This is a genomic window from Streptomyces sp. NPDC007875 (assembly GCF_042868035.1).
Taxonomy (GTDB): Bacteria; Actinomycetota; Actinomycetes; order Streptomycetales; family Streptomycetaceae; genus Streptomyces; species Streptomyces antimycoticus.
Map to the genome: position 1 here is coordinate 1 of NZ_JBIADZ010000041.1, position 57,671 is coordinate 57,671.

41 protein-coding genes and 6 pseudogenes (1 of these 47 running past the window's edge) are annotated in these 57,671 nt (G+C 67.3%); 28 read left to right on the forward strand and 19 right to left on the reverse strand.

The genetic code is table 11. The annotated features are described in order from the left end of the window. Positions 1-97: 97 nt before the first annotated feature. The 4 genes and pseudogenes from ACFYOY_RS44130 to ACFYOY_RS44145 all read left to right on the forward strand — a co-directional run bounded on the left by ACFYOY_RS44130 (position 98) and on the right by ACFYOY_RS44145 (position 3,701). Positions 98-1,024 (forward strand): tyrosine-type recombinase/integrase, encoded by a 927-nt coding sequence (locus ACFYOY_RS44130; RefSeq protein WP_388593509.1) that lies wholly within the window; start codon positions 98-100, stop codon positions 1,022-1,024. Beyond that, on the forward strand, positions 1,021-2,781 hold the full coding sequence (locus ACFYOY_RS44135) for a site-specific integrase (protein ID WP_388593511.1): 1,761 nt from the start codon (positions 1,021-1,023) through the stop codon (positions 2,779-2,781). Before ACFYOY_RS44130 ends, ACFYOY_RS44135 begins: the two co-directional genes overlap by 4 nt. 69 nt (positions 2,782-2,850) lie before the next feature. Then, a pseudogene (locus tag ACFYOY_RS44140) lies at positions 2,851-3,148 on the forward strand (diaminopimelate epimerase); the annotation flags it as partial. Between the two features lie 100 nt (positions 3,149-3,248). Further along, positions 3,249-3,701 (forward strand): hypothetical protein, encoded by a 453-nt coding sequence (locus ACFYOY_RS44145; protein WP_388593514.1) that lies wholly within the window; start codon positions 3,249-3,251, stop codon positions 3,699-3,701. Between the two features lie 459 nt (positions 3,702-4,160). Here the strand turns inward: ACFYOY_RS44145 and ACFYOY_RS44150 are convergent, their stop codons facing one another. Continuing rightward, positions 4,161-4,484 (reverse strand): hypothetical protein, encoded by a 324-nt coding sequence (locus ACFYOY_RS44150; protein ID WP_351904271.1) that lies wholly within the window; start codon positions 4,482-4,484, stop codon positions 4,161-4,163. Positions 4,485-4,770: 286 nt separating this feature from the next. Between ACFYOY_RS44150 and ACFYOY_RS44155 the strand changes: the two genes are divergently transcribed. After that, entirely contained in the window at positions 4,771-6,108 is a 1,338-nt protein-coding gene (locus ACFYOY_RS44155; protein WP_388593517.1) for an NADH-quinone oxidoreductase subunit D, read from the forward strand. A gap of 391 nt (positions 6,109-6,499) precedes the next feature. Here ACFYOY_RS44155 and ACFYOY_RS44160 read toward each other — a convergent pair whose 3' ends face one another. The 3 genes from ACFYOY_RS44160 to ACFYOY_RS44170 are packed head-to-tail and all read right to left on the reverse strand — an operon-like array spanning position 6,500 to position 8,877. Further along, on the reverse strand, positions 6,500-7,294 hold the full coding sequence (locus ACFYOY_RS44160) for a MerR family transcriptional regulator (protein ID WP_388593520.1): 795 nt from the start codon (positions 7,292-7,294) through the stop codon (positions 6,500-6,502). Between the two features lie 15 nt (positions 7,295-7,309). Then, entirely contained in the window at positions 7,310-8,071 is a 762-nt protein-coding gene (locus tag ACFYOY_RS44165; RefSeq protein ID WP_351904280.1) for an ABC transporter permease, read from the reverse strand. Then, entirely contained in the window at positions 8,068-8,877 is an 810-nt protein-coding gene (locus ACFYOY_RS44170) for an ATP-binding cassette domain-containing protein (RefSeq protein ID WP_351904339.1), read from the reverse strand. Before ACFYOY_RS44170 ends, ACFYOY_RS44165 begins: the two co-directional genes overlap by 4 nt. A gap of 226 nt (positions 8,878-9,103) precedes the next feature. Between ACFYOY_RS44170 and ACFYOY_RS44175 the strand changes: the two genes are divergently transcribed. Beyond that, on the forward strand, positions 9,104-9,469 hold the full coding sequence (locus tag ACFYOY_RS44175) for an NUDIX domain-containing protein (protein ID WP_279595758.1): 366 nt from the start codon (positions 9,104-9,106) through the stop codon (positions 9,467-9,469). A 20-nt stretch (positions 9,470-9,489) separates the two neighbouring features. On the opposite strand, the gene ACFYOY_RS44180 is transcribed toward ACFYOY_RS44175, so the two are convergent. The 3 genes from ACFYOY_RS44180 to ACFYOY_RS44190 are packed head-to-tail and all read right to left on the reverse strand — an operon-like array spanning position 9,490 to position 11,327. Continuing rightward, positions 9,490-10,035: an NUDIX domain-containing protein gene (locus tag ACFYOY_RS44180; RefSeq protein WP_388593524.1), complete on the reverse strand. Its 546-nt coding sequence runs from the start codon at positions 10,033-10,035 to the stop codon at positions 9,490-9,492. Beyond that, complete coding sequence (locus tag ACFYOY_RS44185) at positions 10,032-10,877, reverse strand: class I SAM-dependent methyltransferase (protein WP_388593527.1); 846 nt, start codon at positions 10,875-10,877, stop codon at positions 10,032-10,034. Before ACFYOY_RS44185 ends, ACFYOY_RS44180 begins: the two co-directional genes overlap by 4 nt. A 60-nt stretch (positions 10,878-10,937) precedes the next feature. Then, entirely contained in the window at positions 10,938-11,327 is a 390-nt protein-coding gene (locus ACFYOY_RS44190) for a hypothetical protein (RefSeq protein WP_208522209.1), read from the reverse strand. A gap of 110 nt (positions 11,328-11,437) precedes the next feature. Between ACFYOY_RS44190 and ACFYOY_RS44195 the strand changes: the two are divergent. The 3 genes and pseudogenes from ACFYOY_RS44195 to ACFYOY_RS44205 all read left to right on the forward strand — a co-directional run bounded on the left by ACFYOY_RS44195 (position 11,438) and on the right by ACFYOY_RS44205 (position 14,135). After that, a pseudogene (locus tag ACFYOY_RS44195) lies at positions 11,438-12,555 on the forward strand (integrase core domain-containing protein). 172 nt (positions 12,556-12,727) lie between these two features. Continuing rightward, complete coding sequence (locus ACFYOY_RS44200; protein ID WP_243983017.1) at positions 12,728-13,249, forward strand: hypothetical protein; 522 nt, start codon at positions 12,728-12,730, stop codon at positions 13,247-13,249. A 238-nt stretch (positions 13,250-13,487) separates the two neighbouring features. Next, a complete protein-coding gene (locus tag ACFYOY_RS44205; RefSeq protein ID WP_208522208.1) occupies positions 13,488-14,135 on the forward strand; it encodes a hypothetical protein in 648 nt (215 codons plus the stop codon). Between the two features lie 50 nt (positions 14,136-14,185). Here ACFYOY_RS44205 and ACFYOY_RS44210 read toward each other — a convergent pair whose 3' ends face one another. The 3 genes from ACFYOY_RS44210 to ACFYOY_RS44220 form a co-directional block, all read right to left on the reverse strand. Continuing rightward, positions 14,186-14,503 carry a hypothetical protein gene (locus ACFYOY_RS44210; protein ID WP_351904288.1) on the reverse strand — a complete coding sequence of 106 codons (318 nt, stop codon included), beginning with the start codon at positions 14,501-14,503 and terminating at the stop codon, positions 14,186-14,188. 163 nt (positions 14,504-14,666) lie between these two features. Beyond that, a complete protein-coding gene (locus ACFYOY_RS44215) occupies positions 14,667-15,299 on the reverse strand; it encodes an AAA family ATPase (protein ID WP_208522206.1) in 633 nt (210 codons plus the stop codon). Beyond that, positions 15,286-15,927: a bifunctional 4-hydroxy-2-oxoglutarate aldolase/2-dehydro-3-deoxy-phosphogluconate aldolase gene (locus ACFYOY_RS44220; RefSeq protein WP_208522205.1), complete on the reverse strand. Its 642-nt coding sequence runs from the start codon at positions 15,925-15,927 to the stop codon at positions 15,286-15,288. Before ACFYOY_RS44220 ends, ACFYOY_RS44215 begins: the two co-directional genes overlap by 14 nt. Before the next feature lie 158 nt (positions 15,928-16,085). Here ACFYOY_RS44220 and ACFYOY_RS44225 point away from each other — a divergent pair, with 158 nt between their 5' ends. From ACFYOY_RS44225 to ACFYOY_RS44265, 9 genes are all read left to right on the forward strand, one after another. Then, positions 16,086-17,081 (forward strand): Gfo/Idh/MocA family oxidoreductase, encoded by a 996-nt coding sequence (locus ACFYOY_RS44225; protein ID WP_351904292.1) that lies wholly within the window; start codon positions 16,086-16,088, stop codon positions 17,079-17,081. Next, on the forward strand, positions 17,074-18,072 hold the full coding sequence (locus ACFYOY_RS44230) for a LacI family DNA-binding transcriptional regulator (protein ID WP_208522203.1): 999 nt from the start codon (positions 17,074-17,076) through the stop codon (positions 18,070-18,072). Before ACFYOY_RS44225 ends, ACFYOY_RS44230 begins: the two co-directional genes overlap by 8 nt. Then, positions 18,069-18,608 (forward strand): VOC family protein, encoded by a 540-nt coding sequence (locus tag ACFYOY_RS44235; RefSeq protein WP_208522202.1) that lies wholly within the window; start codon positions 18,069-18,071, stop codon positions 18,606-18,608. Before ACFYOY_RS44230 ends, ACFYOY_RS44235 begins: the two co-directional genes overlap by 4 nt. After that, entirely contained in the window at positions 18,608-19,519 is a 912-nt protein-coding gene (locus ACFYOY_RS44240; protein ID WP_208522201.1) for a sugar phosphate isomerase/epimerase, read from the forward strand. The genes ACFYOY_RS44235 and ACFYOY_RS44240 overlap by 1 nt, the downstream gene beginning before the upstream one ends. Beyond that, positions 19,516-20,499 carry a Gfo/Idh/MocA family protein gene (locus tag ACFYOY_RS44245; protein WP_388593532.1) on the forward strand — a complete coding sequence of 328 codons (984 nt, stop codon included), beginning with the start codon at positions 19,516-19,518 and terminating at the stop codon, positions 20,497-20,499. The genes ACFYOY_RS44240 and ACFYOY_RS44245 overlap by 4 nt, the downstream gene beginning before the upstream one ends. Positions 20,500-20,670: 171 nt before the next feature. Further along, positions 20,671-22,047 (forward strand): MFS transporter, encoded by a 1,377-nt coding sequence (locus ACFYOY_RS44250; protein ID WP_351904300.1) that lies wholly within the window; start codon positions 20,671-20,673, stop codon positions 22,045-22,047. Positions 22,048-22,091: 44 nt separating this feature from the next. Further along, complete coding sequence (locus tag ACFYOY_RS44255) at positions 22,092-22,856, forward strand: SDR family NAD(P)-dependent oxidoreductase (RefSeq protein ID WP_167500753.1); 765 nt, start codon at positions 22,092-22,094, stop codon at positions 22,854-22,856. A 109-nt stretch (positions 22,857-22,965) separates the two neighbouring features. Next, the gene (locus ACFYOY_RS44260; protein ID WP_388593536.1) at positions 22,966-23,778 is read left to right on the forward strand and encodes a sugar phosphate isomerase/epimerase family protein; all 813 of its coding nucleotides are present in this window, start codon (positions 22,966-22,968) and stop codon (positions 23,776-23,778) included. A gap of 126 nt (positions 23,779-23,904) precedes the next feature. Beyond that, positions 23,905-24,696 carry an SDR family oxidoreductase gene (locus ACFYOY_RS44265; RefSeq protein WP_351904306.1) on the forward strand — a complete coding sequence of 264 codons (792 nt, stop codon included), beginning with the start codon at positions 23,905-23,907 and terminating at the stop codon, positions 24,694-24,696. Between the two features lie 377 nt (positions 24,697-25,073). Here ACFYOY_RS44265 and ACFYOY_RS44270 read toward each other — a convergent pair whose 3' ends face one another. Continuing rightward, positions 25,074-26,144 carry a helix-turn-helix domain-containing protein gene (locus ACFYOY_RS44270; protein WP_351904309.1) on the reverse strand — a complete coding sequence of 357 codons (1,071 nt, stop codon included), beginning with the start codon at positions 26,142-26,144 and terminating at the stop codon, positions 25,074-25,076. 1,658 nt (positions 26,145-27,802) lie between these two features. Here ACFYOY_RS44270 and ACFYOY_RS44275 point away from each other — a divergent pair. Both ACFYOY_RS44275 and ACFYOY_RS44280 read left to right on the forward strand, forming a co-directional pair. Further along, positions 27,803-30,958, forward strand: coding sequence for a LamG domain-containing protein (locus tag ACFYOY_RS44275; protein ID WP_388593539.1), 3,156 nt, complete (start codon positions 27,803-27,805; stop codon positions 30,956-30,958). A gap of 515 nt (positions 30,959-31,473) precedes the next feature. Next, positions 31,474-37,905: a polymorphic toxin-type HINT domain-containing protein gene (locus ACFYOY_RS44280; protein ID WP_388593579.1), complete on the forward strand. Its 6,432-nt coding sequence runs from the start codon at positions 31,474-31,476 to the stop codon at positions 37,903-37,905. Between the two features lie 573 nt (positions 37,906-38,478). On the opposite strand, the pseudogene ACFYOY_RS44285 reads toward ACFYOY_RS44280, so the two are convergent. Together ACFYOY_RS44285 and ACFYOY_RS44290 are read right to left on the reverse strand one after the other, a co-directional pair. Beyond that, positions 38,479-39,573, reverse strand: a pseudogene (locus ACFYOY_RS44285) (integrase core domain-containing protein). Between the two features lie 646 nt (positions 39,574-40,219). Continuing rightward, positions 40,220-42,631, reverse strand: coding sequence for a helix-turn-helix domain-containing protein (locus ACFYOY_RS44290; protein WP_388593542.1), 2,412 nt, complete (start codon positions 42,629-42,631; stop codon positions 40,220-40,222). A 966-nt stretch (positions 42,632-43,597) separates the two neighbouring features. Here ACFYOY_RS44290 and ACFYOY_RS44295 point away from each other — a divergent pair. The 5 genes from ACFYOY_RS44295 (at position 43,598) to ACFYOY_RS44315 (ending at position 48,749) form a co-directional block, all read left to right on the forward strand. Beyond that, the gene (locus ACFYOY_RS44295; RefSeq protein WP_388593544.1) at positions 43,598-44,761 is read left to right on the forward strand and encodes a serine hydrolase domain-containing protein; all 1,164 of its coding nucleotides are present in this window, start codon (positions 43,598-43,600) and stop codon (positions 44,759-44,761) included. Between the two features lie 354 nt (positions 44,762-45,115). Further along, entirely contained in the window at positions 45,116-45,340 is a 225-nt protein-coding gene (locus tag ACFYOY_RS44300) for a hypothetical protein (protein WP_388593546.1), read from the forward strand. 49 nt (positions 45,341-45,389) lie between these two features. Then, complete coding sequence (locus tag ACFYOY_RS44305) at positions 45,390-45,698, forward strand: hypothetical protein (RefSeq protein ID WP_388593548.1); 309 nt, start codon at positions 45,390-45,392, stop codon at positions 45,696-45,698. Between the two features lie 9 nt (positions 45,699-45,707). Continuing rightward, positions 45,708-48,230: a Hint domain-containing protein gene (locus tag ACFYOY_RS44310; RefSeq protein ID WP_388593551.1), complete on the forward strand. Its 2,523-nt coding sequence runs from the start codon at positions 45,708-45,710 to the stop codon at positions 48,228-48,230. A gap of 12 nt (positions 48,231-48,242) precedes the next feature. Then, positions 48,243-48,749 carry a hypothetical protein gene (locus ACFYOY_RS44315; RefSeq protein WP_388593553.1) on the forward strand — a complete coding sequence of 169 codons (507 nt, stop codon included), beginning with the start codon at positions 48,243-48,245 and terminating at the stop codon, positions 48,747-48,749. 116 nt (positions 48,750-48,865) lie between these two features. On the opposite strand, the pseudogene ACFYOY_RS44320 reads toward ACFYOY_RS44315, so the two are convergent. Both ACFYOY_RS44320 and ACFYOY_RS44325 read right to left on the reverse strand, forming a co-directional pair. After that, a pseudogene (locus ACFYOY_RS44320) lies at positions 48,866-49,237 on the reverse strand (tyrosine-type recombinase/integrase); the annotation flags it as partial. Between the two features lie 53 nt (positions 49,238-49,290). Beyond that, the gene (locus ACFYOY_RS44325) at positions 49,291-50,358 is read right to left on the reverse strand and encodes an integrase core domain-containing protein (protein ID WP_351906084.1); all 1,068 of its coding nucleotides are present in this window, start codon (positions 50,356-50,358) and stop codon (positions 49,291-49,293) included. A 95-nt stretch (positions 50,359-50,453) separates the two neighbouring features. Here ACFYOY_RS44325 and ACFYOY_RS44330 point away from each other — a divergent pair, with 95 nt between their 5' ends. Further along, positions 50,454-50,909, forward strand: coding sequence for a lytic polysaccharide monooxygenase (locus ACFYOY_RS44330; RefSeq protein WP_388593582.1), 456 nt, complete (start codon positions 50,454-50,456; stop codon positions 50,907-50,909). Positions 50,910-51,158: 249 nt separating this feature from the next. Here ACFYOY_RS44330 and ACFYOY_RS44335 read toward each other — a convergent pair. The 3 genes and pseudogenes from ACFYOY_RS44335 to ACFYOY_RS44345 form a co-directional block, all read right to left on the reverse strand. Next, positions 51,159-51,603 (reverse strand): annotated as a pseudogene (locus ACFYOY_RS44335) (integrase); the annotation flags it as partial. 120 nt (positions 51,604-51,723) lie between these two features. Further along, positions 51,724-51,996, reverse strand: a pseudogene (locus tag ACFYOY_RS44340) (SAM-dependent methyltransferase); the annotation flags it as partial. Between the two features lie 30 nt (positions 51,997-52,026). Next, the gene (locus tag ACFYOY_RS44345) at positions 52,027-53,112 is read right to left on the reverse strand and encodes an integrase core domain-containing protein (protein ID WP_388593556.1); all 1,086 of its coding nucleotides are present in this window, start codon (positions 53,110-53,112) and stop codon (positions 52,027-52,029) included. A gap of 522 nt (positions 53,113-53,634) precedes the next feature. On the opposite strand from ACFYOY_RS44345, the gene ACFYOY_RS44350 reads away from it, so the two are divergent. Continuing rightward, the gene (locus ACFYOY_RS44350; RefSeq protein ID WP_388593558.1) at positions 53,635-55,425 is read left to right on the forward strand and encodes a serine/threonine-protein kinase; all 1,791 of its coding nucleotides are present in this window, start codon (positions 53,635-53,637) and stop codon (positions 55,423-55,425) included. A gap of 659 nt (positions 55,426-56,084) precedes the next feature. Here ACFYOY_RS44350 and ACFYOY_RS44355 read toward each other — a convergent pair. Beyond that, entirely contained in the window at positions 56,085-56,912 is an 828-nt protein-coding gene (locus ACFYOY_RS44355) for an IclR family transcriptional regulator (RefSeq protein WP_388593561.1), read from the reverse strand. Between the two features lie 124 nt (positions 56,913-57,036). Between ACFYOY_RS44355 and ACFYOY_RS44360 the strand changes: the two genes are divergently transcribed. Continuing rightward, positions 57,037-57,671, forward strand: the 5' portion of a protein-coding gene (locus ACFYOY_RS44360) for an alpha/beta fold hydrolase (protein WP_388593564.1). 316 nt of this gene lie beyond the right edge of the window; only the first 635 of its 951 coding nucleotides appear in the window; the start codon lies at positions 57,037-57,039; its stop codon lies off the right edge, out of view.

Here is a 57,671-nt window from a genome sequence, read left to right on the forward strand (position 1 = left end):
GCAGCTTCCGAGTCATCTGGTATACGAGCGAAACGATCACCCGGAGAGGGTTCCAGCAGACGGTGATGGCGCGCCAGACCACCCGCGAGCAGGAGCGATGAGTTTCCGAACGGCACAGGTTGACCCGCTGATCGTCCGGCGTGCGCATATCGCTGTCTACGTACGGGTGTTGACGTCACGGCCGCACCGCAGGGGCGGGAACGTGGTGTCGATCGACTCGGGATCGGGGCTGGCGAACGCCACGATCCAGCAGCGGCTGGTCCCAGTCCGGCTGTTCTACGACTTCCTCATGGAAGAGGGTCTGCGCGAGTCGAACCCGGTGGGCCGGGGTCGCTACACCCCAGGCCGCCGGGTCGGCGGTCGCCAGCGCGGCCTGGTGCCGAGGCTGACGAAGCTGCCGTGGATCCCCAGCGAAGAGCAGTGGCTGCGAATACTGGAGGTGGCCCGGCGCGAGCCGGTCCGCAACCGTGTGATGCTCGCTCTCGCCTACGACGCCGCGCTGCGGCGCGAGGAGCTGCGCTCGCTGCGGACCGACGACATCGATCCGGCCCACCGCACGCTGCGGGTACGGGCGGAGACCACGAAGAACCGCCTGGAGCGGGTGGTGCCGTACTCGGCGCCGACCGGGGTGCTGCTGTCGGGCTACCTCGCCCACCGGGCCGGGATCAGCCGGGCCCGCGGGCCACTGTTCCTGTCGGAGTCGCGACGTAACCACGCCCAGCCGTTGAGCCTGTGGACCTGGTCGAAGGTGGTCCGCCGGATCGCGCTGGCGGCCGGTGTCGAGCGCTTCTCCACGCACACCACCCGTCACCTGTGCTTGACGGGCCTGGCGCGGATGGGCTGGGAGGTGCACGCGATCGCCACGTTCGCCGGCCACCGCCACACCGACTCCACGCTCCAGTACATCCACCTCTCCGGCCGGGACCTGGCCGACAAGCTCAGCCGCGGCATGGAGCACATCCACGCCTGGCGCATCCAGACGCTCGCCGCGGCGAACACAACGCCCTGTGGGGCCGGCTCATGACCGTGCCGCTGCCGGTCTCCGGCGACGGGGGCAGGTGGCGCTCGCCGATATCAGGGAAGGACTTCGGCCGGCTTCCCGTCCTGCTCGCATCCGAACAGCGCGCCGCCCGCGAGCTGGGGCTGCGCAATCTGCGGCGCCAGCGCGGCTACGACCGGGCGGCTGTGCAGTGGACAGCGATCCGGCGACTGCTTGCGCCGCTGGAGACCGTCACCAGCAGCCTGGACGTCCCTGCCGGATCGTGGCACTTGACTCGGGCCATGAACGACGCCGTGGCCGTGCTGCTTCTGCGCTGCGCGGAGAGGGGCCGGTCGTACTGGGGCTGGACCGCGCAGGAGTGGCTGGACCTGCTCGACCAGGACCACGCCGCCTTCCAGCAAGCTGTCCCGCAGTGGGCCGAGGGCTCCGTGCGGCCGTTCCTGTGCGCGCACGCCTACCATCTCGGGGAGTTCCGCGATTTCCACCGGCTGGGCAGCTTCAACCGGCTCAACCTCGCCGGCCGCATCTTCGGCAAGGCCCTGGTGACCTGTGAACTCGATCGGGTCCGCAGCGTGCTCACGCGGTGGGGATACCGGTACGGGCAGGACCACGACAAGACCATCCCCGCGGCGACCAGCCAGATCCTTTTGCTCAACCGCAGCCCCCACCTTGAGGACCTCACCACGGAGGTGTTCACCCGGGCCCGGGAAGAGTCGCTGAACACCGAGGACGAGCTGAGGGGCCTACACCCGCTGCAACGGGCGGTCGCCGCGCTCGGCTACTGCGACCCTCCCAACACGGTCCCCTCCACCCGCGGCCTGGGGAAGGCGACGGGCGTCCCGGAGCCGTGGGCGAAGTGGGTGCAGCGGTGGTTCGACACCTCCACGCTGGCGCGCTCCGTGCGCAGGCATCACCGGACCATCCTGCACAAGACCGGCCGCTGGCACGCCGCCGAACACCCCAGGCACGTGGACCCCACTGCGTGGACCCGGCAGACCTGCGCATCGTGGGTGGCCGCCGTTGACCGGATGCACGTCGGCGACTACGTGGTCCGGGCGGTCAGCTCCGGACACGGCCAACCGCTGCGCCCCCGCTCCAAGGACGCCCACCTGAGCGCCCTGCGTGCCTTCTTCCGCGACTGTCAGGAGTGGGAATGGGCCCCGAGGCGCTTCGATGTCCAGCGCTCTCTCGGCACTCCGCCCGCGGTCCGGGCCCTTCTCGGGCAGGACCCCCGCGTGATCGAAGATGACCTGTGGGCGAAGCTGCTGTGGGCGGGCCTGAACCTGGACGCCGACGATCTGTTCCAGACGTCCTCGGGCACCTTCTACCCCTTGGAGCTGGTCAGAGCCATCACGGTGACGTGGCTCTTCTCCGGCCTCAGAAGCGATGAGATCGCCCGGCTGCGCGTGGGCTGCGTCCGATGGCAGCACGACGGAACGGGCATTGCCGCCGACTCCCAGCAGGTACTCGCACGGGATGCTGTCTACCTCCTCGACGTCCCGCCGCACAAGACCGGCAGCGCGTTCACCAAGCCGGTCGACCCGATCCTCGGCCAGGCAATCGAAGCCTGGCAGGCCCTTCGCCCCGAGCAACCCAAGCGCACCGACCGCCGCACCGGTGAGCAGGTGGACAACCTCTTCTCCCTACGCGCCCGCGCGGTCCTGCCCTCCTACATCAATGCCAGCATCATCCCCATGCTCTGCCGCAAGGCCGGCGTCCCCGCCACCGATGTCCGCGGGAACATCACCAGCCACCGGGCCCGCTCCACCATCGCCAGCTAGCTCTACAACGCCAAGGAGCCGATGACCCTGTTCGAGCTGCAAGCCTGGCTCGGCCACCGCTCTGCGCAGTCCGCTCCCACCGTGACGCCCGCCGCCGCATACCCGCACGGAGCCACCGTCGACTTCGTCGCCGCGCGCGGCCCCACCACCTCCAGCTGCGGGTCCACGAACGCGGCGTCGGCGAGACCCGCGCCTGCGGCACCGGAGCCTGCGCCGCCGTCGCGGCCGCCCGCGCCCACCAACCATCCCCGCCCTGGCCGTCGACTACACCGCCGACCTGCCCGGCGGGCGCCTCCACATCGTCGTACGCCCCAGCGGAGCCATAGACCTCACCGGTCCCGCCGTCATCACTGCCCAGGGCATCGTCCGCCTCACCCAGCCCAGGGACTCCAGGCTCCCGGCGGGAGCCCGCACATGGGCACAGCGAGGGGCTGGAGAATCCGAGACTGGCCCGTTCAGGGGGAGCCGTGCCGAACACGCCCAAGGCTGAGGCCGATCCTCCGTGGTCCGCGCTGGTCGAGCCGGAGGAAGCCGCGCGGAGTTCGTGGGATTCCTCGCCGTATATCACCAGGCTGGTGGACTGCGGCCTGGAGTGGGACGCCATCGTCATCGCGCCGCTGCAGCGCGGCCTGGCCGCGCTCACCCGCCTCAGTCTCCCAATCGACCGCGGCTATCCCGTCCTGGCCGACTACGTCCGCCAGGAGCTCATCGTCCACGTCCCCGCCGGCACCGCACGCCGGTGCACCGCTCACGGCACCCGCTCCCTGACGACGGGCTCGTGGCTGCTCATGCCGACAGGCCAGCGTGGGTCCATCTCCGCCACGTGGCTCAGCACCCCGCACCCCACCCGGCCCCGTTTCGTTGACCCCGGCGAGCTGTCCGACGCACTACGGCACATCGACCAGACCGGCTCCGCCTGAGAAAGCAGCCTGCTGCCTCCCCCGTAGCGGCAGGCGATCAGAAGCCCCGGCAGGCCACGGTCTGCCGGGGCTTCTTCCCACGGGGGACGGCTATGGGGACTGACTGCGCACGGCCAGAGGGCCGCGGTGAGTCTTCTTGCCCTGGCTCTGCCTGAGCTCCTCGGCAGCCTCGCATCGCCGACATCCTCGGAGCCCTCAGCAGCAGTCCCGGGGTCGCGAAGAACTCCCGTAGCCGGGCAGCGACGTCGGCGTTGAAGCAGCGCAAGTGACGGTAGCCGATGTCGTCTGCCACGAGAACGTCAGTGGTACTGCCAGGAAGTGTCAGTGGATTGCTTCGATCGTGAACGCGCCGTGCGTGTGGGACAGGCGGAGGAGTGGCGCCAAGGCCCGATGCTGCACCCCGTCATGTGCGGCTCGGTATTCGCTCCGAATCCCCTGACCTGACGCGACCGGGCGGGCTCAGTGGCCGGCTTCGGCCTCGGCCGTGACGTCGCGGATGCCGCGCGGGCGTCCGGCCTTGACCCACATCCGGTGCAGGACCGCGGCGATCGCGACCGCGGCGACCAGGGAGGCGATCGGCTCGCCCCGGGAGAGGTTGACCACCAGCACGAAGGCGACGGCGACCGCGCCCACGAGGTTGACCGCCGCGTGTCCGAAGCGGCGTTCGCTCAACAGGACCAGCCGCTGGTCGTCACCGCCGGCCGCGATGATCACGACCGCGGAGACGGCCAGGAAGAGCAGCACGCCCCAGTACGGGGCGTGGTGCAGTTGGTACGTCCCCACACGGCGGGCAGGATTCCGGTATCGGTGCCGCCATGGCCGTGGTGGCGGGCCAGTGCTTTCAGCAGGCCGGGCCCGACCTGGAAGGAGGAGGACGCGGCCGAGAGCAGCAGCAGCGCGGTGAGGAGCTGGAAGATCGCGTACAGGGTGCCGGGGGCGGCGTTGTGGGCCAGGTCCAGGACGAGTGGGCATTCCTGCCGAATATGCGCAATTCTGGATGATGTGTCTGGTCGCGCGCAGCCCGCACACGCGGACGCGATCGGCGACCACACCGGAGGTTCTACAGCCGATGAGCAGCCCCGAGCATGAACCGGCAGGCGCCCGCGACACCACCGAGGGTCACACCTACACGATCACCGGCGGCGACTGGGACGATATCTTCTCCTCGGCGGAGAAGGCGGACGACGAGCGGATCATCGTCAACATGGGTCCGCAGCACCCGTCCACGCACGGTGTGCTGCGGCTGATCCTGGAGATCGACGGCGAGACGGTGAAGGAGGCCCGCTGCGGCATCGGCTACCTGCACACCGGCATCGAGAAGAACATGGAGTTCCGCAACTGGGTCCAGGGCACGACGTTCGTGACCCGCATGGACTACCTGATGCCGCTGTTCAACGAGACGGCCTACTGCCTGGCGGTGGAGAAGCTGCTGGGCATCACCGACCACATCCCGGAGCGGGCGAGCGTCATCCGCGTGATGATGATGGAGCTCAACCGGATCTCCTCCCATCTGGTCGCCGTGGCCGCAGGCGGGATGGAGATCGGCTCCACCACGCTGATGGTCTACGGCTTCCGTGACCGCGAGGTCATCCTCGACATCTTCGAGCTGGTCACCGGCCTGCGCATGAACCACGGCTACGTGCGGCCCGGCGGGCTGGCGCAGGACCTGCCGCCCGGCGCGCTGGACGATATCCGTGAGGGCGTGAGGCTGCTGCGCTCGCGGCTGCCCGAGTACGACAAGCTCGCCACCAACAACCCGGCCTTCAAGGCCCGGCTGATGGACGTCGGCTATCTGAACCTGGCGGGCTGCATGGCGCTGGGCGCGACCGGCCCGATCCTGCGGGCCACCGGCCTGCCGCACGACCTGCGCAAGTCGCAGCCGTACTGTGGCTACGAGGGCTACGACTTCGAGGTCGAGACCGCCGACACCTGCGACTCCTACGGGCGGTTCCTGATCCGGCTGCACGAGATGGAGCAGTCGCTGCGGATCGTCGAGCAGTGCCTGGAACAGCTCACGGGCGGCGGCGGCGAGGTAATGGTCGCGGACAAGAAGATCGCGTGGCCGGCCCAGCTGGCGCTCGGCGCGGACGGGCTCGGCAACTCGCTGGACCACATTCGCAAGATCATGGGCGAGTCCATGGAGGCGCTGATCTACCACTTCAAGCTGGTGACGGAGGGCTTCCGCGTCCCGCCGGGGCAGACCTACACGGCGGTCGAGTCCCCCAGGGGCGAGCTGGGCGTGCACGTAGTCTCCGACGGCGGCACGCGCCCCTACCGGGTGCACTTCCGCGACCCGAGCTTCACCAACCTGCAGACGATGGCCGCGATGTGCGAGGGCGGGCAGGTCGCGGACGTCATCGTCGCCGTGGCCGGCATCGACCCGGTGATGGGAGGCGTGGACCGGTGAGAGCCATCGCGTGACCGTGGTTGACTCGTCCGCCCGTTCCCCGACTCCGGCGACGGCTGCGGCGACCCTTGGGCACCCGACCGGCATCACCGGACCTGTGGCCCTCGGCCCCTTCGGGGTGCCTTTAACGAGCGGCGAACCAGGTGCCAAGTAACCCGCCAGTAGCCTTCAGATCGAAGGGGCGGGCTTTTGTCCTGTCTGGGGCCGGGGCCCGGGGAACGGAACGGGAAACCGGTGTTGCTGTCAGGAGAATCTCCATCACCACTGCCATGAAGTACATCCACGCTGCCCACCCCCACCGCGCCGGCCCTGTTCCTCACTGAGGCAGACGGCCGCCCCCGGGAAGCACGTGCACCCCCAAATAGCGTCACTCCAGGACCCTGACCTGCCTTCACGATGGCGGCAGCCCAGTGTTGAGTCTCTCGGCAGGCACTCGCTCGATGCGGGTCCAGCCCCTCCAGCCCCGCTCCTCCAGAATCGCCAACAGCCGCGCGGCGTGCGGTGAGGACTCGACCATGGTTGAGTCCAGGAGGTCGACAAACTGATCATCGATGCCGTCATCGGCACCCACCTCGCCGGCCTCCACAGCGCGAACCATCAAGCGCTCCATGATGTCGGCGACCTCGACGATCCGCGGATCGTCGGCCGGCCAGTCGAGTGCCCCGCTGAGAAGGCTGTAGAGCTTCACCATCTCGGGGTCGTCCAACTCCTCGTGCTTCTTGGCGATCACGGAGTCGATCGAATGCGGCACCTGGGCAGCGATCATGATCCAGGCGTCCCGCTCCATCTCGATGTACCGCTCCTCAACGCCGAGACCGCGCAGCCGGTCGAGGTAGTCCACAACGCTCTGCGGAAGCGCCAGGTGCTCTCCGGCGGCGAGCCTGGCGAGTCGGCTGCGAGCGTTCTGCAGCCGCCGGATCTCGGCATGCAGGGCCTTGTCGATCTCCTGGACGCCGCCGGCGAACTCCTCCGGGCCGGCGGCGAGGAGTTCCTGCACCCGGGCCAGCGGCACGCCGGCGTCTGCGAGGGTGCGGATCCGGATCAGTCGCACGACCGCGACAGCGTCGTAGGTCCGGTATCCGGACCGGTCGCGCTCGGGCTCCGGCAGCAACCCGATCCGGTGGTAGTGACGTACCGCCCGCACCGTCACCCCGGCGTACGCCGCAAGCTGGCTGATGGTGAGCATGGGTCTCAGCCTGCCTCAGGCGATCTTCCGACGATAGGCGGCCATCGCGAAGATGTACGCCACGACGAGAATGCCGACGCACCATGCGAGGGCGGTCCAGATGTCGTTGCCGACCGGCTGCTGGGCGAACAGGTTGCGGATCGTGTTGACGATCGACGTCACCGGCTGATGTTCGGCGAACCAGCGCACCGGGCCGGGCATCGTCTTTGTGGGCACGAACGCCGAACTGACGAACGGCAGGAAGATGAGCGGGTAGGCGAACGCGCCCGCGCCCTCGACCGACGACGCAGAGAGCCCGGGAATCACGGCGAGCCAGGTCAACGCCAGGGTGAACAAGAACAGGATGCCGGCGACCGCGAGCCACGCCGACACTCCTGCCCCGGAGCGGAAGCCCATGAGCACAGCGACGCCCACGACGAGCACGAGAGCGATCAGATTGGCGACCAGCGAGGTGACGACGTGGGCCCACAGCACACCCGACCGAGCGATCGGCATGGACTGGAACCTTTCGAAGATTCCGCTCTTCACATCGGTGAACAGCCGGTACGCGGTATAGGAGATGCCTGAGGCGATGGTCATAAGCAGGATGCCGGGCAGCATGTAGTTCACATACGAAACCGCCCCGGTATCAATGGCGCCGCCGAACACGTAGACGAACATCAGCATCATGGCGACCGGCGTGATGGCGGTCGTGATGATGGTGTCCATGCTGCGTGTGACATGGCGCAGGGTCCGCCCTGTGAGCGCGACAGTGTCGTTGAAGAAGTACGCGGTCATCCTCGTCCCCCAGTTGTCGTGCCAGTGACGTCGCTCTTGTCGATGCCCCCGATGACTGCGAGGAAGATCTCCTCGAGAGTCGGCTGCTTCTCGACGTACTCGACCTTGGCAGGCGGGAAGAGCTGCTTGAGCTCGGCGAGGGTGCCGTTCACAATGATCCGACCCTGGTGGAGGATCCCGATCCGGTCGGCCAATTGCTCGGCCTCGTCCAGGTACTGCGTGGTGAGCAGCACCGTCGTTCCATGGCCGGCGAGCTCCTTGACCGCATCCCACACCTCGATGCGCGCCTCGGGGTCAAGACCGGCCGTCGGCTCGTCCAGGAAAATCACCGGCGAATTCCCGATGAGGCTCATCGCGATATCCAGCCGGCGGCGCATCCCACCCGAATACGTGGACACTCGCCGTGCGCCCGCCTCGCTCAGCGAGAAACGCCTGAGCAGGTCATCCGCGATCGCGCCCGGGTCCTTGACGTGGCGCAGCCTGGCGACGAGGGCGAGGTTCTCCCGACCGCTGAGGATCTCGTCGACGGCCGCGAACTGCCCGGTGAGACTGATGGACTCCCGCACGTTCGCCGGTTGCGTGGCAACGTCGAAGCCATTGACGCTCGCCGCCCCCGCGTCGGCTTTCAGAAGTGTGGCGAGGATCCTCACGGTCGTGGTCTTGCCCGCCCCGTTGGAACCGAGCAGGGCAAAGATGCTGCCCGGCGCCACGTCGAAGTCCACACTGCGCAGCACTTCGAGCTTCCCGTACGACTTCTTGAGACCTTGCACGCGAATCGCCGGACCGGCGATCGATTGGGCCGTCATGGTCATCTGCCTCCTTCGCGGAGCTGTTCCACGCGACTGCGAGGACGCCCCTGCCGGAAGGATGGAGGGTTGACCCAGCGTCAAGGTCAAGCCCGTTCCGACCACGGCATCCAGATCGCCGACCAGGCAGACACACCGCAGCGATGACGGACCGCTCGCCCCGAGCTCGTTCGGCCGCGAACCCTCCATACTCATAGACTTCGGTGAACCACTCACGCGTTGGTTCCTGCGACTCACCGGCCAGAAATCAACGAACCCGCCTGCTTCGCCCGGTGGCAAGGTGGAGCCGGGCGAGGCGCCGCGTGCGGCGGCGGCACGAGAGCTGCTGGAGGAGACCGGCCTGCGCACCGAGTTGCTGCCCGAGCCCGCGGCCGTGGCGGTGCGTTCCTACCGGGCCGACTGGTTTCCGACGCTGGGCCTGTCCTACGCCGCGATCGTGGGACGCGATGTGCCGCTCGCCGGGGAGCAGAACCAGCCGGCGGCATGGTTCCGTCTGGATACAGGCTGGGACAGCGTCTTCCCCGAGGACCGCGAGCGGATCCGTGCGCACGCTCGCCGTCTGGCAGCCGGCCGGGCGGTCGGCTCCCGCTGAGGTAGGCCCTTGGCCGCCGTTCACAGGAGGGCCTCGATCCGGTCGAGGTCGGCCGAGGGCAGGGTGACGAGCTCAAGGTCGTGCAGGAAGCGGCACCACACCGGCTCCAGGCCGGGTTCGCGTTCGAACTCCTCACGGCCCAGGCACCCGTTGGCATACGCGGCGGTCCGCAGCGCGTGCTGCCGCAGCTGGGCTGGGTGGATCCACCGAGGGGCGCGGACCTCCCGGGGCGAGGGGCACAGCGACCCGGAAACCTCGGCCTGGAAGATCCACCAGTGGTGGCCGACCGGACCGCTGGGCGTGCGGCGGCAGCGGTTGGGCCGCCGCTGATCCAGCAACAGGTGCAGGTGGGTGACGGTGAGACCGACCTCTTCGGTGACCTCGTCGCGGGCGGCCTGCTCGGGGCCGCCATGCTCGTCGACGTGGCCGGCGACCGGGGCGATTCCGGCCGGAGGAATCGCCCGCTCGAAGACGAGCAGGCCGCTCGGGGAGGAGATCAGTACCCCGACGCTTGCGTGGTCACAGAGGCGGGCCCCGCCGCCGGGAGCCGGGGCGGCCGGGGTCATGCGGCGGCCTCCGGCCGTTGGGCGACGACGACGAGCCAGCTCGTCACGGCCGGGGCATCGGGGGTGGTCATGGCGTAGGCGGTGTCGAGGATCTGCATCCGCTGGGCGTGGGTGAAGTCGCCCTCGGGCCGCGCGAAGACGGGGATGGATAGCCACGCCTTCTTCTCGGCCATGGTGCTGTGCTGGGCGGTGAGCTCTGTGCCGACGACCGTCAGTCCGGCTGCGGTCAGCTGCTCGGTGACTGTTTTCATCGGCAGCTTCGGCGGCCTGTCCGCGTCGCGCGGCGGTGGGGTGTATCCGTGGGCCTCAGCGGCGACTTGGCGGATGAGGGCGTTCAGGGAAGGCCCGGTGCGGGTGGACAGTTCGTCGGGGTGCCGGACGCCGGCGAAGCCACCGCCGATGTTGAAGACGAAGTGCCCGCCTGGGCGCAGGATGTGGGCGACGGCCGCGAATACTGCGGCGGTATCGGTCTTCCAGATCGCGGAGTTGCACACCACGGCATCGGCGCTGCTGGCGTGCAGGTGGTCGGCGAGTCGTTCGGCCGGGGAGGTGATCCAGGTCAGGCGGGCGTCGGTCAGGGTGCGGCGGCCGACACGCTGCATCGCGGCAGCGTTGTCGACGGAGACGACCCGGGCCCGGGCCGGGATCAGGTCGAGGATCGCGCGGGCGGTCGCGCCGGCTCCGCCGCACAGGTCGACCACCAGGCTGGCGTTGGCCAGATGGCCTCGACGGGCGAGGTCGCGGCTGGTTGCGTCGTACATGGGGTGGGCGCGGGTGAAGGCGTTGTACGCCTCGGCGTTGCTGTCCTCGTTCCAGCCGAGGATGGCGTCCTGGGGTGCCATGTTGCTGTGGCCTCGCTTCTCAGGGCGGCCCGGCAGTGCAGGCCGGGCGTTCGGACAGGGTCAAAAGAGCGTGGACTGTACGGCGGCGGGCGGTGATGAGAACTGTGCGCCGAGGGCGATGCGCCGGCCCTTGAGGGTGCCGAGGTCGAGCAGGTAGGGCAGTTGTTTACCGTCGCAGTCGAGGGTGGCGAGGACCTGGGAGCCGAGGCAGGAGAACACCGTCAGCCCGTGCTCACCGGAGCGTGTGTCGTGCGGGTACAAGGCGCGCCCGGTCTCCGGCGTCCGCAGCAGGTCGCCTTCGCCGGGCGGCGTCCACGGCTCCGGTGTGGCCGGGACGTTCAGGCCGCTCAGGGCCGCGGTGGCGCGGTCGACGTGCTGCTGGTGGGCGGCGCTGGCCGGGGCGAGGTCGCGCAGCTCGGCCAGGGCCGTCAGCTTGGCCGCGGCTCGCACGGTCTGCGTCAGGCCGAGGTGGCGGGCGAGGGCTGAAGGGTGTCTTTATTGCCGTACGGCGACTGACCAGGGGCTTTGCGATCGTTTGAGTATGGGCATGATCAGTAGTTGTGGGACTGCGACTGCTCTACCTGATCTTCTGCCGCTTACTGAGCTGCTTCCTCCTGCTGTGCCGTTCGCCTGCCGCAAACAACGCCGAGATCCTGGCGCTGCGTCATGAGGTCGCCGTCCTGCGCCGACAGGTCGATCGGCCGCGATTGTCGTGGGCCGATCGTGCCGTGCTCTCCGCCCTCGCCCGGCACCTGCCACCGGTCTTACGCCGCTACCGGCTGGTCACTCCGGGCACGCTGCTGACCTGGCACCGGCGTCTGGTGCGCTGGAAGTGGCGCCAAGCATCGGTCATACCCGGCCGTCCGCCGTTGCCGGACGAGATGGTCGCGCTCATCCAGCGCCTGGCGAGGGAGAATCCGACCTGGGGGTACGTCAGGATCCAGGGCGAACTTCGCCGGCTCGGTCATCGGGTCGCCGCCACCACAATCCGGCGTGTGCTTCGCCGCTCCGGACTACCACCGGCACCGCAGCGCGCATCACGGCAGACCTGGCCTACCTTCCTCCGAGCCCAGGCCCACACGTTTCTGGGTTGCGACTTCATGCACGTGGACACCGTCTTCCTCAGGCGTCTCTATGTCTTCTTCGTCATGGAAATCAGGACTCGGCGCGTCCATGTCCTGGGCGTCACCGCCCACCCCACCGGTGCATGGGTTACTCAACTCGCCCGCAACCTGCTCATGGATCTCGAGGAGAGGGCTGGGTGCTTCCGGTATCTCATCCGTGATCGGGACAGCAAGTTCACCGCCGCATTCGATGCCGTCTTCACCGGCAACGGCATCGCCGTCATCCCAACCCCGCCGCAAAGCCCGCGGTTCAATGCGTTCGCCGAACGGTGGATACGCACAGCCCGTACTGAATGCACCGACCGACTCCTCATCGCCGGCGAACGACACCTACGCACAGTCCTCAACCAGTACGCCCAGCACTACAACGCCGGACGAGCCCACCGCAGGCTCGATCTGCGAGCACCAGACGACGACCCGAACGTCATCCCCCTGCCCGCTGCCACGGTCAGGCGTCGACAAGTACTTGGCGGACTACTCAACGAGTACCACACCACACCACGCCACTCCGACTGCCTCACCATCCACAGGAAAAGCCCAGCTCAGCAGCCTGATCGGCATATTGACACCCTTCAGGGGTGATCCGAGCTGTTCCAGGCCCCACGTGGCCACCGCGCAGTGCGCCTCCCAGACGCCCGCTGGGAAGACGTCGCCTGCGGGACGGTCCGGGTCGACCAGCTGCTGCGGCCCGGCCGACGCCCGGCCCGCCGGATGGTAGAACCGGGCATGACCTTCTTGACGCCGGGCGTGGCGGCTGCCGGTATCAAAGCGACAGGGAGCGTGGCCAGCGCGCTGGTCGGGCGGTACCGGCCTGTGGGTGTTCCCCGGCTGGGCAGCAGGGAAGACCGCGCGGAGGCGTACCGCCGGTTGCTGGACGCCTCCACCCGCTCGTTCAACTACGCGTACCAGTTCGCCCACCTGAAGCGCGAGGTCGGACGCGCCGCGCACAAGCTGCTGCTGGGCCAGACCCCCCAGGCGTGGGAGGTCAGCAGCGAGCTCATCAGCGCGCTGCACGGGGTCCGGCTGTGCGGCAGCGTCCACGTCATCGCCGCGGCGGAAACCCTCGTCGAGGCCATCAGCAATCTGGAGCTGGACGAGAAGAGCGCCCGCCGATCCCAGCGGCAGGCCGAGGCCGTGGTCACCGCGCAGAGGGCTTTCCTGGACGTCTGCCGGAAGGATCTCGCCTACATCGCACGCTGGTACCAGGTGCGCCGCCGCCGCGCAGAACGCCGCTTCCTCCGCGAGTAGACCGGGAACTGAGGATGCCCGTAGCGGCCGATATCAGGACGTTCGGCTCCACCGCATGCCGCTCCTGGTGTATCGAGACCGCTTCCGACGTGCCCCCGTTGACAGCTATTTCCAACGGGGGCACGTTGCTTTCGTCTCGCGAGGACCGACCCCAGGTTCCGTACACCGAGCGTCGCCTCGGAGCCTGCTCGCCGCCACGCCGACCCGTCCGACACCTCACCAGCACCGGGAGTACACCTTGACCGGCACACCGCTCTCCACGACTACCGTCGCCGACCAGGCCGCCGCTGTGGCTCATATCGCCGAGCATGTCAGCGGTGCCTCCCGCGTCCTCGCCGAAACAACCGCGGTTCTCGACTCCTCTATGCACCGGCTCATGATCGACCCTGAGACTCGGACCGTCTGGTGGGCGTACGACAACGCGCCGCTGGACACTGACGGATGGACGGTTGAGCAGCTCACCCCCGAGGCCGCCGCCGAGCAGCTCAGCGACCACATTGAGCTCATCCAGGACAGGATGGCCGACGCTGCCCGCCCGGACTCCGCCTACGCCATGGGCTTCGCCGACCTCGACCGCGACCAGGATGTCCTGGACGAATACACCGAGATCATGCGCCTGGCCCTGCCCGCCGAACCGCAGCAGATGGCCCAGCGGATCCGCCGCCAACGTGAACTGCTCACCCGGCAGGACGCATTGTGGCAGCGGGCCTACGCCAATTTGGTGCGCGAGCTCGTCGGCCCGGAACGCGGAGGGAAGAGCCGCGCGGCCGCACCACTGGGCGTGACGGACGTACAGGTCGGGCGCATCATCCGCGAAGACGACCAGCGGCGGGCCGCGCTGGCCGCCACGGTCCACGAGGCAAGCGATCTCCACTCGACACGGTGACCTGCGCCGTTCAGAGCGCTCGCTGCCACGGCGCTGACGCTACGGTCCGCCTATGCTCTTGACCGCGCATCCATTCCAGCGCGCCGGGGCCTGGGCGGCCGCAGCGCTGTCCGGCCGACGTCGACGAGCCGCTGCTCCGGAGCGTTCTCGATCGTTTGCTGCCGGACGAACAGTCCGTACGGGCGGTCGGCCGCGATGGCGGACAGGCCGATCCGTTCGAAGCCAGCGAACTGCTGAATCGCGCGAGGTTCGCTCGAGGTCAGCAACGGCCTGCCGATCGTGCTGCTGACGAAGCGGGGCGCGCGCAAGGTCGCCAGCATCGAGCGGGCCGCGTGGTGGCCGCGGGCCGTGCCGGTCTCCCCGGACACGACGTGATGGGGCATACGCCTCCGCTGTCCGTACTTGAGCCCATACAACAGCAACGACCGACGAAGAGAAGGGCGCGGATCGCGCCCTTCTTCGTCATGCGCCCCAACACTTCTGAGCGCAGCGGAGTCATCACCTGCCGTCCCCGGGGGGCACCAACAACCGTCACGGTGAGACGGGGAAGGCAATCGGCACGGTGCCGCCCGCGATCCGCACGACCGCATCGAGGTCCGGTTCGCCGTCGTTGTTCACGACGATGTGCCGAGCACCGGACCAGGCGCACCCCCGGCCCCCGAGCTGCTGCCAAAAGGAGGACCAGTCGGCCAGTTTGGCCTGGTCGCGGGGCAGGCCCCGTTCGGTCAGCCGCGTACGAACGTTCTCCGGGGAGGTCCGTACCTCGACCACGACGACGGGTGTCTGTGCGGGCCAGGACGCCTGGTCGGCGGAGGCGGTCAGGAAGTCGGAGTCGGCGAGGTATGCCGCGAAGGGGGCGTCCAGGACGACGGGCAGGCCGAGCCGCAGGTTGTCCGCCGCCGTGGCGAACAGCGCCTTGTACTCGGCCGGCATCAACCGCTCGACGTAGGTCGGGTCGTCTTCGCGGCCTCCCGCGCGCCGTCCGACCAGTTCGAGGGCGGCGTCCACGAGGTCGCCGGCCAGGGAGTCCTTATCGAGGTAGGCCGCGCGGAGCCGGCGTGCGAGTTCCCGGGCGACGTGGGACTTTCCCGAGCCCGCGGGGCCGATCGCGATGAAGACCGGGGGTGCTCCGGACGCGGGAGAGGCCGGGTCAGGCGCGGGCATCGGCCACCGCCTCCAGGAAGGTGCGGGCCGCCGCGCGGACCGGGTGCGGCTCGGTGCTCTCCCGCTGCGCCGCCTTGGTGATGAAGCTTCCGACGCCGACCGCCGCGACCCCGGCGTCGAACCACTCGCCTACGTTCCCCGGCGACACACCTCCGGCCGGGACCAGGGGGATGTGGCCGAGCGGTTCGAGTACCGCACGAGCGTAGTCGCGGTTGAGGACCGAGGAGGGGAACAGCTTGACCAGGTCGGCGCCCCCTGTAGCTGCCTGGACGATCTCCGTGGGGGTCGCGGCCCCGCAGATACTGACGGCCTGGTAGCGGCCCGCGGTCTCCAGCATCCCGAGGTCGACATGCGGGCTGACCAGGAAGCGTGCTCCGGCCTGAATGCTCGCGTAGGCCGACGTCGCGTCGAACACGCTGCCGGCGCCGATCTCGGCTTCGGGGTGCTCCTCGCTCAGCCGTTGGATCACGTCCAGCGCGCCCGGTGTGGTGAGCGTGACCTCGACCGCGCGTATCCCTCCCGCGATGGCCTCGCAGGCCACCTCGTAGGACGCCTCCGCGGTGGGGAGGCGCACGATCAGCACCGTCCCCGTGTCACTGATGGCATTCAAGGTGCGCAGCTTGCGCATGGGGTCACCTCAACGAAATCGGATGGTCGGGGGTGTTGACAGAGCTTAAGCAGCCCTGTTTCGGTATTGCAATCGATCTCGGAGATCGATTGCAGTGACCGGACTCGAAGAGCACAATCAGTAGAAGCTGCTCTGTATCGAAAGTTGGGAGACGCGTCGTGAGACGTCCGCGAACGGCCGTGCTGGGTGCCCGGCACTGGCACGTACACCTGCATGTCAGCGCCTGGGTGGACACTCACGAAGTCGTGGCCGTCCAGGACGAGGAGCCCGACCAGGTCACGGGCATCGCCCGACGCCTCGACGCGCCCGTGTACGGGGACGTCGGCGAAGCGCTGGATGCAGGCCCCCTGGACCTGGCCTACGTCTTCGGTCCGCACGACCGGATGGTCGACACGTGCCTGGCCCTGATCGAGCGCGGCATCCCGTTCGTGGTCGAGAAGCCCGGTGGCACGGGGCCCGAGGACGTGGAGCGGATTCGCGACGCGGCCGCAGCAGCCGGGGTGGCGGCGACCGTCCCCTTCGTCCAGCGCGGCGGCCCCGTGGACGACGCACTGTCCCAGGCGGGCGCGCCCACGTACCAACGGTCCAGCTTTGTGGCCGGCCCGCCGGAGCGCTACCACGCGGCAGGCTGCTCCTGGATGCTCGATCCCGCCCGCTCCGGCGGAGGGTGTCTGGTGAACCTCGCGCCGCACTTCGTCGACCTCTTCCTGCAGCGCAGCCGCGCCCGCCGAGTGGAGCTCGTGGCAGCCAACCTGTCCGCGAGCCTGCACGGCGAGGGCGTCGAGGACCACGCCACCCTCGTCCTCGCGGGCGACGACGGCAGCGAGGCGATCATCGAGGTCGGCTACGCCTTCCCGGTGAGTCCCGTCCAGCGGTACTGCTCCTTCACCAGCGCCGGCGACAGCGGATACGTCGACGTGAGTACCTCCGGCGACGTCTCCTTCACGCACACTGCGGGCGGTGTCACCGAGTCGAACACCATCGACGTCGACAGCGACCCCCTGTACGGCGTGTTCGCCCGACAGGTGGCCGACACCTGGGCGGACGGCTTCGCGGGGCTGCCGACCTTGGACGACCTCGCGGACACAATGAGCCTCATCTGGGCCGCGTACGGGCGGTCCTCCATCGCGTCCCTGGAGGTCAGCCATGGCTGAGGTGAGCATCGACGACGTCGCCGCCCGGGCGGGTGTCCATCGTTCCACGGTTTCCCGCGCGTTCTCCCGGCCGGAAGCCGTGAACGCCAAGACCCGCAAACACGTCCTGGAGGTGGCGGAGAGCCTCGGCTACCGGGTGAACCCACTGGCGCAGGCCCTGCGCCGTCGTGCGAGCCGACTGGTGCCGCTGATCGTCCCGGACATCACCAACCCCTTCTACGGGGAGCTCGCGAGGACCATTGCTGCGGCGGCCGCTGACCGCGGGTACCAGCTGGTGCTGTGCGTGACTGGCGGCGAAGTGGCCCAGACGAACGCGTATTTGACGTCCCTTCAGGAGATGTACGCGCCCTTCGGGATCGTCGCACCGTCGACCACCGTCGACCTCGACGAGCTGCAGAACGTCGCCCTCGGCAGCAAGGTCGTGGTCATCGACCGCGTCGAAGAGGCACAGGTACCGACCGTGACGGTGGACAGCGCCGAGGGCATCGCACTCGCCGTGGACCATCTGCGCGGCCTGGGGCACCGGCGTATCGCCTACGTATCCGGCATCTCCGGGGCGTACACGTCCAAGGACCGCCTGGCCGCCTACGAGGGGCTGGCCGCGGAGCTGGGCATGCCGACGACTGTCCTGGACGGAGGCGCCGGGCCTGATGTGGGGGAGCGGGCCGCCCAGCGTCTGATGGACATGGCGGTCGAGGAACGCCCGACAGCGGTCGTCGCGGCCAATGACATGGTCGCCTTCGCCCTCATCTCCGCTCTTGGTGTGCGCGGTGTGTCCGTCCCCGACGAGGTGTCGGTGATGGGCTTCGACGGCCTGGAGTTCGGCGCCCGGTACAACCCACGGCTGACCACCGTCCGCCAGCCCATCGCCGACATGGGAGTGATCGCCATCGACCTCGCCGAGAAACTCCTCAAGGACGGGGAGACGAGCCATGTCGTTCTGGCTCCGGACCTGCTGGTCCGTGAGTCGACCGCGGAGGTGCCCCGATGAGCCTGCCCGCAGGGTTCCAACACGTCGACCATGTCGCCTTCACGGTGCCCGACCTCGGCGAAGCGGTCACCTTCTTCACGGATGCCTTCGGCGCAGAGGAGCTGTACCGCTCGACGCGCGGGCCCGACGCCGACTTCATGCCCGCCCACTTCGAGGTCCCGGCCGACGCCCATCTGAAACTGGCCATGCTGCGCATGCCGCCGAACCTCAACGTCGAGCTGTTCCAGTGGTGGAGCACCGACCAGCGGAGCGACTACCCGCGCCACTCGGACGCGGGTGGCCACCACCTGTGCTTCACCGTGGCGGACGTCGACACCGCCGTCGAACACCTCCGGTCGCACGGCGCCCGGGTGCTGGGCGGAACCAAGGAGGTCGGCGCCGACAGCCCCCGCGTAGCGGGCAACCGGTGGACCTATCTCCGGGCGCCCTGGGGCCTGTTGATCGAACTGGTCGACCGCTCCCGTGTCCACAGCCCGCCACCCCTGGTCGGCCCCGACGACTGGACCGACCCCTCCCGAACCGGAAAGAACCTGTAATGCGCATCATTGGCCACACCCTCGGCACACCGGAACAGACCCTCCCCGAAGCGCTGCAACTCTTCGCCTCCGCAGGCCTGGAGGGAGCCGAGGTCATCTACCAGAACGACTACCGCGGCGGACTGCCCATCGGTGACACCGCCGCCGCGGCCGAGGCGGCCCGCGTGGCGGACGATCTCGGCGTACCGGTGATGGGGCTCGCCCCGTACACCACCGGCATCAACCACGAGGACCCGACGCAGCGCCGCGCCGCGCTCGACGAACTGCGGTCGGCCATCGACTGCGCCCACCGCGTAGGCGCCACCCGGATCCGCGTGTACGCGGGTTCCTGGGGAGCGGACCGAACCGGCCACGCCGCACACTGGGAGCGCCTGCGCTCGGCACTGATGGAGCTGGCACCGCACGCGGCCGACGCCGGAGTGCTCCTGTGCGTGGAGAACCACTTCGGCACCATGACGCAGTCGGCCAAGGACACGGCCCGGCTGATACGCGAGGTGGACTCACCCGCGGTGCGCGTCCTCTACGACCAGGCGAATCTCACCTTCACCCACGACGAGGCATGGCCGGAGGCGCTGCGGGAGCAGGGCGACCTGATCGGGCACGTCCACGTGAAGGACCTCGTCTTCACCGACCCCAACGCCCCCTTCGTGGCCTCCGAGACGGCCCGTGTGAAGGCGGACGAGCGCGCCGTGCGCTCCCGCGTCGTCGGCGACGGCATCGTGCCCTGGTCGGACATCCTCCCGGCGGTCAAGCAGCGCGGATACGACGACGTGATCAGCCTTGAGTACGAATACCGCTGGCACCCCCAGGATCTCCCGGCTCCGGAGGAGGGCTTCGCCCGGTCCGCCCGTGTGATGCGTTCTCTCCTCGACGAGGCTGCTGGCCTCGCGCCCGCGGAGGTGTCCCGATGAGCACGACCCCGCTGCGTGTCGGCGTGGTCGGCGCCGGGAACATCGCGCACATCGCGCAGCTGCCCACCCTGGTGGCGCGGGACGACGTCGAGCTCGACGTCCTCGTGTCCCGGCGCGAGGACCCCTCCGAACTGGTCCGCCGGTGGGGGTTCTCCACCGCGGCCCCCACCGTCGAACAGGCCCTGGAACGCGACCTGGACGCCCTGTTCGTACTGACCCCGAGGTCGGAGCACGTCGCCGGCGTGCGCAGCGCGCTGGAGGCGGACGTGGATGTCTTCTGCGAAAAGCCCCTCGCGACCGCGACCAGCGACGCGGAACAGCTCGCCGACCTCGCCGACGAGCACGAGCGCGTACTGATGGTCGGCTTCAACCGCCGCTTCGCGCCGACCTACGTCGCCGCCCGAGAGGAGTTCGGTGACGCCGGTGCCACGTTCTGCGTCGCGCAGAAGAACCGCCGCGGCAGCGAGTACCGCGCGACCTTCGAGAACGCCATCCACATGGTGGACCTGCTGCGCTGGTTCTGCCCGGGCGAACCGGTCGACGTCTCCGCCCACGCCGCCGGTGACGACCCCTGGCAGGAGGACGGCGTCTCCGCCCTGATCCGGTTCGCCGGCGGCGGCACCGGCGTCCTGACGGCGGCACGGACCGCCGGGGCGTGGGCGGAAAAGCTCGATGCCTACGGCGCCGAACGCTCGGCCGAGGTAGTGGCTCCGGACTCGGTGACCCTCACCAAGGACGGCGTGAGTACCGTGCGCTCGATGAGCCCCGAGGCCTTCGGCTGGGCCACCGCGACGAACACCTTCGGCTTCGCCGCCGCCGTCCACCACTTCCTCGACCGCGTACGAGACCGTGGCGCGCCGCTGACATCGGGGCGGGAAGCCGCCCGCACGCAGGCGCTCCTCGACGACATCCTGCAGGCCGCAGATCTGCCCGTGAAGGAGCAGGAGGGCCATCCCTGGGCCAGCCACGCAACGCGCTGATTCCTCCGGGAGCCTCGAACGGCACCGCACCGAGGCAGGTGTCGACGGCATCCACACGCGAAGCAGGCTTCCGGAACCGCCGACACTTTCGGCCCAACAACCGGACCGCGGCGCTCTCACCCGCCGCTTGTTCGCACAGATCCCATCCCTCACTGCACTGAGGAGCGCTCAATGGCGAACGCACCAAGAATAGCCTCACCGAACTCCCCCTCCAACCCGGCCAAAGGAGAAGCCCCGCCCCGCAGAAGGCGGTTGAACATCCTGGCCGGCACCGTCGGCCACTTCATCGAGTGGTACGACTGGTACGTCTACGGCCTCCTGGCCGCCGTCTTCTCCAGCCAGATCTTTCCCGGCAGCAGCCCGGCGATGTCGCTGATCAGCGCCCTGCTGACCTACGCGATCGGATTCGTGGTGCGGCCACTGAGCGGCGTCATCATCTCCCCGCTGGCCGACCGCTACGGCCGTCGCATCGTCATGGCCGTAGCGGTCGGCGGCATGACGGTGGGCAGCCTGATCCTCGCGCTCACCCCGCCGTTCTCCGCCATCGGCTACGCGGCACCGCTGCTGTTCCTGCTCGCCCGCGTACTGCAGGGCATCTCGGCCGGCAGCGAGTCGCAGAGCGCCATCGCCTACATGGTGGAGAACGGCTCGACCGACCGGCGGGGCCTGTTCGGCTCGCTGTCGAACGCGGCCAGCGGCCTGGCCACGCTGGCCGCCACCGGCATGGGGGCGCTCGTCATCGCCTCCCTGAGCACCCACGACCTGGAGACGTGGGGCTGGCGCATCCCGTTCGCCGTCGGCGGCGTCCTCGGCATCGTCGGGATGTTGCTGCGCTCGCGCGCCGACGAATCCCCGGAGTTCGAGGCCGCCGTCGAGGACTCCGCCGCCGACAAGAAGCCCGAGACCCTGCGTCTGCGGGAACTGCTGCGCAGGCACCCCAAGGCACTGCTGCAGACCGCGGCTCTGTCGGCCCCGGCCGTCGCCTACTACACCTGGGCCACGTTCCTGCCCACCTACGCACACCTGACCACCGGACGTGACCTGGACTCCGCCCTGGCGGGGAACGCCATCGGGCTGGGCCTGCTGGTGATCATCGTGCCGCTGTGCGGCGCCCTGTCCGACCGCATCGGCCGCCGCAAGCCCTTCCCCATCATCGGGGCCGCGGGCATGGTGGTGCTCTTCTACCCGCTGCTGTTGCTGCTCCAGCAGCCGGGATTCGGCGTCTACGTGACGGTGACCGTCAGCGGCTGGGTGGTCCTGGCCATCTGGCAGGGCGTCTACCCGACGATCCAGGCCGAACTGTTCCCCGCCGCCGTCCGCGTGTCCGGCATCGGTCTGGCCCACCAGATCGTCATCGCGACCCTCGGCGGGACGGCCCCGCTCATCGCCAGCTCCTTCGTCGAAGGGGGCCACCCCATGGGCGTGGCGGTGTACATGACGGCCATCGTCCTGATCTGCCTCATCGTCTACCTGACGCTGCCGGAGACGGGCCGTGCGGGCACGCACGCCGCCGACACCACAACCTCTGCGGCATCCGAGGCCGAGTAATGCCCGGCATCCACGAAATCCACGGCATCGACGGAGGACGCCCCATGACCGCCCCGTCCCAGATCGCGCTGGTCACCGGTTCCAGCGGAGGTATCGGAGCCGCTACCGCCGAACGTCTGCACGCAACGGGCGCGGTGGTCATCGGCTGCGACCGCACGGCACCGGACAGCCTCCCGAAGTGGCTCGCGGACTTCCGTGAGCTCGACGTCACCGACGAGCAGGCGGTACGCGACACTGTGACCGGGATCCGGGCACAGTACGGAGCGATCGACGTCCTGGTGCACGCCGCCGGCGTCCTCGGCAACGAGCCGGACCTCCTTACGACCCCGAGCTCCGAGTTCGCCCGGGTGATGGCGATCAACGCCACGGGTGCCTTCTCCGTACTGCGCGAAGTCGGCCTCGTGATGAAGGCCCAGCGCTCCGGCTCCATGGTCGCGGTGGCCTCGGTCGCTGCCAAGGAGGCCCGTCGCGCGTACGTCCCGTACAACGCCAGCAAGGCGGCCGTGCTGAACATCTGCTGGTCGCTGGCTCTGGAACTCGGCCCGGACAACGTGTCGGTCAACTGCGTGTGCCCCGGCCCGGTCAACACCGCCATGTGGGCACAGCTCGCCGACCGCGCCGGCGGCGGCGACCCCGAGGGGGACCGGCGCGCCCGCCAGGCCCGGGCCGCGCAGATCCCGATGGGCCGGTTCGCCGAACCGGAGGAGGTGGCGGCGACCATCGCCTTCCTCACCGACCCGGCCAACCGCTACCTGACCGGTCTGAGCCTGGATATCGCCGGCGGCGCGCGGCTGGGGATGGGCAGTTGATGGAGCTCGCTGCTGCCCGTTCAGCCCCTGCACAACAAGGAATCCCGGTCGTAACCGCCCTGCCCCCGAGCGCACGATGGGGTAACTCAAAGATTGAAGGGAAAACCCAATGATCATCAACACGTTTTCATATCTTTGGTCGGCAACGGCGATCGACGCGGTATCCGAGTTGGTTCAGAATGGATACAGCACCTTCGAGGTTCCCATCAGTTCTCCACATTGCTGGCCCGAAGAGATCTCCAGCTCCGAGCGTTCGGTAATGCTGGCGACGCTCAACGAGAACGGCGCTAAGATCCGCTCCTTGAATGCCGGCGGATATGACATCAATCTGGCCAGTCCTGGTGCCAGCATGCGCCGGAAGAGCATCGAGCACATCGCGTCGGTGATTGATCTTGCAGTAGCTTGGGATGTCTCGGAAGTTGTGATCTCACCCGGCACGCGGCGTCCGATGATCTCGCCCCCGCTCGAGAATGTCTACGGGTGGATGCACGAAAGCCTGGGAGAACTGATCCCGCTGGCCAAGCGGGCGGGGAAACGACTGCTCTTCGAGAACACCCCCTACTGCTTTGCGCCGACGATCGGGGAACTGGCAGATATCGTCGACGCAGTCAATGATGATGCACTAAAAATCGTGTACGACGTCGCGAACGCTGCCTACATCGGGGACGATCCCGTATCGGGTCTGAGCTCACATCACGAATCGGTTGCCCTCATGCACATCTCGGACACGAGTACGGAAACGTGGGGCCATGACCCCATCGGCACTGGGGTGATCGATTGGGAAGAGCTGGGTAAAGCACTCAACGAGACAATCGGCATAGACAACGTCGTGCTCGAAATCATCCGCGAAGAGAAGCCCCTTGAAGAATTCGCGAAGGCGATGCGTGACCTCAGTGAAGAAGGTTGGAATCTCGGAGAGTGATATCGGCGCCTCGGGGTTCTGGGCGACCCCGGGAGTCGAAGTGCCTCGAAGAGCATCAGGTGCAGCTGTCACGACTCGTGTGGCCTGCTGACTATGCCCGATGAAAATATGCAAGGAGAGTGTGCAATGAGAGTTCTGGTCAGTGGCGGAAGCAGCGGAATCGGTGCGTCTGCAAGCCTGAGGATCGCAGAGGCGGCGCTTGCCCGTAGCGAACAGCCGATGATTGCGGTATCCGGCCTTACCGCGAACGCACGACAAGAGGAGGTCGTCCGGTCGATCCAGTCGATGGGCGGCAAAGCCATTGCATTGACAGGAGACCTGGGTGATCCTGCCGTGCCCGGTCAACTGGTAGCCGCTGCGGTCGACGAGTTTGGCGGCTTGGATGCGCTGGTGGCAAATGCCGGAATCGCCAACCCTGGCGCACTGAAGGACCTCTCCCTGGAGGACTGGGACGGCATGTTCTCCGTCAACCTCCGCGGAGCGTGGCTGCTCGCCAAAGCAAGTTACCCGCACCTGAAGGACAGTCGCGGGTCCGCCTGTTTCACCTCATCGATGTCCGGCCAACTCCCGCACGCCGGGTCGGGTGCTTACAGTCCGACCAAGGCTGCGCTCACGATGTTGGCTCAGACACTCGCACTGGAATGGGCACCTGACGGGATCCGCGTGAACGTGGTGTCCCCGGGCATGACTCGCACGCAGATGACTGAACAAATGTACATCGACCCAGAAGTCAAGAAGGCGAGGGAAGGTATCATCCCATTGTCGAAAATTGGCGACCCGATGGATATTGCGAACGTGATCGAGTTTCTTGTCAGTCCGCTGGCAGGGTATGTGACCGGCCAAGATGTTTGCGTCGATGGAGGTTTCTCCAAGTCCATTCTCAGTCACATTCCCGGTCGGCCCAGCTCAAAGCTCTGACGGGAACTGTTCAACCGGCTTGACAGTCACACAGCGGTGCACCCTAAAGGGTGTTACACAAGGCCGTGAACTGGGCATCTCCGGTGCGCGGATGTGCGGTGATGAGAGCTGAACGCGTGTGGGTGGAGACATTCACGGGGCTGCCAAAGGAGCAGTTCGGGCGGCCGCTGAAACACGGTCTGGGGCCGCGGGAGTGAGGGGACTCTGCACGGCCGGCCGTGGGGGTTTCGGCAGCTCTTTCAGATTCTCGTGTAGCCGATCATCCAGCTGCCGCGGTCATGACCTTGTGTGGTCGCCGGCTGGCGGCGACGGGCAGGAAGCACCTCTGAGTAGAGGGAGCCCGGCACTGCGCTTGCCGAATACCTCGTCCGTGCAGGTCACGCGGCATGTCTGTATTCGTGGAGGATGCCGCGAAGGCGGTCGTGGCGTCGTATGTCGAGGTGGCTGAGCTTGTCCGGGTCGTCGATTGGTGTGGGTAGTGGGTGTAGCGGTCGGGCGTTCGCGATGCCCTGGTGCGGGCGATGGGAGTTGTAGAACTCCTCGAACTCCCGTAGGGCGTGGAGGAGGTGGCGTTGGTTCCAGATCAAGGTCCGGTCCAGGAGTTCGTGTCTGCAGTTCTGCACCCACCTTTCCATGATCGAGTTCATTCTCGGCATCTGGATGCCGGTGAGGACGACCTCGATGCCCGTGTCTTTGGGGAGAGCGTCGAACAGGGCGGGGAACTTCCCGTCCCTGTCTCTGATCATGAATCGTTCCCGGCATCCGACATCCTCGAGATCCATGATCAGGTTCTTCGCCGCCTGTGTGACCCAGGAGGTGGTCGGGTGTGCGGTGGCGCCCAGGATCCGGATGCGGCGACTACTGTGTTCGATCACCGCGAGTACGTACATCCGCGTGCCGGACAGGGTGACCGTCTCAAGGAAGTCACAGGCCAGGAGGGCGTCGGCTTGGAAGCGCAGGAAGTCGGCCCACGTGCTGGAGCTCCGGTCGGGCGCCGGATCGACGCCGGCATCCTTCAGGATCTTCCAGACGGTCGACGCGGCCACCTTCACCCCCAGCACGAGCAACTCGCCGTGCAGCCGTCTGTACCCCCAGCTTGGATTCTCCCTCGCCAGACGCAGCACCAGATTCCGGATGGACCGCGCTGTACGAGGTCGACCGGGTCGCTTGGGACGCGATAAGGCGGCATGACGGCCCCTGGTGAGGTCGCGATGCCAGCGCAGCACCGTGTCAGGACGCACCAGCAGCCGCACACGCCTCAGAACCGGCAACGGCAGCCGGTGCAGCAGCGCCGCCAGGAACGCCCGATCGCTCGGCGTGAACCGTGCTCGATCACCACCGAGTTGGCGCTCGAGCACTGTGACCTGATGGCGGAGGGTCAGGATCTCCGCATCCTTGTCCCGGTCGCTCTTCGGCAGCAGACGCAGCAGCGCGAACGTGTTGGTCACTCCCAGGTAGGCCAGTCGCAGTAGCTCGGTCGATCATCATGCCGCGTCGACTGCCATCTGCGCGAGACCGCCGACTCGAGCGACGAGGCCGACCACCGCCAGCCCGGGTGCAGGCGTCCGACCAGGGCGGATGACATTCTCGGCAAGCGCACGGCCGAGGCGGAGCAGCTCCTGACGGAGCGTCCCGCCGACGCGGGTGACGCCCTCGCCTGGATCCTCCTGAGTAACGGAGCACTGTGCCAAGGGCATTTGGAGACTGCCGATAGGGCCGCACGGAACGAGGTGCGACTGGCACCCGAGCTGGGCGAGAGCTGGCACGCGCTCGCTGAGGCGGAACTTGCCCGGAACCGTCCCGCCGACGCGCTCGCCGCAGCGGTCCGCGCCGCGGAACGGGCTCCGTCTTTCGTGCGCGCACGCTGGGTGAAACTCGTCTGCGCCCGTGTGGTGGGCGACACCGGCAGAGCAGCAGATGCCGAAGCGCACCTTCGCCACCTGGGCATTACACGGGATGGTGCTGGATCGAAGGGCCCTGATCACTGATCATGCGGCCTCACGAGACCAACATGCGCCGCTCGAGAAGTTATCGCTGCACTTCAGGCGGCACACGGGTACTCGTTGAGCATCCTCCGTCTCGCGCACACCATGCGACCGCCCAGGCGCCGCGGCGTGGCTGACCTGGACCTTCCCCTTGAGTGGCGAGTGCGGCGTGGGCCAGTCGGCGTGTGCGCGGACAGGGCGAATGTGACTGCCGGGAAATAGTGTGCCAAGCGGCTCAGCCGATCGAGATGGCAGGACGGTCCTCAGGCGCAGCGCCGAGAACATGCTGGTCACACGCAAATGGGGCAATCGCGCGGTGGACCGTCACGCCGCAGTGCTCACCAGTTCCGCGCGTGCTCCTACACGATCAAACACGTCGCCGCCACGGGAAGATGTGGTGGCCGGCCGAAGGATTCCCGCGTGGGCGCTGGGTAGCTTGAAATCGCTCCCAGGCGCCATGAGGCACACGGATCACTCTTGACGCTGTGCCTTTATGTTGGATCTACTTCGCCGCACATATGAAGATTCTGTGACTCCGGGGTGGGGACTGTGGGGTTGAGGTGGAGTCGTCGCGTGCGCGGCGGTGGGATGAGTGCGGCGCGTCGCGCCGTCGCGGGGGCGTCTGCCGCGGCGATCGTCGTCGTGTCGCTGGTCTTGTTACCGGTTGCAACTGCGGGTGCGTTACCCGTGGCACAGGCGATGAGTGCGTCGGAGCGAGCAGCTGCGTCGGGCGAGCCTGTGGAGGTGACTGCCCAGCGAGCCGAGTACTCGCAGACGTTCGCAAATCCGGACGGGACGTTCACGCTGGAGCAGTCCTCGGTCCCGCAGCGAGTGAGGGCGGACGACGGATCATGGCGTGATGTGGACACCACGCTGGAGCGCCGCTCTGACGGCAGTGTCGGGCCCAGGAGTGCGGTGGTCGACCTGGCGTTCTCCGGGGGCGGTGACGCCAAGGATCTCCTGCGTCTGGGAACGGCTGGTAAGTCGATTCGGCTTTCATGGCCTGGGCGGCAAGTTCCTGCGCCGAGGCTGGACGGGTCACTGCCACGTATCCGGATGTGCTGGACGGAGTGGACCTTCAGCTGACAGCGACGGCAGAGGGCTATCGACAGGTTCTCGTCGTGCGGACGGCTCAGGCGGCCACCAATCCCGACCTTGAGCAGATCAAGCTGTCGGTTTCCGGGGTCGGGCTTGAAGCCGCCCCCGGCGCGGGTGGCGGGCTGCGTGCGATGGACGATGACGGCAACGCGGTGTTCAAGGGCCCGGCCGGTCAGATGTGGGACTCGGCGGGAGGTGCCGAGAGCCTCGCCGCGGATGGTCCGAAAGCCCCGAAATCCCTGGTGACGACGGCACCGGACGAGAGAGCTCCGCAAACGCGGCCCGGCAATGGTGATGCCAGCGCAGTACTGCCCGTCACAGTGCAGGACGGTGCGGTGATCGTGAAGCCGGACCTCGGATTGCTGCGCGGAGACAAGACTGTCTACCCGGTCTACATCGTTCCGCCAGTCGGCCTCGGCGCCTCAGAGCGCACCAAGCTCTCGTCCGACGGGGACAGATTCTGGCAGTTCGACGGCAGCCTCGGGGTCGGCAAGTGCGGCAGCGCCAACGGCTACTACTGCGGGGCCGGCTACGTGGACCGAATGTACTTCGAGTTCGCGCCATCGAAGCTCGTCGGGAAGTACGTGCTGGATGCGACCTTCCGCGCTCACGAGGCATGGTCATTCGATTGCGATCCGCACTGGGTGGACTTGGAACGCACCGACAACATCTCTGAGGGCACACGCTGGCCGGGTCCCAAGCAACTTGATCAGATGGGCGATCGCTACGTTTCCGCCGGGCGGGGTAAAAATTGCAGTCCGGAACAGCCCGACCCATGGATCGAGTTCAACGACAACCCAGACGAGTCGGACGAGAACCTCGCGAGCACGGTCAGGTCCTTCGCCGACGGCAAGATCTCTCGGCTCACGATGATGCTGCGTGCGAAGGACGAAACCGACGCCACCGCATGGAAGCGATTCGAGGACAACGCGACCCTGAAGGTCACCTACGTTCCCAGACCCGGTGTGCCCACCTCGGTGGGAGTGATTCCGGGGGACGGAACCTCCGGCTACTGCAAGACGTCCTCCTCGGATCCGCTGGTCGTCACACGCAAGGATCCGATGGTCCAGGCACGCGTCCAGACGAGAACGCAACCGAAGAGCGGCGAGGACAAGGGCTCGCTCCAGGCCGAGTTCTGGATGGAGCGCAAACAGGACGACGGGGCATGGGACAAGGTGTGGAGCGGCTACCGACCGGACAGCGGCTGGGACCCGGACGGCACCTTGGAGAAGATGCGCACAACGGACCGGGCCGACGGTGGTCTATACCGCTACAAGGCGCGGACGCAGTCGCACTGGGCTTACAACGGCAAGTCGGGTGATCTGTTCTCGTCCTACTCCTCCTGGTGCTACCTGAAGATCGACTCCACCGCTCCGAAGGCACCGCAGATCACGGCGGGCAAGCCCTACACCGAGTGCCTGCCGAACCAGTGCGTGGGGATGGGCGGTCCCGGTGTGTCCGGCACGTTCTCCGTCAAGCCGAACGCCGCCGATACGGACATCACAGGCTATCGCTGGCGGTTCCTGACCACGACGGCCGCGAACACCAAACAGAGCGCCGGAGCACGGGTCACCTTGAATGTCACTCCGCCACTGTCCGGAACCCAGGTGCTGTCCGTGGAGGCCAAGGACGTACGCAACCGCTGGGGTACCCCTGCGGAGTTCACCTTCGCTGTGGCGCCGGCCGCGGGCCCCGTAGGCCGATGGCACTTCGCGGACGGGGCACCTGGCTCCGGTGTGACCAAGGCCGTCGACAGCGCCACGGAGGGGACCCGCCATGACGCCACCCTCTACGACGAGGCGGGAACGGGCTGGTCGACCTTCGGGCGGCGGGGCGACGCCGACTATTCGCTGTGGCTGAACGACTCCTCGACCACCAGCGGATATGCCGCCACATCCGCGGCGGCAGTGAACACCCAGGACTCATTCACCGTCTCGACCTGGGCATACCTCACCGACTCCACCGAGAACAGGGTGGTGCTGACCGAGCCGGGAGAGGACGGTTCCGGCTTCACCCTGTACTACTCCTCCACGTACAAGAAGTGGATCTTCAACCGTACGGACAAGGACCGCAACGACCCCACATACATCCGCTCCTTCGCCAACGCGCAGAACCCTCCGCTCAAGGTCTGGACACATCTGGCCGGAGTCTTCGACACCAAGGGGGATACCGACAAGTCGAACGACACCATCCAGCTGTTCGTCAACGGGCGGCCACAAGGCGACCCCGTGGTGCTGTCGAAAGCAGCGGCCGGTTACGAGCCGTGGACCGCGAACCGTGGCCTACAGTTCGGCCGATCCAAGGTGGGCGGTACCTACGGTGAGTACTTCCACGGCCGCATCGACGAAACGGCCCTCTGGCAGCGCGTGCTGACCGCGGACGAGATCCGCACAGAGGCCCGGCTGATGGGAAGCGAGGCGCCGCCCAACGAACTGGTGGCCATGTGGGACGCCTCCGCCGCAAAAGGAACGGAGATCACCGAAGGCACTCCATACCCCGCAGCCCCGATGAAGCTGTCCTCCACTGGGGCGACACTGAACGAAGACGACAACGCGCTTCTCCTGGACGGAACCTCCGGCTACGCCTCCACGACCGGACCGGTGCTCGACGAGAACGGTTCCTTCACGGCCTCGGCTCGCGTACGCCTCGACAGCGCCAAGCTCTCCGGCAAGCCCATCGGCTACGAAGCCCAGGTGACCGGGCAGCGGACGGGCACCGAATCGTCCTGGGCGCTGTGGGTGACCAAGCCAGCGGAAGACACCTATCGATGGCGCTTCACCCGCACAAGCGTCGATGGCACCGGCAAGGCGACCCAGAGCGCTTCCGTACCCGGAGAGGAAAACGCCGAGCTGGACACCTGGGTGCAGGTGACGGGCATCTTCGACGCCCAGGAGGCATGGGAATGGGCCGACCCGGATGACCCGGAGAAGATCGAGACCCGGTACGGGAAAGTGCACCTGTACGTCGGGGATTCCGACCAGGCGTCCCTGGACCGGGCCGGTTTCACGGCCGAACAGCAAGGCACCGGTGAGCTGGCCCTGGGCCGGGGGACCGGGAGCGGCAGCACGGCCCACTATCTGCCCGGGGCCGTGGAGGAGCTGAGGATCTGGGCGGGAGCCATGAGCGCCGAACAGATTCGCTCGCAGGTCCTGGATGCCGGACCACTGGAGAACTCGTGATACCCGGCCGCCGTGACGGACGGCCGACGAGGCGGGACAACGAGCGCGGTGCGGACCGCACGCGACGGGGACGGGGAGTGAAACGGATCGTGTCGGCCCGTGGTGACTTAGTCAGAAGCAGAGCGCGGAGAGGCCGCTGGCTGGGGCGCGTCGCCGCGGTGGCCGGCTTGTCACTCGTGCCGGGACTGCTGTCACCGGTCACGTTCGAATCAGAAGCAAAAGGGCTCGGCAGACCCAAGCTGGAGGCCCCACGGGCGGACGAGGTCATACCCCTCTCCCCGAAGACGGACCGCAGGACTGCCGCCCTGGTCAAGGAGAGCGAGGCGGCAGACCGCTCGGCCGCCGAGGCGGCGCGCCGTGACCAGGCCAGGAATGCGACCTGGCCGAAGGCCGGTACCGCGCGCCTGGCGGTGTCCGGCAGCGGTTCGGCCACGGCCCGGCCGGGCGGCCTGCCCGTCACCCTCGGAACGGCGGGCAGGAAGGCCCACGCCACTCCCAGCCTGAGCATCCAGGTGATGGATGAAGGCCGAGCCCGGAAGGTTGGGGTCAAGGGCGTGCTCCTCAAGGCCGTCGCCTCGGCCGAGGGGGGAAGCACGAAGCTCGGCATCAGCTACGCAGACTTCGCCGCGGCATACGGCGGTGACTGGGCGGGACGTCTGACCCTCGTGCAGCTACCGGCGTGCGCGCTGACGACACCACAGAAGGCCGGCTGTCGTACGCAGAGCCCCCTTCGGGCGGTCAACAAGCGGCACAAGGAGCAGCTCTCCACACCGCTCACCTTCGCCGCGAGGCCGGGCGGCGAGGTGAAGGTCCTGGCGGTGGCCGCCGCTGCCAAGTCCGGCGGTGGCGACTACAAGGCGACGCCGCTTTCCGCCTCGTCCACATGGGAGGCGGGTGGGTCCTCGGGCTCCTTCACATGGACGTATCCGCTCGGCATGCCTCCTGCAGCGGCCGGGCCCGCACCGGATCTGTCGATCTCGTACGACTCCGGCAGCGTCGACGGACGAACGGCGAACACCAACAACCAGGGCTCCTGGATCGGTGAGGGATTCGATCTCACCTCGTCGTACATCGAGCGCAAGTACGGCAGTTGCAACGACGACGGACAGAACGACAAGTTCGATCTGTGCTGGAAGTACGACAACGCCTCGCTCGTGCTCAACGGCAAGGCGACGGAACTGGTGAAGGACGACACCAGCGGCACGTGGCGGCTGAAGAACGACGACGCCTCCACCGTCCAGCACTCCACCGGTGCCGACAACGGCGACGACAACGGCGAGTACTGGACCGTCACCACGGGCGACGGCACCAAGTACGTCTTCGGACTCAACAAGCTGGACGGCGCGGCCGCGGACGACCGCACGGAGTCGGTCTGGACCGTGCCGGTCTTCGGCGACGACGAAGGAGAGCCCGGCTACTCCTCGGGCTCGTCCTTCGGCGAGCGCGACAAGAAGCAGGCATGGCGCTGGAACCTCGACTACGTCGAGGACACCCACAACAACGCCATGACGTACTGGTACAACGCCGAGCACAACAACTACGCCAAGAACGGCAAGGACGACCCCGGTACCGACTACATACGCGGCGGCTATCTCAGGGAGATCCGCTACGGGCAGCGCGCCGATGCTCTGTTCTCCGCGACCCCCTCTGCCTCGAACAAGGTCACGTTCACCGTCGCGGAACGTTGCATGGCCTCCGGCACCGGCTGCGACTCGCTGAACGAGGATCACCGTGACAACTGGCCGGACGTGCCCTTCGACGCGGTGTGCAAGGACGGTGACAAGTGCACCGGCAACGTCGGCCCTTCCTTCGTCACGCGCAAGCGCCTGACGGACATCACCACCTACTTCTGGAACGCGGACGCTGCCACACCCGCTTACGATCCCGTCGACTCCTGGGCGCTCAAGCAGACCTATCTCGACCCGGGCGACACGGGCGACTCGTCCGATCAGTCCTTGTGGCTGGACGAGATCAAGCGCACTGGAAAGCGCGGCAGTGACATCTCCCTGGACCCGGTGAAGTTCACTCACACCTGGCTCACGAACCGTGTGGACGGTGCGACGGATGACATTCTGTCGCTGGAAAAGCCACGGGTGAAGACCATCACCTCCGAGGCCGGTGCCCAGACCGTCGTCGACTACGCGGAAGCCGACTGCGTCGCGGGCCGGACGATGCCGAAGGCGGATGAGAACACCAAGCGCTGCTTCCCGGTCTACTGGTCACCCAACGGTGCGGCCGATCCGCAGCTCGACTGGTTCCAGAAGTATCCGGTGACCGGTGTGCGGACCACCGACCCCAAGGGTGGCTCCGAAGCCGTTGCCCACTCCTACACGTACGAGGGAGGCGCGGCGTGGCACTACAACGACGACCCGATGACGCCGGCGAAGCAACGCACCTGGTCGGAGTGGCGGGGCTACGGCAAGGTCATCCACCGAACCGGCGCCGGCGACAGCACGCAGTCCAGGACCGTCACCGTCTACCTGCGCGGCATGGACGGCGACCGCGTACTGACACCCGACGGCAAGGGCGTCGATCCGGACAAACGGAAAACGGTGACGGTCACGGGCATCACGGCCGCCGAGCTCACCGACTCCGACCCGTACGCCGGTTTCACACGCGAGTCGGTGACCTACAACGGCGACGCCGAGGTGTCCGGCAGCATCAGCGACCCGTGGTCCAAGCGCACCGCCACCCAGCACAAGTCCTATGCGGACACCGAGGCATACTACGTTCGGACCAGGGCCACCCACGATCGCACCAGAATTACCAGCGGCATCAGCCCGGTGGACAGGGTCCGCACCCGGACCACCACCTATGACGACTTCGGCATGCCCGCCACTGTCGAGGACGGCGGCGACGACGCGGTCAGCGGTGACGAGACCTGCACCCGCAACTGGTACGCACGCAACGACAAGGCGGGCATCAGCTCACTGATCGCGCGCGCCCAGACCGTGTCGCGGAAGTGCACGGTCACGGCCGCGAACCTCGATCTTCCCGCTGACTCCTCGCGCCGCGGTGACGTCGTCTCTGATGTGGCCACCGCGTACGACAGCACCACCTGGTCGGAGGACCAGACCCCCACCCGGGGAGAAATCCGCTGGACCGGCCGCGCCAAGGGCTACGCCGACACCAACAACCCCAGCTGGCAGAAGGTCGAGACCACCACCTACGACATGCTGGGTCGACCGAAGACTGTCAAGGACGCTCTCGACCGCACCAACACCACCACCGCCTACACGCCCGAGAAGGCCGGTCCGCTGACCTCCACCGTGACCGCCGATGCCAAGGGCTTCCCGACCATCACCACGGTCGAGCCGGCGCGGGGTTCGCCGCTCAAGGTCACCGACCCCAACAAGAAGATCACCGAGACCGAGTACGACAGCCTCGGCCGGGTGACCAAGGTGTGGCTGCCCAACCGGTCCAATGCCGTCAAGGAGAAGCCCAACTACGTATACGGCTACAAGGTCACTAACGCAGCCCTGCCGTGGATCTCCACGGGCACACTCAAGGGCGACGGCTCCGGATACAACACCACCTACGAAATCTTCGACAGCCTGCTGCGCCCCCGTCAGACGCAGAAGCCCTCGCCGGTCGGCGGGCGGGTCATCTCGCAGACGTTGTACGACGACCGTGGTCTGGCCGTCTCTTCTCAAGCCGACATCTGGGACGAGAAGAACGGCCCGTCGGGCGAGGCGGTGGAAACCGACGGCGGTCAGGCGCCCACCCAGACCGACACGAAGTACGACGGCGCCGGCCGCCCGGTCCAGGCGGTCACCAAGGTCCGCGGCGCCGACCGCTGGACCACGACGACCACCTACACCGGCGACACCGCCGCGACCACCGCCCCGGCGGGCGGGTCAGCCGTCGCCGAGGTCACCAACGCCCTGGGGCGGGTCACCGAGCGCCGTGAGTACCCGGGCACCAGCCCGACCGGCACGAAGTACACGACCACGAAGTTCACCTACACACCGGACGGCGACCAGAAGACCATCGTCGGCCCGGACAACGCCACATGGACGTACACCTACGACCTCTTCGGCCGACTGAGCACGGCTGACGACCCCGACAAGGGCAAGACATCCACGCACTACGACGAGCTCGACCACATCACATCCACGGACGACGCGAACAAGAACACCCTGCTGTACGAGTACGACGAACTCGGCCGCAAAACCGGCATGTGGCAGTCCTCCAAGACGGCCGCCAACAAGCTGGCGTCCTGGACCTTCGACACCGTCGCAATGGGGCAGCAGGACTCGGCGACCCGCTATGAAGGCGGCGTCGATGGCAAGGCGTACACCCGTAAAGTCACGAAATACAACAGCCTGTACCAGCCGACCGACTCCCAACTCCTCCTGCCGGGGAACGACCCGCTCGTACAGGCCGGCGTACCCTCCACACTGGCCTTCTCCACCGACTACAGGCTCGATGGCACGGTCAAGAAGACCGGAGAGCCGGCCGTGGGCGGGCTGTCGGGCGAGTCGGTCTCCTACACATACAACGCGACCGGCCAGCAGCTCACCGCCACGGGCGCTTCCAGATATCTGCTGGAAGCCGTCTATTCCCCTGTCGGGGACCTGCGCCAGTTGGAGCTGGGAACATCCCCCGCCTCGGACAGCAAGAAGCTGTACACGAGCTATGAGTACGAGGACGGAACTCGACGCCTGACCCGCGGCTTCACACGCGATGAGACCTACGGATACCTGCTTCAGGACCTGAAGTACACGCAGGATGACGCCGGGAACGTGACGTCGATCTTCGACAGCACGAACCTCGGCGGCACCGGCAAGGCCGACTACCAATGCTTCGGTTACGACGGCTATCGGCGCCTGGCCGAGGCGTGGACACCGAAGGCGGCGGACTGCGCGGATTCCGGTCGGACCACCGAGAACCTCGGCGGCGCCGCCCCGTACTGGACGTCCTACACCTACAACGTGGCGGGCCAGCGGGAATCCGAGACTCAGCACGCGGTAGCGGGCGATACGACGACAACCTACGCGTACGGCACGGCCAAGGGGCAGCCGCACCCCTTGGCCGAGACCCGCACGGTCAAGCCGGGAAGCACACCGTCCGCCACTGCCGCGTACGCGTACGACGCCGCGGGTAACACGACCACACGGCCGGGTACCCAGGCCGAACAGACCCTGGCCTGGAACACGGAAGGCAGACTCGCGGCCTCCTCAGAACCGGCGAAGGGCGGGAAAGCGGCCACGGGGACCGGCTACCTCTACGACGCCGACGGCGAGCTCCTCATCCGCCGTGCCACGACGGCTGACGGGGACACAGTCCTCTACCTGGGCGCCACCGAGGTCCGTCTCACTGCCCGGGGTTCGGCAAAGACCTTGACCGGCACCCGCTATTACACCGGCGCCGGGCAGACCATCGCGGAGCGCACCGGCACAAAGGGCCAGTCCACCACGAAGCTGACCTTCCTCGCCGCCGACCACCACGGCACCGGCACCCTGGCCGTCGACGTCGGCACCCGCGCGGTCACCAAGCGCTACACCACCCCCTTCGGCGCTCCGCGCGGTACCAAGCCCACCACGTGGCCGGACGACAAGGCGTTCCTCGGCAAGCCGGCCGACGGCGTCACCGGCCTCACCCACATCGGCGCCCGCGAATACGACCCCGTCACGGGCCAATTCCTCAGCCTCGACCCGCTCCTCACTCCCGACCAGGGACAGTCCCTCAACGGCTACAGCTATGCCAACCAGAATCCGGTCACTGACTCGGACCCCAGCGGCCTGTGTGTAGATCCCGGCAACGGCCACTGCATGCCGACCAACGGCGGAGACGCCGGCAAAGACGCCCCACCGGAGAACCACTACCCCAGCGGTGGTGGTTGGCACCATGGCGGCGGCGGTGGCGGAGGCGGAGGCAGCAGAGGTGGAGGTGGGGGCACGGCGTCCACTTCAGCTTCTTACCCGACGCCCGCGCCGAGTCCCGGACCTCCACCTGTGCCCGGCCCTTATCACGATGAGAAAGCCGGCACGGGACTGTTCAGTGCCTTAAAACTGGCGGTGGACTTCTTCGGGCCGGACACATCGGAATGGAAGAAGTGCGGAGACTTCAAACTCTCCGGGTGTCTTTGGGCTGCGGCTGATCTGCCGGGCCCGGGGAAGGCCCTCAAGGGCGTCAAGATCTGGAAGAAGGCACGCAAGGCCGAGAAGAAGGCTGACGCTGCGGTCGACGCAGCCGAGAAGGCCGTCGAGAAGTGCCACAGCTTCACCGAAGAAACGCAAGTAGAACTCGCAGACGGCGGCCACAGTGACATCAAGGACATCAAGGTCGGCGACAAGGTCCTCGCCACCGATCCCGAAACCGGGAAGAGCGAGGCCCGCCCGGTCGTTGCGACGATCGTCACCAACGATGACAAGGACTTCACCGACCTCACAGTGAAGACCGGTGACCGACCCGCGTCGATCATCGCCACCGACACCCACCCGTTCTGGGTAACGAGCGAGGCCCGCTGGGTGGACGCCGGCGACGTCATCACCGGCATGCAGCTCCGCACGGACAAGGGCAAGGCCGTGACGGTCACCTCCGTGCGCCACTTCACGAAGCCGCAACGCACCTACGACCTCACAGTCAGCAGAATCCACACGTACTATGTACTCGCGGGTGCGACGCCGGTCCTCGTTCACAATTCAGGGCCCAACTGTGGGGTTCCGCTTGGGGGGAAGAATGGTGACCACTTTGGCGGAGAGGACTTCCATGGAAGCGAATATTCCCTGGATGAGATCACTGAATTGGTGAATGGGCATACGGGAGACGGTAATCCGACGATGGGTAGGCCCTCGGCGGCTGAAGTGGAAACCACGTTGAGGCAAGCTGGACCACGTCAGCTTGAAGGGCAGAATTCATCCCGATTTGACCACAATGGGGTCCGCGTCATCGTGAACTGGGACATGCCGTGGAAATCGACAGCCTATTACCCGGGGAGGTGATGTCATGGCGGAAGTTCAGGCGCGTGAGTGGCTTGGCCGTCACCTGGGAGCCGCTGAGGCAGACCAACTGGAGAGAACCGCGGTAAGCGTAGCCCCTGCTCGTTCGTTGGGCCTGGTCACGCTGCTGCTCGGCTGGTATGAGCATGTGGCGCGAATGGAAAGGGAACTTGACCTGCCTGACTCCGACAGGTCTGCCTGGGGTGCGCATGATCTGATTGCGGCTGACTCTCTGCGGGATTTCATCGCCAGAGGGTTGGAGATGATTCCCGAGAGGGAGTCGAGGAAGTTCAGTGCCGCCCTTGGCGAGGTGGATTCGAGATTTCTCTCATATACGGAAGTCGATGAACTTGACATCCTTCCTCGGCTTGATGGCGATGAGGCTAGAGCGCGTGGATGGTGGTGGACGCGCATTCCGTGCTCTGGACCGATTCGTAGAGATCTAGACCGGTTTTCAACGTCGTTCTAGGAAGCACGTTTGGTCGCCTACGGGAGGCCGGAAAATGCCAGTGTGCCCCACCAGCGACTGTTCCTGGTGGGGCACACTGCCCTTGCTGGAAACCTCATCCGTGCAGGTCAAGCAGCATGCCGGTACTCGTGGAGGATGCCGTCGAGGCGATCGTGTCGACGTATGTTGAGGTGGGCTAACGTGTCCGGATCGTCGATCGGTGGGGGTAGGCGGTGCAGCGGTCTGGCGTTGGCGATGCCCTGGTGTGGTCGGTGTCTGTTGTAGAACTGCTCGAACTCGCGTAGGGCGTGGAGGAGGTGTCGTTGGTTCCAGATCAACGTCCGGTCCAGGAGCTCGCGGCGACAGGTCTGTATCCATCTTCCATGATCGAGTTCATTCTTGGCATCTGGATGCCGGTGAGCACGACGTCGATCCCCGCGTCGTTGAGGACGGCATCGAACAGCGGGGAACTCCCCGTCCCGGTCCTGGATCATGAACCGTGCCCGGCAGCTGAGGTCTTCGAGGTCCATGACGAGGTTCTTCGCCGCTTGCGCTACCCAGGAGGCGGTGGGATGCGTGGTGGCGCCCAGGATCCGGATCCGGCGACTGCCGTGTTCGATCACCACGAGCACGTACATCCGCATCCCCGACAGTGTGACTGTTTCCATGAAGTCGCAGGCCAGAAGCGCCTCAGCCTGAGTGCGAAGGAAGGTGGCCCAGGTACTGGAGTTCCGCTCGGGTGCTGGGTCGATGCCGGCATCCTTCAGGATTTCCCAGACGGTGGACGCGCCCACTTTCACCCCCAGCACGAGCAGCTCGCCGTGCAGGCGCCTGTACCCCCAGCTCGGGTTCTCGTTCGCCAAGCGCAGCACCAGGAGGCGGATCGAGCGCACCGTGCGCGGCCGTCCCGGGCGCTTGGGCAGGCAGGAGGCGGCATGGCGGCGCGCGACGAGGGTGCGGTGCCAACGCAGCACCGTGTCGGGGCGGACGAGCAGCGCTAATCTTCGCAGGACGTGCAGTGGTAACCGGTGCAGCAGCGCCGCCAGGAATGCCCGATCGCTGGGCGTGAACTGGACCCGCTTCTCGCCAAGTTGACGTTCCAACACGGTGATCTGGTGGCGCAGGGCGAGGATCTCCACCTCCTTGTCCCGGTCGGCAATCGGCAGCAGGCGAAGCATCGCGAACGCGTTCGTCACGCCGAGGTAAGCCAGTCGCAGCAGCATGGCCGATCATCTTGCCGCGTGGAGCGCCAGCCTCGCGAGAGCGCCTGTTCTGGCGACTTTGCCGGTCGATCTCCGGTACACCGCGCGCACCGCCCCACCAGGGCGGATGACATTATCGGCAAGCGCACAGGTCAAGAGCGGTACCGGAGGTGTGTGCTACCTGTACTTCCCGGCCAGGCCGACAGCGGCTCAGCGCCGCGTTCTGCGGGAGCTGGGGATCCTGTGACCGGAGCTGAACTCAGCTCTGCGGGCAGGCAGCCCCCGAACGTCGACTTCGCCACCTGACGGCACCGCTCCCGGCCGTCGGTGGTGAGGGGACCGAAGCGGTCGACCGTGATCTTGACCGACCGGTGCCCGAGCCACCGGGACACCTCGTGAATGCCCGCGAACAACAATGAGTCACGCAGAGCGCCGTTTGGGGCGCCGCTTGTGCTGCGCGGTGTGCGTGCGGACCCATTCCCCGAGTCGGTCGATGGGAAAGACGAGCCGGCGGCCCGCCACCTTGGCGATGCCCCGGACGGTTCGGCAGCATCCGCCGTTCTTCAGCCCGTCGGCGGCCCGGGATCACTCAAACACTCAAGAACCGCCCACTGAGCTCTTCCGCCGGCTGTGGTCGACCTGTTTGCCAACCCGCGGTCAATGCCGGTCACTTGCGCCACAGAGGATCGCCGCTGCCTCGGCTTCGGCAGCTCTTGTCCTTCTGCGCGGCCTGATAGGCGAGAGCGAGGTGCCTCTGCAGCCGGATGTGCCGGAACTGGTATACGGCACCGGTTTGGCGTAGCACCCCCCGGCGGTAGGCGTCCTCCAGGAAAGCGACGGTGTCCCAGGGCAGTTTGCGCGTCAGCGGCAGCCAGACCCGGGCCACCGTCAGCCACTGCCCCCACGCGGTGAAAGCGAGCACGTAGGACGTTGAGCCTCCCAGCCCGCCGACCGCGCCCAGGAACAAAGCCGAGTCCGACGGCCAGATCACTGTCCAGGGCAGCACCGGTTGGAGCAGGCGGACCACGACGTGCCCGCCAAGGACGCATCCGAGGGTGAGGGCTGGAACGAGCACGAGGAGCTGCTGGGTCGCCGTGGCACGGCTGACGGACAGCAGCCGGATCGGAGTAGCCGCGGCGGCGATGTCCATGGGTGCTTCGAACGCCGCGAGGAGCCCGAAGGCCAGTCCGGCCGTCAGGCCGAAGACCAGCCCGAAGAACAGCATGTTGCCGGTCGCGATTCTGATCACCTCCGTGTGCGGGAGCGATCCGGCCAACACGCGTTCCAGGACGTTCGTCCAGGCGTACCCGATCCCCAGCACTGAGCCGCCCAGCAGGCCGGCCCCGACGCGGGCGAGGGCCTCGCGGAGCGGTCTGCGCCCGAACCGGCGGTTCGCGGCAGAGAGCCTGAGCCGTACCTGGGACGGGACGGCTGCGGATCGGCCGAACAGAGCCAGAGCGCAGTGCCCGAGGACGAAGGCGACCGCGGAGAGGAGCCCGGTCAGCGCCAGCGCCCCCAGCAGCAGCGTCCCCTGCGTGTGGGTGGGGAGGTACCCGAAGGAGGAGGCGAGGAGTATCACGAGCCAGTTGGCTGCGAACATGCACAGTGCGGAGAGCAGCGCGGTGTGCAGGATGCGCGTCGATAGCCGTACGGACTCGCCGAGCCGCCACCAGGCGAGGTCCTGCCGGTCGTGCGTGCCGTGGGTCAGACTGTGTGCGAGGTAGCCGAGCCAGCGCTGGGCCTGCTCCGCGTCGCGATCGCGCTGCCCGCGGGCGGTGTCGGTCCTCTCGGGAGCGCGGTGTCGGTAGAGCGTGGGGACGAAGCCTGCCAGCAGATGTTCCTCGATGTCGCGCCCGGTGGGAAAGCGTGTGGTGTCGAATAGTTCCACCGGGTCCTTCCCGGGTGTCTCGCTGTACATCGTCCGCGCCAGAGTGACCATCAGCGGGGTGCCCAGGACCTGCCCGAGCCGGACGCTCGCCGGTGCGTCATGGACCCGCAGCCGCTCCAGGACGGCATCCCACACGCCCACGCCGCTGCGGTTGCCGAGGGAGACGGCAAGGCGGTCGGTCCGGGGAAGGTACGCGGCGAGATCCTCGGCGGTCAGGTCGGTGAGTTCGATGCAGGCGGCCCACACCAAAGGTGTGTGAACCCCGCGGACCGCCTGGGCGTACTCGTCCCGGCGGCTGGTCAGGACCAGTGGAAGGGATGTGGCGTTGAGTGCTTCCAGCGCCGGGCCACGCAGGGCTTCGGCCAGCTCGTCGAAGCCGTCCAGGACCGGCAGTATCAGGTCAGCGTCGACGAGCTCGGCGGCCAGCGTCGCCCCGTCAGATGTTCGGCGGGCCAGATGCGGGTGGTCCCGCAGGAGACGGTCGACCAGGAAATTCCGCAATGTGATCGTGAGCGGGTCCCAGGATCCGATGCTGAAAATCACCGGTACCTGGGCCGGAGATCCGGGGGCTGCGAGGAGATCGAGGACGAACTTGATGGCCAGGACCGACTTTCCCGAGCCGGCGCGGCCGAGTATGACCAGTCTCCGCGACTCAACGCTCCGGTAGGTGTCGGCAACACTTTGCAGATCGCCGCTCAGGTCCAGATTCTGGAGCGGGGCTCCTGGCTGTAGCCGCTGGATGTTCTCCGGACGGTCCATCAGGTCGGCGGGGGCCGGCTGATACCGCACGGGCAGCGGGAACGGGTCGTGGACGCGGCGGTTTTTCTCCTCGCGTTGCCAGCGGCGTCCGACCTCACGGGTCAGCGACGCGGCGGCATCGGCGATCGCACCAGTCGGCGGCTCGACCGGAGCGATAGGGGCTGGGACGGCCGGTACCGGTTCCTCCCGCCGGCCGGCGGGTCCCGGCTGTGCCCTGTCAAGGATCGCGGTGAGCCGGTGCCGCTCCTCCGGCTCGGCCTCAAGGGCCTGTGCCAGCAGGTGCAGCGTCCTCAGCCGGTGGTCAGTGGGCTTGCCCGTCTCCAATCGGCGAATCGTGCTCACGCTCACCTGGGATCGCTCCGCCAGCTCCTCCTGGGTGAGGCGGGCGCGTGTGCGCAACTGGCGTAAGAGCGTGCCTAGCTCGTTGGCCACTCTGGGTTCCCACTTCCTACGGATAGCGCGTGCCGCATGAGCGTAGCGGGTGCCAACGGCCATTTCGCTCGGGTCTGATCCACTTCGGCGGTGGCTGGCCGCACGGTCGTGACCCACCTGTTGGTGCCCGATTCCTCTGCTCCACCGCCGGGTACCCTCCTCGCACGTCTGAGCTCCGGGCCAGCGGCCGGCCCGCCCCCGACAAGCGCGCGGCGCCGACCGTCGGGAAGGCCACCTGGCTGATCACCACGCACCCCGACAAGATCGACGAGAGCGATGTCCTCAACCTCAAGCCCCTCCCGGCCCGCTGCCAACTTGTCATGTTCACCGTCAGGTGGGACGACCGGTCACACATGACCGGTCACAGATGACCTCCCCCTGACCTGTGTATGAGCTGTTTTCTGAGCTGGGCGGACCCCATCGTGGTCGGGCCGGCGGTGCGCCGGTCACCTCGCATCAGGGAGACACAGGGTGGAGATCTCCATCGCCTCGCCGCCGTCGCGTCACCGGCGTTCCGTCCGCGGCTCTGGAGCCGGCTGCGCTCATCGGGCCGGCCGCTCGGGCGGACACACCAGCCGTCCCCGACTCGACGATCACCGTCATCACACCGAAGGTGTCCGGGCCGCACAGGATCCGCGTCTTCCTGCCCAGCACTCCGCCGACCCGACAAGCGCTTGTCCGTGACGTATTTCTGCACGGGGCGGCGGCGTGGATGACGCGGTGGCCGGCCCCGTCCTGCGCTCCGAGGACATGACGGTTCTGGTGAGTGCACCGGCTACGGCCCGTACGTCGACAGCGACGCCGTCTCGGCTCCGGTGCGACGGCGACCGCGACTACCACTGCCGGGGCCCCGCGTTCGCGGACCACGTCCCGCGCCTGGAAGCCGCCTTCACAGCTGCAACGCACTGACCGGCTGACCGAGCACGGACCTGACCGAGCGAAGACCTCCTCCGAAGAACGGACACCATGGTGATCACACGGAACAGCAACAAGAAGAGCGCCGCCGTCATCGGCGCCGCGTGCGCGACGATGCTGGCGCTGTCGAGCCCGGCGGCGCATGCCGACACGGCCGAGGCCGACCACCCCGCCACGCTCGCGGCGCTCAAGGCATACCAGGCGAAAGCGGGACCGGGCGCCGCGATCCATGCCGGGGCCGGTGGCGGATCCTGGACGCTGTCGGCGGGCACGGGCACCATCAACATCGACCGGCCCATCAGGTCGGACGAGCACTTCCGTATCGGCAGTCAGACCAAGAGCTTCACCGCGGTGGTGGTGCTTCAGCTGGCCGAGGCAGGCCGCCTCTCCTTGGACGCGCCGATCGAGGACTACCTGCCCGGCGTCGTCACCGGCAATGGCTACGACGGCACGCGGATCACCGTGCGCCAACTGCTCCAGCACACCAGCGGCATCGCCGCCTACAACCCCTACCCCGAAGTGAACACGCCTCAGCCGAACCCGGACGGCACCTTCAGCCTGACGGCACTGGTGCAGGACGGACTGAGTTCCTCGCCCCCGGTCGCCGAGCCCGGTGCCGGCTTCACCTACTCCAACACCAACTACTACATCCTCGGCATGCTCATCGAGGAGCTGACCGGGCAGCCGGTGCACCAAGCCGTCACCGAGCGCGTCATCGAACCCCTCGGTCTGCCCCACACCGTCTTCCCCGCGCCCGGCGAGCGTGCTCTGCCCGCCCCGGCCGTCAACGGCTACCACGGCGCCCGGGTGGGCCCCATCTACCTGTGGACCCCAGTGACCTCCTACGACCCCTCCCTTTACAGCAGTGTGGGAGGAATGGTCTCCACACTGGAGGACCTGGCTGCCTTCTACCAGGCCCTGGCCGCCGGAGATCTCCTCTCCCCCGCGAGCCTTTCCGAGATGCGCACCGTGCGGGATGTGAGTACCGGCTCGGCCTACGGCCTGGGGATCCAAAGGCGTGATCTGTCCTGTGGCGGAACGGCGTGGGGCCACCCCGGTGCCGTACCGGGCTACGAGAGCTACACCCTGACCACCGACGACGGCCGCCATGCCTCGCTGGTCACGAACGTAGCGTTCGGGATCGGCCGGCCGTCCGCAGAAGCAGTCGAACTGATGGACACCGCCCTGTGCGAGAACGCACCGCGGCGCTCCTGATGTCCGGGCACCGCAGCGCAGGTACCTGAACCTCGGTAGGGCACCCCCGCATCGCGTTGCTGAGCGCTCGTCGGACCGCGTGCCCGTGGATGCGTTCCGACGCGGCGATCAGGATGTGCCCGCCGGCCCCCCACCCGCACGCCGGCGCCTCCTCCAGCATCCGCCCTGCCCTGCACGTCCTCCCCGAACGGCCGCCTGCCTTCGCCACGTGGCCACACAGCGGAACGCGCAGAAGCCTCGCCGGTCGGTCATTGGTGGCCGGCCTCGGCGACTGGTCTCCAGGCCCGTTATCCGCACCTCCCCCGCAGCCGTCATTGCACCACCCTCCTCCATTCGCGACATCAAGGAGTTGACATGGCACACCGCTACCGGTGCGGCGAATGCGGTTTCTCCACTCGATGGACCACCGAATCCGAGGCCGAGGATCTCGCCGCTGCCCACTACGCCGAACGCCACCCTGGACTCGCCCTCGGCGGTGGCTTGGAAATCAACAGGAAGAACCCCAACTTTCTCGGCTTCCTCCCGCTGCTCGGAATTGCGTTCCTCCTGATTCTGATCATCGTCTCATGTCAGCGGTAATCAGTGACAGTCAGCCCATTCATGCAATCCTTCGAACGGAGGCGACGTTTTGCAAAATCCGGACGACCCTTACCCGGACAACCCTATCGAATACGGTGTTGTGATTGTCCGGATCATTTTCGAGACTATGTGGGAGAATTGGCTTACCCGAATTCTTCTGTTGTTCTGGATAGTTAAAGCGGTGATCTGGTTCGGCAGTGGCCTGATCGCGTTCGTCGAGGAACTGTCTCAGGATTCCGGCGGTTCCGGCGGTTCCCGCAAAAGTAGCGACGGGGCCGGCGGTGACAGCGGCAGGGGTGACGATGGCTGGGGCGGCAGCTGCGGCGGTTGCGGTGGCGGCTGCGGCGGTGGCGACTGACGGATCGCCGTGGCAACTGGACGAGGTGCGCTGTCGAACGACACGAACTTTTCGATCCGCCTCCTTGTGAAATTGGTCAAGCCGGACTGTTGGCGTAGGTGTCGGCTTGGCGTCGCCACCTCGCGGCGTGCCCGCCGCTCATTGTCAACGCTTTCTGGCAGCACGTCAGAGAAAAGATATGAGGAAGTTATGACTGAACCGAAGCCGAGCGGCGAACAGCCCTTCCTGGACGGCCCCGCGGCGGACGAGCCGAGCAGGCCACCGGCACCGGACGTCCCCTCGACATCCTCCGAGCCACCCGTCGTTGACCCGCCACCCCTTCCGGCATTCTCGCCACCATCCGCCGCCGGCCCGGACGGGACGACCGCACCTGCGGCCCCCGCTCAGCCTCCGGTGCCTGCCGGCCGACCGACCGGCAGTCCGTGGTTGGTGCGACTCCAGTCCCTGACCAGTCGTCAACGGGGCTGGTTGGTCGGTGGGGTCGGTGTCGTCATTGTGGCATTGGTGGCCGGGCTCCTGTCTTTGACAGCCTCGTCCTCCGATTCTGCCGAGGCGCAAGCGGCTCAGCGGGACCTCAAGCCGTTCCGCGAAGCCGTTGGCGACCTGGCCGTCGCCCCTGGCCTGCGCTATGAGGACACCTCGGCTTTGGGCATCACCGAGAACGAGATCACCGTCACCGCCAGCGGCAGCCAGTTCGGCACCACCTCCTCCGGGCAGAACGACAACGGCCGGGACGTTCTGCGTATCGGCGACAAGACGTTCATGCGGTGGCAGGTCGACCCCGCCCCCAGGGAGGACGTGGCGGCGGGCAAAAAGGCGCCGCCCAGCGAGTGGATCGTAGGGATGGACGACGGCTCCGAACTTATGGACGAGGCACTGGCCCGCACCATCGCCCCGTCGAAGCTGGCGACCGTGCTGGCCAAAGCCCTGGATGACCTGGAGAAGTCGCCACCGCCGGCGAACGAGTCCAAGACGTCGAGCACGTCCGGGCAGCAGCCGCTGAGCGTGAACGGAACGCCCGCGCTCGGCATCGACACCTCGGCCGGCCGCCTGCTGGTGACGAAGGAAAAGCCGCACCGGGTACTGCGGCTGGAAGCCTACGATGCCGTCGCAGACCTCTCCGACATGAAGGACCGGCTGGAGAACGGAGAGGTGCCGGCAGCGCCCCGCAAGGTGACCACCGGTCCGCTGGCGTCCGGCGACGGCGAGGGAATGGACCTCACCCCGGTCCTCGCCGACGCCGCTGTCGACAAGATGTTCGACACCCTGGTGGAGTACGCCGACCAGCTCAAGGACGCCACCGACAAAGGCATCACCTTCACCCTGGACGGCGCGGGCGAGATGGACTGCAGCTCCGCGGGCTGCACCGCCACCCAGAACTTCACCGGCAAGGTCACCTCCATCGCCCGGAAGGAACGTGTCACCCAGGGCGAGGTCGCCGCCGTGATGAGCGCGACCTTCTCCATCGACGGCAAGCCCGCCGGCCAGTGCACCAGCCCACAGCGCACCTTCCCCGTCCGGGGCAACAACGTCTCGGGCACCCTGAAGTGCTCCAGCTCAGAAGCCGGACCGCTCTACTCCTCAGTCGCGGCCCGCGTCAAGGCGCAGGCCGAGGCCGACGCCCAGGCCTGCGGCTGCAAGGTCCGCCTGACCTACCCGCTCCGCGCCAACACCTGGATCGACGCCCGCGCGATGGCCAAGGTCGAGGCGGAAAAGCTCGCCGACCGGGCGAAGTCGGAACGGGGCGCCGCGGCCTGTGCCAAGCCGCACAGCTTCCCCTCCGGCACCCAGGTGCTGCTCGCCGACGGCACCACCCGGGCCATCGAGGACATACGCGTCGGGGACCGGGTCGCCGCCAGTGACCCGCAGGTACAGCCCACCGCCGCGCGGCAGGTGACCAACACCTTCACCAGCGAGGGCGACAAGGACTTCACTCGGCTCACCGTCACCACTGACCAGGGGCCGGCCAAGGTCACGGCGACCGGCAATCACCCGTTCTGGCTGGAAGACGACCAGCGGTGGAAGGACGCCGGTGACCTCCGGGTCGGCGATGAACTGCGCACCCCGAACGGCGCCAGCGTGGCCGTGACCGAGGTCCGCGACCAGCAGGGCCCGCAACGCACACACGACCTCACCGTCAACGGTCTGCACACGTACTATGTGCTGGCGGGTGAGACGCCGGTCCTGGTTCACAACAGCAATGGATGCGTGAACTGGGCCGCCAACAGCGTGAAAACGTGGGGTCATACATTCAAGACTCATGGCGCCGGAGCGAAGAACACGAAGGCTCTGACCGATCGCGCTCGCAGCACCGGGAATCAGCAAGGTCAGTGGCTGGACAATGACGCCGCTGCGGAGTTCTTGAAGGGGCTCCATGTCGAAGGAGCTGGGCCCAGGTCGGTGCGCATTCCCGACGGGTTGGGGCAGGTGATTATGCCGGATGGGAGTATCGTCCAAGCGCGGGCGGCTACCATCGTCCCGAGTCCAAATGGGCTGTACAAGACGGGATTCCCGATCATTGGTCCGAACTAGGAGGCTGGAGAGATGAGCTTCTCTGTGTCGTTCAATCCGGCCGTGCCGTCTGGTGCTGTGGCTCCTTCTTCAGCGAGTCTGGAGGCGGGTGACGGTTATGAAACCCTGGTCATGGAGGCGTGTAGCGCCCTCTCTGATGCTGGAGGCAGCAGGTTCCACATTGGCGGCTTCGGGAGTGATGAGTGGCCGCTCGATGTCGCGTATGACTTGTCTGCCTTCATGGAGCAGCTCCCGTCGCTTCTGGTGGGTGTGCGCGACCGTCGCGAAGTCGAGGTGGATCTCTACTCGCAGGGTATCGAGAGGACTTTGACCTTCCGTCCAAGCGGGGATCTCGTGATGATTCACTGCGATTCGCGGACCAACTGGGTTCCAAACCCAGAGCGCGAGAGCATTGCACAGAGCGAGCTAGTCGCGATGCTCTCGAAATTGGCCGAAGACTTCGCCAGAGGGTTGAAGGCGATCAATTCCGAACTGTCGGAGGTTGCGCCATTCGAACGTTGGCTGGAGGGTGAGGTGTAGCCTCGCTGCCCGATCCCGCAACCCTCGCACTGGATAGCAGCCGCAAAGTTGAAGCCCCGTCAGGTGCGTCCTGGCGGGGCTTCTGCATGGGGTGACGGCAGTAGTTGACGGCAACGTCAGCGGACGGTGGCTCCGCACAGCGGCGGGTCATCGCCGTCGTCGCGGGTCGACTCGTCGTTGGCAGGACCGTCAAGGGCGGTGCTGAGGGTGTCGATGGCGTCGCGTTGGAGGCGGAGTCGGACGTGGGCGTAGACGGTGGCGGTGACGCCGATGTGGGCGTGACCGAGGAGTTCCTTGATGACGACGAGTTCGACTCCCTGTTCCAGGAGCAGGGTGGCGGTCGAGTGTCGGAGGTCGTGGAAGCGGATGCGGCGGAGGCCGGCATTGCGGAGGAGCGTGGTGAAGGTGCGGGTGAGGTTGGTCGGGTCGATCGGTCTGCCCTGGGGAGTGGTGAACACGTGCCCGTTGTGCTGCCACGTGGTGCCTGCGCGTAGCGCGTCAGAATGGCTTCACTGGTTGTGAGCTGGGATTTTTCCTATGGTCAGCTGGCTCGGTGGTACTCGTTGATGAGGCCTGCGACGGCTTGTCGGCGTTTGATCCGGGCTGCAGGCAGGGGGATGACGTTCGGATTGTCGCTGGGCGCGAGTTGGTCACGGCCTTGGTGGGGTCGGTGGCTGTTGAAGTGGTGTGCGTAGTCGTGGAGGATCTTCTCGGCGTGGCCACGGTCGAAGAGCAGGACACGGTCGGTGCACTCTTCCCGTGCTGAGCGGATGAAGCGTTCTGCGTGTGGGTTGCAGTTGGGGCTGTGTGGAGGGGCCTTGGCCACGGTGATGTCCTCACTGGCGAACACGGCGTCAAAGGCGGCGGTGAACTTCGCATCCCGGTCGCGGATGATGTGAGTGAATTCGGCGGCCTGATCGCCGAGTTGCCACAGAAACTGCCGGGCCCGCTGAGTGGCCCATGCGGCGCTGGGGTGGGCGGTGACGCCGAGGATATGAACGGTGCGGGTGCGCACCTCCATGATGAATAGCACGTAGAGCCGCTGCAGGCCGATGGTGTCGACATGGAAGAGATCGGTGGCGAGCAGGCCGCTGGCCTGGGCTTTAAGGAACGCGGCCCACTCACCGCGCGCCGGCTGGCGACGCGGCGCGGGACCGAGACCGGCGGCACGCAGCACACGCCGGACGGCGGCGGGGCTGACCTTGTGCCCGGGGCGGCGCGGTTCGCCGTGCACGCGTCGGAATCCCCATCGAGGATTCTCGGTGCCGAGCCGGATGATCAGGTTGCGGATTTCCTCCGGCAGGGGCGGTCGCCCGGTAGACGGCGGCTGCGTCCACTTCTGCTTCACCAGACGCCGGTGCCACGCCAGCAGGGTGCGTGGGGAGACGATCCGGCGTTCGCGCAGGGCTTGGGGGATCAGCCGGGTCAGAACGGTGAGCAGCGCGCGGTCCGGCCATCCGGGCTTGGGCGCGGTGACCTGTCGACGCAGAACCGCGAGCTCGTGCCGAAGGATCAATACCTCCGCATTCTTGGCCGCAGAAGATCGAGACATCAAGAACAGCCACGCGAAGATTCGCGTGCCGATGAGGTAGACAAGTCGAACCAGCACGAGGACTGATCATGCCTGGTACCTGCTGGTCAGGTGCGTTGCCTCAGATCAACCCCGGTGAAGGCATTTTGGAGCGCTACGGGGGTAACGACCACATGAACCCGGCCATGCAGACCGAAGACCCCATGTGTTGGCGGGCCTTCCAGGCCAACCCCGACACCATGTGGAACTGGATGAGCGCGCTCCGCGACGGCCTCGGTGGCCAGTTCCAGTCGCAGACCCCCAACGGGACGCTCTGCAGCAACAACCTCTCGAGGAACGCCAGTCTGAACAAGCCCGGGCAGTGGAAGACGACCACCGTCGGCAACGACTTCTCGGTTCACGTGCACGACCAGGCGTCCCACGGTGCCGACTACTTCACGGCCTATGTGAGCAAGCAGGGCTTCGACCCCAAGACCCAGACCCTGGGCTGGGGCAACCTCGACTTCATCACGCAGACCGGCCGCTTCGGCCCGGCGACGGACTACACGTTCAACGTCAGCACCTCCGGCTACACCGGACACCACATCCTGTTCGTGATCTGGCAGGCCTCGCACCTCGACCAGGCCTAGATGTGGTGCAGCGACGTGAACTTCGGCTGAGCAGGGGAGCGCCGCACACGGCACCGGTCTCTGCCGGGCGCCGGTAACCCGCCGCCCGGCCGGCCGAGCTCCGTCGGGGCAGGGGACCCATTCGGTCACCCCACCCCGACGGGGCTCCCTTCGCTCCTGGTGTGAACGCGCCCGATCGCACGGCAGTCGCACGGTAGCCGGCTCCCCACCAACCCAGCGTACGACTCCAGCACTCAACGGCCATGGAGACTCCCAGACCGTGGAGCGGCGATCTTGATTCCCGGCGCTGTGAGTTCGCCGTGGCTCCGTCGGTATCCCCATGAGGTGTTCTCCCTGGCCAGCGCAGGACCAGGGCGCGTATCGATCGGATGGTGCGTGGGCGTCCGCGTCGTCTGGGTACGCAGGATGCGGCATGGTGCCGCTTGAGCAGGTCGCGATGCCAGCGCAAGACCGTGTCGGGGCGGACCAGCAGCAGAAGGCGCCGGAGTCTGTCTTTGGGGAGGTGGTGGAGCAGGCCGGCGAGGATGGCACGGTCGCTGTCAGTGAGGGTCGGCTTGCCAACCTGACGCTGTAGGACCAGCAGTTGGTGCCGGAGTACGAGGATCTCGACGTCCTTGTCTCTGTCGCTCATCGGCAGGAGGCGTAGGAACGCCAGGGCGTTGGTCGCGGCGAGGTAGGCCAGGCGCAGCAGCACGACAGACCGTGATGCCGCCGGGTCCCTGCGCAGGTGAAGACACTTGGGCGAATGTCGAGGAGAACCGAAGATCCGTGATCAGGCTCCCGACCTGCGTGGATGATTTATCGGCACCCGCAATGTCTTGTCGTTCTCGTCCAGAAGTGACTGGCCGAGTGACAGCACGACCGGGTCGTTGTCGATGTAGATGACGCGGCAGTCCGGATCGATGACCTGTGCGATCTGATGCACATTGTTCTGGGTTGGCAAGCCGGAGCCGAAGTCGATGAACTGCCGGATACCGTGCTCATCAGCGAGAGTCCGCACCACCCGTTGAAGAAACCACCGGTTATTCCGTGCGAGTTCACGCGAGGTAGGGGCTGCCTGCAGGAGTAATCGGCACGCCTGTCGATCCTGTCGGGCTCGAAAAGTCATCGCTGCTGATCAGGCGGCATAGCGGTACTCGTTGATGACGCCGCCGAGGACGCGTGTACGCAGGAGTCTGCGTGCGTCGCGGTCGTGCGGGGTGGTGGGCTGTTGGTGGGCGTCAGGAGGTAGCTGGCCTCGGTTTCGATGAGGACGGTGTGTGTTGTAGTGCTGTTGGTAGGCGGCAAGGACATGTCGGGCGTGTGACTCGTTCGTGATCAGGATGTGGTCGAGGGCCTCGCGCCGGATGCTGCCGATAACCCGTTCACAGTGGGCGTTCATCCTCGGCGCTCGTGGCGCGCTCTTGATCACGTCTATGCCGTCGGCCTGGAAGACGGCGTCGAAGGACTGGCCGTACTTGCCATCGCGGTCACGGAGCAGGAACCGCAGGGATTCCATACGTGTGTCCAAGTCAGCGGCTACGTTCCGGGCCTGCTGCACGGCCCAGTCCCGGGAGGGATGTGCCGTGACGCCTGAGATGTGGAGGCGCCGGGTGCCGTGTTCGAGGAACGCCAGCGCGTAGAGTCTGAGTCCGACCACGGTGTCAAGATGAAAGAAATCTGCAGCGATGATGCCCTCGGCTTGGTTCGTGAGGAACTCGCGCCAGGTTGGGCCGGCGCGGCGTGGGGCCGGATCGATACCCGCAGCGTTCAGGATCTCCCATACGGTGGATGCGGCGATTGGATGCCCGAGGCCGATTAACTCGCCCTGGATCCGTCTGTGGCCCCACCCCGCGTTTTCCCGGGCGAGCCGCAGAATCAGCTCCCTGAGCGCCGCCTTGGTCGGTGGTCGCCCGGCCCGAGCGCGTCGCACGCTGTAGTCCCATTTCGCCGCGATGAACCTGCGATGCCAGGCCAGCAGGGTGCCGGGTGTGACCGGGAAGACTTCACGCCACCGGTGGCGGGGTATCAGCCCCGACAGCGCAGCCAGCCAGAACCGATCAAAGGGCTCATGCCGGACCCGGCCGCTGATCTGGCGACGTAGCACCGCGTTCTCGTGCCGCAGCACGAGCAACTCCGCGTCCTTCGTCGCTTCCCGGCGAAGCAGTACCCGGGGTATGGACAGCAGTTTGCGAACGACCTTGTACACCAGCGAGACAGTCACGTGGACATGCTGCCAGCCGAGACCGAATACCTGACGCCACCTGCAGCGACGACTTTCCGAGCCCCACACGCTCGCCCCAGTCCAGGGCCTTGGCGGGGCCCTCCAACTGCGGCATGTCGAACTGCTTCGTCCACGCGAGGGCAGCCTCCTGCTCTGCGGCTCGCTTGGCCGCGAGTCACTCCTCCTTGGACTCGGTGTCGGCGTCGCGCGCCGCCTTCCAGCAGTCGGTACTTATCTGCACTTCACCCAGATGGATGGGAATCGGTGGGCCGGTCCCCGCATTAGGCAACGTCTACCCTGCTTGGATCTGTCGGAGGCACGGTGGCGCCATGCGGTGCTGCGTCCTCTCCGCCGGCGCGGCACTGGAACTCCTTGCGCGGAGTGAGCGGGCAGCGTTCGTTCCTGGCTGGTAGCCCACACTCACTGGTTACACGCTTCTTGATGGGATCCTGCTGTGGACTCAAGCTGGGGCGGTGTTCAATTGCCAGAGCCATTCGAGTGCCGTGAGATGGGGGAATTTGCGTGGACGTGTTGGAGCCCATGGATCCTCGCCGAGTAGGCCGCTACCGGATTACCGCACGGCTCGGAGCCGGCGGTATGGGTCGGGTCTACCTGGGCTCTTCGGCGAGCGGGCGGCTGGTCGCGGTGAAGGTCGTACGACCGGAGCTGGCGGACACCCCCGGTTTTCGCCAACGCTTCGCACGCGAGGTCGAAAAGGCGCAACAGGTCACCGGATTCTTCACGGCCGCGGTCGTCGACGCTGACCCTGACGCTGCAACTCCGTGGCTCGCGACAGCGTATGTGCCCGGCATGTCACTGGATCGGGCAATCGAGGCACACGGCCCCTGGAACGTGGAAGCAGTCCGCGCCTTGGGCGCCGGAGTGGCTGAGGCCCTGGAAGCCATTCACATGAAGGGGTTGGTGCACCGGGACCTCAAGCCCGCCAACGTGCTGATCGCGGCCGACGGGCCCCGGGTCGTCGACTTCGGCATCGCCGTGGCGGCGGAGGACACGGCGCTCACCCCGACCGGACTGATCGTGGGAACACCCGGCTTCATGGCGCCGGAACAGCTCAAAGGCGATCCGATCACGCCTGCTGCCGACGTGTTCGCCTTGGGCGCGCTGCTCACGTACGCGGCCACCGGCAACGGGCCCTTCGGTACCGGCCCCGCCCAGGCGCTCAATTTCCGCATCGCGTACGAGGAACCCGCCCTCACGGGGGTTTCCGTACCCAACCTGGAGATCATCAAGCACTGTCTGGCCAAGGACCCGACCCATCGGCCCACGGTGGCGGAACTTGTGGAAGAGCTAGCACCCGCCGTAACCGAGGACGGACGCGTTCCTACGGAGATCGCTCTCGTCAGGGCGGCCTGGCTGCCTGAGCATGTTGCCCGTGCACTGCCGGCCACCACGAGCACACTGACCACTCTGTCGAATGGAAGTTCATCGCAGTCCCCAGCCGCACAGCAAGCCCCACTATCTTCGCCCGCGCCTGCCACCCCACCCAGGGCCGTCGGCGCTGCACCAGATGCCCCCCGGCCACGGCCGGGTTGGCGCGTCACCGTGTCCCTCTGGACGGCGGCCACTGCACTCACCCTCTCGTCGATCACCCCGTTCCACGCTGAGGAATTCGTCTGGGATGACGTGGATCAAGGCTGGCTGCTCCTTCTGGCCGGGTTCCTCAGCCTCGTTGCAACCGCCTGCCTGGTTCCCTCACTGCGCGGCGCCTCGCCGTCCTCAGGTCACCGCAGGAGCCTGTTGTACGCGGCCAGCACCGTCTTCACGACGGAAGTCTTCGTCGGCTTCGTGATCGGACGTGCATATGACGAAACCGGGCAGGCCCTTGGGCCGGGGGGCTTGCTCTACGCCGTGGGCTGCGCCTCCTCGATCTACTGCGCAGTTGCGCAGAGACGTCTTCAGGCACCACACGTAAACCTGCGGCGCCTCATGCCTCTTCTGGTTGCCGCGTCGGCGGTACTGCTGACCATCTTCCTGCCCTTCGCTGGCGGGCGCCTACCAGACAACTTCGCTCCCGTTGGCCTGCAGGAGAAGGAGTTCATCAGCGTCGCAGGGCTGGCAGGTCTCATTGTCTGCGTTGCACTGCTGTACATGATCCAGCGGGCCCCCTACGCGTCGGTCCCTTACTGGGCTGGAGGACTATACCTGCTGGTCACCATCGCATTGATCGCGGTGCTCGCCTTCTGGCGGTTCGAATTGGACCGCGAAGGACCAGGCATGTGGACCCTCGCGATCGGCTGTGTCGGACTGGTCTATGGAGCCTTTCAGCTTCCTGCCCGCGAACAGACAGCCTGACAAAGCGGTCTTGGACGCGTTATGCCGGAGACGTGGCGATGTTGTGGTTCATTGCCCCTCCATTTGCCTGCGAGGTTCGGGGATGCCGAGCTGGATGGGCTGGCGGTGCGCTCTGCGCTGGGTGTCGTCGCGCTAGGCGCGGAGGAGCTGGAGGGTGAGGTCGAGCCCTTCGAGCTCACCGGCCCAGCCTTCGGCTTCTGCCCGAGCACGGCGTTTGACGAGGCCTGTTTTGAGGTCGTCGAGTGCGCTGGGTGCTGCGCCAAGTGCCGCCCCGGATGTCGCGCCGGGCGTTGCTCCGGGTGTCGCGGGACTCGTCGATCCCCTTGCAGGTCAGTACGCGGTTTTGGTGTGGACGGGGTGCCGGCATCTCCGTTGCGGCCGCTTTCGCCCATGTCCCTGGCCGCAGTTGAGATGAGGGAGGGGCGGGAAGGCCGGCGCGGACGTGGCTGGGGGCCGGAGCGCGCTCGCCGTGTTGCGCGTCGGCTCCGCCGCCGCGCGGGGCAGGGTTGCCGCAAAGAGGATGGTGGTGCGACCGGCCGCGCGGACGGTTGTCCGCACGTGCGCCGGGAGAGGTCCGCACCCGGCGCCGTGCGTGGACGCATGCAACAGACCGAGCATTACGTGCGCGCCTTCGCCTACCGCTCACATGGTGTCGCGAGTTACCGGCGCTTGTGGTTGGGGTTGTCCTCGCAGGGCCCGCTGCGTAGTTCGCGGGAGATCGCTCGTGCGCAGGTGCGGACGGCGGGTGTCATCGTCCTGTGGTCGACGGTCTCGCTCGGCAGGACCACGGACAGGGCGCCGCAGACGGCGCCGTCGGGGCCCAGGAGTGGCGCGGCCACGGAGGTCCGCGGCCACGGAGTGCTCAGTGTCACGGTGGCGAACCCGCCCCGGCGTACGTCGGCCAGGATCCGGCGCAGTTCCGTGATGTCCGGCGCCTGCGGTCTGGCGGGCTGGGCGGAGAGGCCGTCCAGGATCCGCTCCTGCTCGGCGGGTGGTGCGCCGGCGAGCAGAACCAGTCCGACTCCCGTGGAGTGCAGCGGCATGCGGCCGCCGACGCGGTAGAGCACCGGATCGGCGTTGTGGACGGACAGCCGTTCGACCAGCAGTGCCTCGTCGCCGTCGCGGACGGCCAGCAGGACGTGCTGGCGGGTGATGTGGAAGAGGTCCTCCATGAACGGCATGGCGACGGCCCGCAGGCCATGGCCGCGAGGTGCCAGCGAGGCGATCTCCAGGAGTCGCAGGCCGATGGCGTACCGGCCGTCGTCGCGTCGTTCCAGTGCTCCCGTGCCGACCAGTTTTTTCGCCAGGCGCAGGGTGGTACTGCGCGGCATACCCGTGAGCCGCGTCAGCTCGGCCAGGGACAGGGTCCGGTGCGTCGGGTCGAAGGCGCCCAGGAGTGTGAAAGCGCGGTCGACGACCGCGTCCCCCTGCGCGGGCCTGCGTCCGCGCCGCGGAGCCGGTTGACCGGGCGGGACCGCTTGAGCCATGCCTCAGCCTTCCTGTTCCATTCATTGGCATTTGAACTGCCACTATACGGCACACACTCCTACGGTGGTCCGTACCGCAGGGCGACGTCCCGCCGGTACCGCATCCCCCACCCAGGAGTGATCCATGAAGATCCTTTCCAGTGACATCACGCTGCTCGGCGGCAGGACGACCGGCATCGCCGCACTGCCGGACGAGGCCACCGACCTGCCCGTACTGGTGTTCCTGCACGGCGGTGGTGCCACCGCGCGGTCGTTCGACATTCCGGGCCACTCACAGATCCTGCGGGCTGCGCGGAACGGATTCCCCGCCTACGCCCTCGACCGCCCCGGCTACGGCGGCAGTGAGCCTCTGGGCCTCCCCGCCGACTCCGACACGGGGGTACTGCGGGCCGCCGCGGAACGGCTCGACCTGGCCGTCACCGAACTGTGGCGGCGGCATGCCACGACCGCGCCCGGGGTCGTCGTGATCGGTTGCTCCATCGGCGGCGCAGTCGGCACCCACCTGGCCGCCCGGTGGAGTGCCCAGGAACGGCCGGGCTGGCCGCTGCTCGGTCTGGCCGTCGCGGACATTGGCCAACTGCCGCCGGAAAACGTGGTTGACGCCTGGCATTCCACCCCGGCCGAGGACCGCATCGATATGTCGAAACTCCAGGGCAAGATCGCCGCGCCTCCCCTGTGGGCACTGGCCCCCCATCAGTTCGGCCTGCACAGCCTGCCGGGCATTCTGGAACCCGTCGTACGGGCCGAGGGGCTGGAGAT

Coding starts and splice junctions, on each gene's coding strand:
- ACFYOY_RS44155 (WP_388593517.1), top strand. CDS start 4,771: ATGAGCAGCCCCGAGCATGAACCGGCAGGCGCCCGCGACACCACCGAG.
- ACFYOY_RS44330 (WP_388593582.1), top strand. CDS start 50,454: ATGAACCCGGCCATGCAGACCGAAGACCCCATGTGTTGGCGGGCCTTC.
- ACFYOY_RS44245 (WP_388593532.1), top strand. CDS start 19,516: ATGAGCACGACCCCGCTGCGTGTCGGCGTGGTCGGCGCCGGGAACATC.
- ACFYOY_RS44130 (WP_388593509.1), top strand. CDS start 98: ATGAGTTTCCGAACGGCACAGGTTGACCCGCTGATCGTCCGGCGTGCG.
- ACFYOY_RS44200 (WP_243983017.1), top strand. CDS start 12,728: ATGACCTTCTTGACGCCGGGCGTGGCGGCTGCCGGTATCAAAGCGACA.
- ACFYOY_RS44170 (WP_351904339.1), bottom strand. CDS start 8,877: ATGACGGCCCAATCGATCGCCGGTCCGGCGATTCGCGTGCAAGGTCTC.
- ACFYOY_RS44215 (WP_208522206.1), bottom strand. CDS start 15,299: ATGCCCGCGCCTGACCCGGCCTCTCCCGCGTCCGGAGCACCCCCGGTC.
- ACFYOY_RS44185 (WP_388593527.1), bottom strand. CDS start 10,877: ATGGCACCCCAGGACGCCATCCTCGGCTGGAACGAGGACAGCAACGCC.
- ACFYOY_RS44240 (WP_208522201.1), top strand. CDS start 18,608: ATGCGCATCATTGGCCACACCCTCGGCACACCGGAACAGACCCTCCCC.
- ACFYOY_RS44280 (WP_388593579.1), top strand. CDS start 31,474: ATGGATGAAGGCCGAGCCCGGAAGGTTGGGGTCAAGGGCGTGCTCCTC.
- ACFYOY_RS44315 (WP_388593553.1), top strand. CDS start 48,243: ATGAGCTTCTCTGTGTCGTTCAATCCGGCCGTGCCGTCTGGTGCTGTG.
- ACFYOY_RS44180 (WP_388593524.1), bottom strand. CDS start 10,035: ATGACCCCGGCCGCCCCGGCTCCCGGCGGCGGGGCCCGCCTCTGTGAC.
- ACFYOY_RS44135 (WP_388593511.1), top strand. CDS start 1,021: ATGACCGTGCCGCTGCCGGTCTCCGGCGACGGGGGCAGGTGGCGCTCG.
- ACFYOY_RS44160 (WP_388593520.1), bottom strand. CDS start 7,294: ATGCTCACCATCAGCCAGCTTGCGGCGTACGCCGGGGTGACGGTGCGG.
- ACFYOY_RS44230 (WP_208522203.1), top strand. CDS start 17,074: ATGGCTGAGGTGAGCATCGACGACGTCGCCGCCCGGGCGGGTGTCCAT.
- ACFYOY_RS44295 (WP_388593544.1), top strand. CDS start 43,598: ATGGTGATCACACGGAACAGCAACAAGAAGAGCGCCGCCGTCATCGGC.
- ACFYOY_RS44260 (WP_388593536.1), top strand. CDS start 22,966: ATGATCATCAACACGTTTTCATATCTTTGGTCGGCAACGGCGATCGAC.
- ACFYOY_RS44250 (WP_351904300.1), top strand. CDS start 20,671: ATGGCGAACGCACCAAGAATAGCCTCACCGAACTCCCCCTCCAACCCG.
- ACFYOY_RS44265 (WP_351904306.1), top strand. CDS start 23,905: ATGAGAGTTCTGGTCAGTGGCGGAAGCAGCGGAATCGGTGCGTCTGCA.
- ACFYOY_RS44300 (WP_388593546.1), top strand. CDS start 45,116: ATGGCACACCGCTACCGGTGCGGCGAATGCGGTTTCTCCACTCGATGG.
- ACFYOY_RS44235 (WP_208522202.1), top strand. CDS start 18,069: ATGAGCCTGCCCGCAGGGTTCCAACACGTCGACCATGTCGCCTTCACG.
- ACFYOY_RS44255 (WP_167500753.1), top strand. CDS start 22,092: ATGACCGCCCCGTCCCAGATCGCGCTGGTCACCGGTTCCAGCGGAGGT.
- ACFYOY_RS44165 (WP_351904280.1), bottom strand. CDS start 8,071: ATGACCGCGTACTTCTTCAACGACACTGTCGCGCTCACAGGGCGGACC.
- ACFYOY_RS44355 (WP_388593561.1), bottom strand. CDS start 56,912: ATGGCTCAAGCGGTCCCGCCCGGTCAACCGGCTCCGCGGCGCGGACGC.
- ACFYOY_RS44220 (WP_208522205.1), bottom strand. CDS start 15,927: ATGCGCAAGCTGCGCACCTTGAATGCCATCAGTGACACGGGGACGGTG.